We start from the raw sequence: 56,978 nt of genomic DNA on the forward strand, positions 1-56,978 counted from the left end.
GAGCCTCGCGCCCCGAAGCGAGACCTTGCGATGTCATCGAGAAGTCATCGACGACACACGCCGCCCCGCGTCACCGGAACCCGAAGCCGGGCCCCTGCCCCCCGGGTTCCTTACTGCCGCACTCGCAAGAATGCCCCGTACCCGGTGGGCGAGCCGCCGGGCACTCGACAGTGACGGAATTCCCTGTGATCACCACAACGGGCCTGACCAAGGTCTACCGTTCAGGAGACCGCGAAGTCACCGCCCTGGACGGCGTCGATCTGCACGTCCGCGAGGGCGAGGTGTACGGCGTCATCGGCCAGAGCGGCGCCGGTAAATCCACCCTCATCCGCTGCCTCAACCTCCTGGAGCGCCCCACCTCCGGCACGGTCACCGTCGCCGGCCAGGACCTGACCGCGCTCGCCGGACGCGGACCGCGCGCCAACGCCGCGCTGCGGGCCGCCCGCAGCCACATCGGCATGGTCTTCCAGCACTTCAACCTGCTGTCCTCGCGCACCGTCCAGGACAACGTCGAACTGCCCCTGGAGATCCTCAAGGTCGACCGGCGCGAGCGCTCCCGCAAGGCCCTCGAACTGCTGGACCTGGTCGGCCTCGCCGACAAGGCCCAGGCCTACCCCGGCCAGCTCTCCGGCGGCCAGAAGCAGCGCGTCGGCATCGCCCGCGCCCTCGCCGGCGACCCCAAGGTGCTGCTCTCCGACGAGGCCACCAGCGCCCTCGACCCCGAGACCACCCGCTCCATCCTCCAGCTGCTGCGCGACCTCAACCGCCAGCTGGGCCTGACCGTCGTGCTCATCACGCACGAGATGGACGTCGTCAAGACGATCTGCGACTCGGCCGCGCTGATGAAGAACGGCCGGGTCGTGGAGCAGGGCACCGTCGCCGAACTGCTGGCCACGCCCGGCTCGGAGCTGGCCCGCGAGCTGTTCCCCGTGGGCGGCGAGCCCTCCGGTGACGACCGCACCGTCGTCGACATCACCTTCCACGGATCGGCCGCCACCCGCCCGGTGATCTCCGAGCTGGCCCGTACCTACAACGTCGACATCTCCATCCTCGGCGCCGCCATGGACACCGTCGGCGGCAAGCAGATCGGCCGGATGCGCATCGAGCTGCCCGGCCGGTTCGAGGAGAACGTCGTACCCATCGGCTTCCTGCGCGAGCAGGGACTCCAGGTGGACGTGGCCGCCGTCGCGGAGGCCGCCGACACCACGGGAACCGACCCCGCCGCGCAACCGGCGATCCCGGTGCCCGCCGCCCCGCTCGAGAAGGAAGCTGCCAAGTGAGCTGGAACGACATGCAGCCGCTGCTGTACGACAACACGCTCGACACGCTCTTCATGGTGTGGTGGTCGACGTTCTACGCGGTGCTCTTCGGCATACCCGTCGGCGTGCTGCTGCATCTGACCGAGCGCGGCGCCCTGCTGCAGAACGTCGTGGTGAACAAGGTTCTCGGCGCGATCGTGAACATCGGGCGGTCCTTTCCGTTCCTGATCCTGATCGTGGTGCTGATCCCGTTCACCCGCCTTGTCGTCGGTGTCTCCATCGGCCCCACCGGCGCGGTCGTCCCGCTCGCCATCGCGGCCATCCCCTTCTTCGCCCGCCTCGTCGAGGCCGCGCTCCGCGAGGTCGACAAGGGCCTGATCGAGGCCGCCCAGGCAATGGGCGGCGGTACCTGGACGATCATCTTCAAGGTGCTGCTCCCGCAGGCCCTGCCCGCCCTGGTCGCGGCCGTCACCACCACCGTCATCACCCTGATCGGCTACTCCGCGATCGCCGGCGCGGTCGGCGGCGGCGGCCTCGGCAACCTCGCCTACACCTACGGCTACCAGCAGTACGAGACCTCCCTGATGATCACCACCGTGGTGGAGCTGATCGTCCTGGTCACCCTCGTCCAGCTGCTCGGTGACCTCATCGTCCGCCGCCTCGCCGGCCGCGGCACCCGCGCCTCCTCCGTACGCGTCGGCCTGCGCCGCCTGCGCACCTCGGTGGACGAGGCGACCCTCGGCACGGTCGACGCCGCCTGACCCACCCCCTGCACCACCCCACGAGCCCGGACCCTTTGCCGGGCACACCACTCACGCGCCGCCGGCCCGTGAACGTGAAAAAGAAAGAGGCACTCTTCGTGCGCAACACCATCAAGATCACCGTGGCCGTGGCCGCCGCCTCCGCCGTCGCCCTCGGCGCCAGCGCCTGCTCCGCCCCCTCCGACACCACCGCCGGCGACAAGGGCGACAAGAACGCCCCGCTCGTCGTCGCCGCCAGCCCCACCCCGCACGGCGCCATCCTCGACTTCGTCAAGAACAAGCTGGCGGACAAGGCCGGGCTCAAGCTCGTCGTCAAGCCGTTCAACGACTACAAGATCCCCAACAAGGTCACCGACGACGGCCAGGTCGACGCCAACTTCTTCCAGCACAAGCCGTTCCTGGACACCTTCAACAAGGAGAACGGCACCCACATCGTGCCCGTCCAGAACGTGCTCATCGAGCCGCTGGGCCTCTACTCCAAGAAGCACCACAAGCTCTCCGAGCTCAAGGCCGGCAGCACCGTCTCGGTGCCCAACGACCCCTCCAACGAGGGCCGCGCGCTCAAGCTGCTCGCCGACAACGGTCTGATCACCCTCAAGCCCGGTGTCGGCTCGGAGGCCAAGCTCACCGACGTCAAGGACGACAAGGGCATCAAGATCACCGAGCTGGAGGCCGCCCAGACCGCGCCGCGCATCGACGACGTCGACGCCGCGATCATCAACGGCAACTTCGCCATCGGCGCCAAGCTCAAGCCCTCCAAGGACGCCCTGGCCCTGGAGAGCGCCAAGGACAACCCGTACGCGAACTTCCTCGCCGTCAAGAAGGGCAACGAGAACGACCCGCGGATCAAGAAGCTCGCCAAGCTCCTGAACTCCCCCGAGGTCAAGAAGTTCCTCGAGGACAAGTACAAGGACGGGTCGGTCATCCCCGCCTTCGGTCCCGCCAAGAGCTGACGCACCGGCATGTGCGCAGGTCACCGCAGGGTGGCCGGCCGCACATACGGCGAACGGGCCCCGGATCCGCACGGAGTGCGGCCGGGGCCCGCTTGCGTGGCACATTCCCCGGCGGATGCTGCATGCTGGTGCCCTCAAAGAGGGTCAAGACGGCCCCTGACCTCACGTGACCTCGCAGAACGACGGCCCGTGACGTCCCGGAGCACCACAGCAGACGGCGTTGGAGCAGCGGCATGACATCCACCTTTCCGGACATCTCCATCAGCACGGAACGGTTGGTGCTGCGCCCCTTCGAAGAGGCCGATGTGCCCGCCCTCGCCGAGATGATGACCGACGAACTCGTCACCGCCTGGACCGCGCTGCCCCACCCCTACACCCCCGACGACGCCCACGCCTGGGCCACCGGCAAGGCCGCCGCCGTACGCACCGAAGGCCGCGGCATCGCCCTGGCCGTCACCGAGTTCCTCACCCAGCGCCTGGTCGGCACCGTCCGCCTCGACCACACCGACTGGCGGACCCGCAGCACCGAGGTCGCCTGTGTCACCGCCCCCTGGGCCCGCGGCGAGGGCTACGCCTCCGAATCCGTGCTCGCCCTCGCGCAATGGCTCTTCCGGGACCAGAAGTTCGAACGGCTCGAACTGCGCACCGCCGCCGACAACACCGCCTCCCAGCAGGTCGCCCAGAAGGTCGGCTGCATCAGCGAGGGAGTGCTGCGCAACGCCTGGATAGCCCGCAGCCGCACGGAGGACGGCGGCTGGACGGACATCCGCACCGATCTGATCGTATGGAGCCTGCTGCCCGAGGACCTCGACGGCCTTCCCGGCCGGACGGCCGACGCCAACGGATTCGCCTACCCCGAGTGGAACTGAACCGCGCCCGCTCCGGCCGGTACCCGACGGGGTACTCTCGGCCTGCCGCACCCCTCGCCACCAGCGAGGACCGCACCACGGCCCGGTAAGGCGCCGCCCGCCCGCGTACCCCAGCAGCCCCAGGAGACTGACGAGCATGGCCGACCGGGTCACGGTGATCGGATGGGACGGTTCCCCGCTGACCGGCGCCGCCCGCTCCGCCCTCGGCGCCGCGACACTGGTGGCCGGCGCCGCCCACCACCTCGCACTGCCCGAAGTCCCGCCGAACGCCGAGCGCATCCGCCTCGGCAGCGTCACCCTGGCCGCCCGCCGCATCGCCCAGCACCGCGGCACCGCCGTCGTCCTCGCCGACGGCGACCCCGGCTTCTTCGGCGTCGTCCGCACCCTGCGCGCCCCCGAGTACGGCCTGGAAGTCGAAGTGGTGCCCGCCGTCTCCTCCGTCGCGGCCGCCTTCGCACGGGCCGGGATGCCCTGGGACGACGCCCAGGTCGTCGTCGCCCACAGCCGCGATCTGCGCCGCGCCGTCAACGTCTGCCGCGCCCACACCAAGGTCGCCGTCCTCACCTCACCCGGCGCCGGCCCCGCCGAACTCGCCCTGCTGCTCGGCGGCGTCCACCGCACCTTCGTCATCTGCGAGGAACTGGGCACCGACCGCGAGCGGGTGACCGTCCTCACATCCGACAAGGCCGCCGACCACGTCTGGCGCGACCCCAACGTCGTCATCGTCATCGGCGGTTCCCCAGGAGGCGCCGCCGCCCAGGGCACCGGCTGGATCGCCGCCCACGAGGTCGGCCACCCCGCCGGACCACGCGGCTGGGGCCTGCCGGACGGCGCGTACGGCGGCGCCCTCGGCGAGGGGGAGGCCGTCCAGCTGCGCACCGCCCAACTCGCCCGCCTCGGGCCCCAGGTGGGTGACCTGGTCTGGGACATCGGTACGGGCAGCGGCGCGGCCGCGGTGGAGGCCGCACGGTTCGGCGCCGCCGTCATCGCTGTGGACGCCGACGCGGACGCCTGCGGGCGTGCCGCCGCCGTCGCCCGCCGCCACGGCGTCCAACTCCAGGTCGTGCACGGCCGGGCACCGCAGATCCTCGAGGACCTGCCCGAGCCGGACGTGGTGCGCATCGGCGGCGGGGGAGCGGCCGTCGTCACCGCCTGCGCGGACCGCCGCCCCGAACGGATCGTCACCCACGCCGCCACCCGCGACGAGGCCGAGGCGCTCGGCCGGGCGCTGGCCGACGGCGGTTACGAAGTCGAGTGCGCCCTCCTCCAGTCCGTCGGCATGGACACCACCGCCTGGGTCGAACGTGAACGTTCCGTGGTGTTTCTGCTCGGCGGGTATCGCGTTCCTCACCCGTGACCAGGAAGGCAACCCGCGGGAGGTAGGCTGGCGGATCGTTGCGCCGCTGTTCCGCGCTCGGGTGAGTACGCCAATATCCGGAAATTGCCGTGGTTTTGGCGGAAAATGAAGCTCTAGGGGGGCGGACGTGCCGCGCGGCGCGCTCGCTCGTTCTAGCTATCGGGGCGTCGGCGCGTCCCGGTCGAGCGCGTCGCACGAGCGGTTGGAAGGAGCACGATCACATGGGCGAGGGGTACGCATGACCGACACCGGCCAGGTCCCGGGCGAGGGACAGCCGGAGAACGCAGGCGGACATCCCGGGCAGCCGCAGCCGGCGGCCGCTCCCTCCCCTGCCGACGCCGGACCGACAGCGCAGCCGACGCTGCAGCAGGGCATCCCCCCGCAGCCGGACGCGTACTCCTACCTCGAAGGGGCCGACGGCGCCGTCGAGGACGACGATCTGCTGCTGATGCCGGGCGCCCAGGGCGCCTGGAGCGAGCAGCAGGCGCAGCCGATGCCGCAGCCGGCCGTCCCCGCACAGAGCACGCCGATGCCCGCCCCGGCCGGTGACCACGAGAGCGGCGGCCGGGACTCGGGCGCGGTCGACCTCAGCGCCGTGCGCATCCCGCAGCCCGCCGCACCGCAGCAGGATCCGGCGCAGGCCGCGCCCGCCCGCCGTCCGCTGCACATGGGCCCGCCCGTCCCGGACCCGACCGGCGGCGTGGTCCGCTCGCTCGCCGACCGCGGCCCCGCGGACGCCCCGTCACCGGCCCCCGGCCGCCACGCGGGACCGCCGGCCCCCGGCCGGCCCGAAGCCCGGACGGAGGCCCCGGCCGCCGTGCCGCCCGCAGCGGTCCCGTCCCCCGCCGAACAGCCGCTGGTGGCGGCGCAGGCGGAGCAGCCCGTCGCGATGCCGTCGTACGGCGCACAGCCCTACGACGGCCGGCTCACCGCCGAGCAGTCCTACGGCGCCGCCGGCCAGGGCCCGTTGCCCGGCCCGCAGCTGGGCGAGATCCCCTCGCAGATGCCGCCGTGGAACGACGCCTCGGCCCAGGCCGTCGCGGCCCCGGTCGCAGAAGCGCCCGCCCCGGCGGCACCCGCCCAGGAAGCGCCGCAGCCCGCCGAACAGCCGCAGGCACAGCCGATGCCGATGCCGGAGCAGGCCGCCCCGGAAGCGGTGGCGGTCGTCGAGGACGGTGCCGTCGCCGCGGAGGCCGCGGAGGAAGCCGTTCAGGAGTCGGCGCCGGAGGCGGTCCAGGGCGGCGCGCAGGCCGCGGTCGAGGACGCGGTGGCCCAGGCGGCTCCGGCTGCTGACGGGCCGGCAGCTGACGTGGCGACAGCCGACGTGCCGCCGGCCGAGGTACCGGCGCCCGCCGTCGAGGCGGCCGAGACGCCGGTCGAGGCTCTGGTCGAGGCGCCGGTCGAGGCGTCTGTCGAGGAGCCGCAGAAGCCGGTGCAGCAGCCTGAGCAGGCCGAACAGGCGGAACAGGCGGAACCGGTCGTGCCGGTGGAGCAGGTGCAGGCCGCGGAGGCCGCGGCGGAAACCGCCGAGGCCGTTGCCGCCGTGGAAACCGCCCAGGAGGCGCCGTCCGACGCCTCGCTGGAGGGCGGCCCGGACGCCGCCGAAGCGGAGGCCCTGGCCGCCGGGCCCGTGGCCGAGGCGGACGCCGCCGGTACGGACCCGGCCCCGCAGGCCGTCGAGCAGCCGGAGCCCGCCGAACAGCCCGAGGCGGCAGCGGAGGCCGAGGCCGAGGCGGTGCCCGTCGCCGCGCCGCAGGGTCCCGTCGCCCTGCCCGCTCCGGAGAGCAGCACGCCCCCGGAGGAGCCCGTCATAGAGCAGCCCGAAGCGCTGTCCCCGGCCGCCGGACTCCCGCAGTCCGCCGGGGCCGAGGAGCCCCCGGCCGCCGAACAGGCCGCGTCGCAGGTCGAGGAGGCCCCGGCCGGGCCCGCTGCCGAGCAGCAGCCCGTACCCCCGGCCGACGACGCCACCCCCGAGGCGAACGAGTCTGCCGAGGCTGCTGAGGCGACCGAGACCGCCGAGGCACCCGGGACGGACGCACCGGCCACGGAGCCGGCCGAGGCCGCCCAGCCGGCCGAGCCCGCCGCGGACGAGGCACCGCAGGAGGCCGAGGGCCGCCCCCACGAGCAGGACGCCACCGAACTCGTCCAGCTCGGCGAGGACCAGGCGCCCGCGGCGGACCTGCCGCAGCAGGCGGAGCAGACCGAGGCACCCGACGGCGAGGCCGCCCCCGGGACGGGCCCGGACGCCGCCACCGAACCCCAGGCCGCCGCCCCCGCGTACGACGACTCCGAGCGCGCCGCCGTCCACCGCGTCATCCGCGAACGCCGCGACATCCGCAACGGCTTCCGCGGCGACCCGATCCCCAACGACGTACTGCTGCGCGTCCTGGAGGCGGCCCACACCGCCCCCAGCGTCGGCCACTCCCAGCCCTGGGACTTCGTCGTCATCCGCTCCGACGAGACCCGCGAGCGGATGCACCAGCTCGCCATGGCGCAGCGCGACGCCTACGCCAAGTCGCTGCCCAAGGCCCGCGCCAAGCAGTTCCGCGAGCTGAAGATCGAGGCGATCCTCGAGACGCCGGTGAACATCGTCGTCACCGCCGACCCGACCCGCGGCGGCCGCCACACCCTCGGCCGGCACACCCAGCCGCAGATGGCCCCGTACTCCTCCGCGCTCGCCGTCGAGAACCTCTGGCTCGCCGCCCGCGCCGAGGGCCTGGGCGTCGGCTGGGTCAGCTTCTTCGACGAGCGGCAGATGGTCCGCGAACTGGGCCTGCCCGAGCACCTCGAGGTCGTCGCCTACCTCTGCGTCGGTTACGTCGACGAGTTCCCCGACGAGCCCGAGCTGCTGCAGGCCGGCTGGTCCAAGCGCCGCCCGCTGTCCTGGGTCGTGCACGAGGAGACGTACGGCCGCCGTGCGCTGCCCGGCGAGGACCCGCACGACCTCCTCCAGGAGACCCTGCAGGGCATCCGCCCGCTGGATGCCAAGGCGCTCGGCGAGGCCTGGGAGCGGCAGAAGCGGATGACCAAGCCCGCCGGGGCGCTGGGCATGCTGGAGATCATCTCCGCGCAGCTGTGCGGACTGTCCCGCAAGTGCCCGCCGCCGATCCCGGAGCCCGCCGCCGTCGCGATCTTCGCGGGCGACCACGGCGTGCACGCCCAGGGCGTCACCCCCTGGCCCCAGGAGGTCACCGGCCAGATGGTCGCCAACTTCCTGGGCGGCGGCGCGGTCTGCAACGCCTTCGCCAACCAGGTCGGCGCCGAGGTGTGCGTCGTGGACGTCGGCGTGGCCGGCGACCTCCCCGCCACCCCGGGCCTGCTGCCGCGCAAGGTACGGCCCGGCACCGCCGACTTCACCCAGGGTCCCGCGATGACCCAGGAGGACGTCCTCAAGGCCATCGAGGTCGGCATCGAAACCGCCCGGGACCTCGTCGCGGCCGGCAACAAGGCCCTGCTCACGGGCGAGATGGGCATCGCCAACACCACCACCTCGGCCGCCCTGATCTCCGTCTACACCGGCGTCGACCCCGCCGAGGTCACCGGCCGCGGCACCGGCATCAACGACGAGACACACGCCCGCAAGGTCGATGTGGTCCGCCGCGCCCTGGAGCTCCACCAGCCCGACCCGGCCGACCCCATCGGCGTCCTCACCGCGGTCGGCGGCCTCGAGCACGCCGCCCTCGTCGGCCTGATCCTCGGCGGCGCCTCGCTGCGGACACCGGTGATCCTGGACGGCGTCAGCGCCGGCGCCGCCGCCCTGGTGGCCCGCGCCATCGCCCCCGAGGCGCTGGCCGCCTGCATCGCCGGCCACCGCAGCGCCGAGCCCGGCCATGTCGCGGCCCTGACCAAGCTCGGCCTGCGCCCGCTGGTCGACCTGGACCTGCGCCTCGGCGAGGGCACCGGCGCCCTGCTCGCGCTCCCGGTGGTGCAGAGCGCCGCCCGCGCCATGCACGAAGTCGCCACCTTCGACTCCGCCGGAGTCACCGAGAAGAGCTGAGTGACGGAGAAGAGCTGACCGGGAGCCCGCTCGGGTACCGGCCCCCGCATGACCCCCGGCCCGCAGCCCCATAGGCTGTGGGCCGGGGCCGTACCGCCCCGGGCCTCACCGCCCCTGATCAGCCGCTCCAGAGCCGCAGCGACTGAGTCGGCCGCCGAATTCGCACCACCCGCACAAGGAGCCGTATCACCATGGCTGAGCATGTCGCCGAACACGCCGCCTACCCCGTCGGACTGCGGCTGTCCGGCCGCCGCGTGGTCGTCCTCGGGGGCGGTCAGGTCGCCCAGCGCCGCCTCCCCTCGCTCATCGCCGCAGGTGCGGACGTCGTCCTGATCTCCCCGTCCGTCACCCCCTCCGTCGAGGCGATGGCCGATACCGGCGAGATCCGCTGGGAGCGCCGCCACTACCGGGACGGTGACCTCGACGGCGCCTGGTACGCGCTGATCTCCACCGACGACCCCGAGGCCAACGCCGCCGCCTCCCAGGAGGCCGAGACCCGCCGGGTGTGGTGCGTACGCTCCGACGACGCCGCGGCCGCCACCGCCTGGACCCCGGCCACCGGCCGCAGCGAGGGCGTCACCGTCGCCGTGCTCACCGGCCAGGACCCGCGCCGCTCCGCCGCCGTCCGCGACGCCATCGTCGAGGGCCTGCGCGACGGCAGCCTCGCCGCCCCGCACCACCGCCGCCCGCACACCCCCGGCGTGGCGCTGGTCGGCGGCGGTCCCGGCGACCCCGACCTGATCACCGTCCGCGGCCGCCGCCTCCTCGCCGAGGCCGACGTCGTCATCGCCGACCGCCTCGGCCCCCGCGACCTCCTCGCCGAGCTTCCCCCGCACGTCGAGGTCATCGACGCCGCGAAGATCCCGTACGGCCGGTTCATGGCCCAGGAAGCCATCAACAACGCCCTGATCGAGCACGCCAAGGCCGGCAAGGCCGTGGTCCGCCTCAAGGGCGGCGACCCGTTCGTCTTCGGCCGCGGCATGGAAGAGGCGCAGGCGCTGGCCGAGGCCGGGATCCCCTGCACCGTCGTCCCCGGCATCTCCAGCACCATTTCTGTCCCCGGCGCCGCCGGCATCCCCGTCACCCACCGGGGCGTCGCCCACGAGTTCACCGTCGTCAGCGGCCATGTCGCCCCCGACGACGAGCGCTCCCTCGTCGACTGGCCGGCCCTCGCCCGGCTCCGCGGCACCCTCGTCGTCCTCATGGGCGTGGAGAACAGCGGCGCCATCGCCGCCAAGCTCATCGAACACGGCCGCCCCGCCGGCACCCCCGCGGCCGTCATCCAGGAGGGCACCACCGCCACCCAGCGCCGTGTGGACGCCACCCTGGCGACCCTGGGCGAGACCGTACGGGCCGAGGGCGTCCGTCCCCCGGCCGTCATCGTCATCGGCGACGTCGTCACCGTAGGCCCGGCCGCTACCCCCAGATAACCGAGCCCCTCCCCGCCCTTGGCACCCCGACACCGACAAGGCACGATCTCCCCGTGGCAGAAATCATCACCGTCGATGACCCGGACGACCCACGGCTGGCCGACTACACCGGCCTGACCGACGTCGAACTGCGGCGCCGGCGCGAGCCCGCCGAAGGGCTCTTCATCGCCGAGGGCGAGAAAGTCATCCGGCGCGCCCGCCACGCCGGCTACGAGATGCGCTCGATGCTCCTCTCCGCCAAATGGGTCGACGTCATGCGCGACGTCCTCGACGAGGTCCCGGCCCCGGTCTACGCCGTCAGCCCCGCCCTCGCCGAACGGGTGACGGGCTATCACGTCCACCGCGGCGCCCTGGCCTCCATGCAGCGCAAGCCCCTGCCCACGGCCGCCGAACTCCTCGCCGGGACGCGCCGCATCGCGGTCATGGAAGCCGTCAACGACCACACCAACATCGGCGCCATCTTCCGCAGCGCCGCCGCCCTCGGCATGGACGCGGTGCTGCTCTCCCCGGACTGCGCCGACCCGCTCTACCGCCGGTCGGTGAAGGTCTCCATGGGCGCGGTGTTCTCCGTCCCGTACGCCCGTCTGGAGAGCTGGCCCCGCGACCTCGCCATCGTCCGCGAAGCAGGCTTCAGACTCCTCGCCCTCACCCCGTCCGGCAAGGCCACCGCCATCGACGAGGTTGCCCCGCACACCCTGGAAAGGGCCGCCCTGATGCTCGGTGCCGAGGGCGGCGGCCTGACGCCGGGTGCCCTGCGGGCCGCCGACGAATGGGTCCGCATCCCGATGGCCCACGGCGTCGACTCGCTGAACGTCGGCGCGGCCGCCGCCGTCGCCTTCTACGCGGTGACCGCCGGCCGGGCCGCATAGCCGGCGCTATGGTGCCCGCCGACCTGGAAAGGTCAGGCGCTCATCGGTGAGGACACCGTCCGCCGTCGGCCGGTCTGCGCAAGACCGGCCGACGGCGCGTGGTGACCTCGGTCTTCCTGCTGAACGGCGGCCTCTTCGGCGCCAGCTGGAACATCGTCCCCCTCTCGGCGGTCGCCGCACTGGCGCAGTGGTTACCGATCCGCGCAACTTCGCCGGCAGCTCCGGCGCGACGTACTTCCTGGCCGCCTCCCTCGCGGCGGCACTCCTGCTGACCAGCGCCGGGACCAAGAAGCGCCTGCCGGCGCTGAGCGTGCCCGCAGCCGGTCCGGCGATGTGGCCGACCCAGGACAACGGTCACGGTCCGGCAGCCGTCCACGGCTTCCTGCTCGGCGCGGCGGTCCTGCCGCTCGCCCACCGTCTTCCCCACCGCGCCGCACCGGTCGCGTCCGCCCCGGCACAGGGCCAGGGCGCGAACGCCGCGTCCCTAGAGGTTCCGTTCGACCGGCCACTGGGGAGCGCCAGCGTCCCCGTACGAGGCCACCGCTGCGTGCCGACCCCCGCCCAGCCCCCGGGCCGGCCCCTGGCAGCCCTGAGCCGCCGCAATACCCAGCGCCACCAGCAGCGTCACCACCACGAACACGATCACCCGCTGCCGCAGCAGCCGGCGGTCGGGGCCGGGGCGGCGGCCGCCCGAGGCTGTACGGACCGGGGTGCGCGCACCGCTCCGCCGCGCCGGACGTGCCGCCGGGACCCGGCCCGCGCCGCGCCCGCCGGTCCTCGGGCCGGTGCCCTTCGTGCCCGATGCCGGTCCCGGCCCGGTCCCGCGGGACGCCGCCTCGCGCGGCGCCGGCGGCCGGGAGGCATGCGGACGCGGCGCGGGAGTGCCCGCCGTCCGCCGCTCGGTGCGCTGCCGTGCGTACTCCTCGGCCTGCTGTCCCGTGGGCCGCCCCGGCGGACGGCGCTCCAGGCGCTCCCAGCCCGCACCGCCCTCCGCGGGCTCCCCGGACAGCCCGTGCGCCTCGCGGGCCGCGATCTCCTTGAGCCGCAGCGACAGCGACAGGGTGCTCGGGCGGTCCGCCGGGTCCTTGGCCAGACAAGTCGCCAGCAGCGGCGCCAGCGCGTCCGGCACCCCCGCCAGCTGGGCCTCCTCGTGGACGACGCGGTAGAGCATGACCTCCGAACTGCCCTGGCCGAAGGGCGAGTCCGCGGTGCAGGCGTACGCGAGGGTGGCGCCCAGCGCGAAGATGTCCGTGGCCGGGGTCACCGCGGCGCCGCGCACCTGCTCCGGCGCCAGGAAGCCCGGCGAGCCCACGGCCGTACCGACATGGGTGAGGGTGCTGGCACCGGTCGCCCAGGCGATACCGAAGTCGATGATCCGCGGGCCCTTGGGCGACAGCAGAATGTTGGACGGCTTCAGATCGCGGTGCACCACGCCCGCGTCATGGACCGCCAGCAGCCCCTCGGACAGTGCCGCTCCGATGGAGGCGACCTGCGCCGGGGACAGCGGCCCCTCGTCGTTGACCTTGTCGTGCAGCGAGGGCCCGGGGACGTACTGGGTGGCGAACCAGGGGCGGTCCGCATCCAGATCGGCCGCCACCAGCCGGGCCGTACAGCCGCCGCGGATCCGCCGGGCGGCCGACACCTCGCGGGCGAACCGCGACCGGAATTCCTGATCCTCCGCCAGATCCGGCCGGATCACCTTCAGGGCCACGCGCTGCCCGCGCTTGTCCGAGCCGAGATAGACCACGCCCATCCCGCCCGCGCCGAGCCGGCGGTGCAGCCGGAACGTCCCGACGACACGCGGGTCCTCGCGTCGGAGCCGCATCATCGCCATGTCCGTCGTCCCCTACCTGCGGTGGGGAGGCCCCACCCCGCTGCCAACCGTCTGACGTGGCACAGCTTACGGATTGACGGCTCGCTGTGCGCAGAGGCCGCGCATGCGTCGGCAACCGGATTGTCAGTGGCGGGCGGGATCCTTCAGGAGCGGGACGGAACCGGCCGCGGTACGGCCCGACTTCCCGTGCGAGATCTCAATGATCCGGTGCAGAAGGGGGTTTGACGCAATGAAAGGTGATCGGGTCGAGATAGTCGTGGATGCCGGGGACACCACAAGGACGTACGAAGTGGTGGCCGGACGAGCGGGGCGCAGGGTGGAGACGGCGGTGCGCAGGGGAGTGGTGGAAGTGAGCGAAGTCACCCGGGCGGGATCGGTGGTCCGTACGGCCCGCTTCATGGCCAACCGGGTCCTCGCGCTCGTCGAGCATCCGGTGGCGCGGGCGGACGCCTCCGAGCGGCCCCTCAGGGATGTCCCCAGGTCCTGAGCGCCGGGTCTCCACCCAGGGGAGTAGGCCGTGCGGTGCGGCGTCATCCTCCTGGATGCCAGGGAAGCGGTACGACGGCATGACGCCAGGCATCCGCCGGATGCCTAATGTGGTCTTCCAAGCGGCGGGCGCAGCACTCGTCCCCCGAGGTCAGACGCCCGCCGCCCCAGACACGACAGGAGCGGGGCGATGGCGGACACCTCAGGACGGCCGGCCGGCGGGCGGTCTTCCGGCAGGCGCCATCCGCTGGTCGCCGTGGCCATGGTGATGCCGCTGGCGATACTCCTGACCGTGGTCTTCGGCGGCTGGGAAGCCGTCGTCACACAGGCGTCGTCCGTGGCCGGAATGCTGGGGCGCTGAACGGCGCCCCGGTCCCGGGAGAGCGGCCCGGGACGGGGGACTCCGGCCGAGCCCCGTGGGGACGGGGGTGCGGCGGACGGCATGAATGGCCGGGCATCTGGGGAGATGCCCGGCCATCGAGCTTTCCTCCGGGGGCACCATGACCACCACCGCACCGCTGCTGCAACGCCTCGCAGCCCTCTCGGCGCCGGCCGTCCCGGGGGCCGCCCCCGAGGTGCTCTCCGACCGTCCTGACGGCACCGTCGTCCGCGGCGGCAGTACGGTCGCCAAGGCCCACGCCCCCGACTGCGACCCGCACGACCTGGCCGCCCGGCTCCGTATCGCCGCCCACCCGCTCCTGCACGGCACCCTGCTGCCCCCGCTCCCGGCCACCGCCCCCGACGGCTTCCTCACCCTCACCGACGACGGCCGCGCCCTGACCCGCTGGCCCTACGGCACCCCGGTGTCGCCCGACGACCCGGACGCCGCGCCCTGGGAGGACGCCGCCCGCCTGCTGGCCCGGCTGCACGCCGTGGACGTGACCCAACTCCCCGGCCCCGTCCCGCCGATGCGCGGCCCCGCCAAGTCCGCCCGCGCCCTGGCCCGTATGCGCACCGCGCTCGCCGCCGGCACCCGTCCCTCGCCCCTGACGGCGGCCGCCGGTGCCGTCGTACGTGCCGGGGAGTTCCTCCCGCCCTGGGCCCGCGGCGCCGCCCCGCCGCCCCGTACGGACCTCCTCTGCCACGGTGACCTGCACCTCGGCCAGCTGATCCGCCACCCGGCCCCCGACGGGCCCTGGCTCCTGATCGACATCGACGACCTGGGCCTGGGCGACGGAGCCTGGGACCTTGCCCGTCCCGCCGCCTGGTTCGCCACCGGGCTGCTCGCCCCGGACCTGTGGTCGCGTTTCCTGGCCGCCTACCGCACCACCGGCGGCCGCGCCGTACGCCCGGAGGGTGACCCCTGGCCCGACCTCGAGATCCCCGCCCGCGCCCTGACCGTGCAGACCGCCGCGCTCGCCGTCGCCAAGGCCGCCGCCGCATCCCGCGCCCTGGACGGGACCGAGACCGCGGTCGTCGACGCCTGCGCCCGGATGACGTCGCTATGACGTGCCTGCCGGACCAGTTGGTGCCCGGCATCCCCGCCGTAAGGTGAACACCGCGCCGCCGGGCGCCCGTTCCGGCGGTGCGCAGCGAACCGCAGCCAGAGACAGGAGCTGAGCCGACGATGCAGTGTCCCAAGTGCCATGCACCGATGCAGACGTACAACCGCAGCGGCGTCCAGATCGAGCAGTGCGCCGGCTGCCGGGGAATCTTCCTGGACTACGGCGAGCTGGAGTCGCTGAGCCGCCTCGAGTCCCAGTGGCTGCAGCAGGCCCCGCCCCCGCCGCCCGCCCCGCAGGCCTACCCCGCCGCCCCCGCCTGGGGCGCCCCGCACCAGGGCCACCATGGACATCACGGGCACCACGGCCATCACCACCGCAGCTTCGGCCACATGCTGTTCTCGTCCTGAACCACCGGCACAGAACCCGAAACAACCGGCACAAACCCGAACAACCAGCACAAAGCCCGAGGGCCGGAGCGAAATGCTCCGGCCCTCGGGATCAGGTGTGGACGATACTGGGATTGAACCAGTGACCTCTTCCGTGTCAGGGAAGCGCTCTCCCGCTGAGCTAATCGTCCTCGGGACCGCGGATCCGAAGATCCCCGGCTGCGTGCGCGATACTGGGATTGAACCAGTGACCTCTTCCGTGTCAGGGAAGCGCTCTCCCGCTGAGCTAATCGCGCGGGGGCCCGGTGAAGCCGGGCCAGTGGACGATACTGGGATTGAACCAGTGACCTCTTCCGTGTCAGGGAAGCGCTCTCCCGCTGAGCTAATCGTCCTTGGAGGTGGAGACGGGATTTGAACCCGTGTAGACGGCTTTGCAGGCCGTTGCCTCGCCTCTCGGCCACTCCACCAGGAGTGAGGGGGCTCGGGAAGATCCCCCACATCGAGCGGACGACGAGACTCGAACTCGCGACATCCACCTTGGCAAGGTGGTGCTCTACCAACTGAGCTACGTCCGCAGTGGTCTCCCCCAGACTACGTCCGGGAGCTACCTGTCCTCCGGGGCGCTTCCGCGTCCTGGCGACGTGTTGAACTCTAGCGGATTCCCGGGCCAGTACAAAAACGCGTTTGTGCAGCGTGCTGCGCTGCTCGCTCGGCCCAGGCGGCCGTCGGTCCCCCGCCATAGACTCACTGACGTGCGCGACTTCCCTCCCATGGCCCGCTTCGGCGGCCTGATAGCCACCGACCTGCGCGATGTCACCACCGATCCCGCGGCCCTGGACTCCACGGGCTGGTGGGCCGTGGTCGCCGACTTCGAAGGGGGCGTGGTCTGCGCCCGCTTCGGTGACGTACGCCCCGCCGGCGCCGCCGACGAGCCCGCCCCCGGCGGCTGGACCGGCCCCGCGCGCGAGGACTGGCGCAGCTCCATGGACCGCGACGCCTATACGGCGGGCGTCCGCAGGGTGCGGGAACACATCGCGGCGGGCACGGTCTACCAGGTCAATCTCTGCCGGGTGCTGTCCGCGCCGCTGCCCGACCCCGCCCGCAGCGATGTGGACGCGCTGTCCGCCGTGCTGGCCCGCGGCAACCCCGCCCCGTACGCCGGCACGGTCCGGCTGCCCGCCCATGGGGTCGAGGTCGCGTCCGCCTCACCGGAGCTGTTTCTGCGGCGCGACGGCCGTACGGTCGAGTCCGGCCCGATCAAGGGGACCGGCCGCACGGCCGCGGATCTCTCCGAGAAGGACCGGGCGGAGAACGTGATGATCGTGGACCTGGTCCGCAACGATCTCGGCCGGGTCTGCGCCACCGGCACGGTCACCGTCCCGGCACTGTGCGCCGTCGAACCGCACCCCGGCCTCGTCCACCTCGTCTCCACGGTGCGCGGCGAACTGGACGGGGCCCGCGAGAAGACCGCCTGGGCGGATCTGCTGGACGCCACCTTCCCGCCCGGGTCGGTCACCGGCGCCCCCAAGTCCAGCGCGCTGCGGATCATCGACGAGCTGGAGACCGCGCCCCGCGGCCCGTACTGCGGCGGCATCGGCTGGGTCGACGCCGACCGCCGCACCGGCGAGCTCAATGTCGGCATCCGTACGTTCTGGATCGACCGCACCGCCCCCGGCGGGCCGGTGCTGAGATTCGGCGCGGGCGCGGGAATCATCTGGGACTCCGACCCGGAGCGGGAGTGGGCCGAGACGGAACTGAAGGCGGAACGGCTGCTCGCGGTAGCGTCGGGCGTGCACGAAGTGAGCGGAGGAAGGCGACGATGAAGATCTGGCTCGACGGGGGACTGCGGGACGCGGAAAGCGCCCGTGTCTCGGTCTTCGATCACGGGCTGACCGTCGGCGACGGCGTCTTCGAGACCGTCAAGGCCGACCACGGACGTGCCTTCGCCCTCACCCGCCACCTCGAGCGGCTGGCCACCTCCGCCCGGGGGCTCGGCCTGCCGGAACCCGATCCCGACGAGGTACGGCGCGGCTGCGCGGCCGTCCTGGAAGCCAATCCGATGCCGCTCGGCCGGCTGCGGATCACCTACACCGGCGGCCTCTCCCCGCTCGGCTCGGACCGCGGCGACAACGGCACGACGCTGGTCATCGCGGCCTCCGAGGCGCCCCGCCGCCCCGACACCACCGCCGCCGTCACCGTCCCCTGGACCCGTAACGAACGCGGCGCGCTGGCCGGCCTGAAGACCACCTCGTACGGCGAGAACGTCGTCGCGCTCGCCCACGCCGCCGAACGGGGCGCCTCCGAGGCGCTGTTCGCCAACACCGTCGGCCAGCTCTGCGAGGGCACCGGCTCCAACGTCTTCGTCGTCCTGGACGGCGAACTGCACACCCCGCCGCTGCACTCCGGCTGTCTGGCGGGCATCACCCGCGCCCTGACGGTCACCTGGGCGGGCGCCAAGGAGACCGATCTGCCGCTGGACGTCCTGGAGCGGGCCGAGGAGATCTTCCTGACCTCCACGCTGCGCGACGTCCAGGCGGTGACCCGGATCGACGGCCGCCAACTGGCCGACGGGCCGGGCCCGGTGACGGCCGAGGCGATGCGGATCTTCGACGAGCGGGCGGCCGCGGACTTCGATCCCCGGTAGGTGATGCCTGCCCGCGCGGCAGGGTAGGAAGTCCCCGTGACCACTACGCTGCGCCCCGCGGGACCGGAAGAACGCCATGACGACGGGGGCCGGGCCCGTTCGTACGACGTCTGCGTCAACAGCCGCCGCGTCGGCGGGATCCGGCTGAGCACCGACGCCCGGTTCGGGCCGGTCGCCGGCCGGATCGAGGCGCTGGACATCGACCGGCCGGACCGGCACCGCGGCCGGGCCACCGTCGCCGCCCTCGCCGCCGAGGAAGTGCTGCGCGGCTGGGGCTGCAGACAGATCGAGGTGACCGTCCCGGCCGGCGCCGAGCCCGCCGTCCGCCTGGCCGCCGCCCTGGGCTACACCGAGCGCAGCCGCAAGATGACCAAGGCCCTGGAGGCGCCGCCCGAGCTGCCCGACGGCAGCCGTGAGCGCCGGATGAGCGCGGCGGAGTACCCGGCCTGGCGCGATGCGGCGATCGCCGAGCACATCCGGGTGCAGACGCGTCTGGGCGTGCCCCGGGAACGGGCCGAGCGGGCGTCGTACGAGGGGCATGCCGCGATGCTGCCGGGCGGTGCGGAGACGCCCGGCCATGCGCTGCGGATTCTTTCGCACCGGGGGACCGACGTCGGCACGCTCTGGCTCGCCGTGGAGATTCCCGGGCACCCGGGCGGCTATGTCGTCGATGTGACGGTGGACCCCGCGCACCGGGGCCGGGGCCACGGCCGCACCCTGATGCTCGTCGCCGAGCGGGTGTGCCTCGCGGCGGGCAGGCCGGTGCTGGGGCTCAACGTCCACGCGGACAATGCGCCCGCGCTCGGGCTCTACGGTTCGCTGGGCTACCGGCCCACCGCGTTCGAGCTGTGGAAGCGCATCCTGTAGCCCGGCCGGTCCGCCGGCGTCATCAGCGGCTCACTCCGCTCCGGCCAGCAGCCGGTCGGCGATCTCCTCGATCCGGGCGCGCAGCCCCTCCTGGCTCTTGCCGCCGTCCAGCCGCTCGCCGCCGATCACATAGGTCGGGGTGCCGGTCACGCCGATCGCCTTGCCCTCCGCCTGGTCGGCGTCGACGATCAGCAGATGCCGCCCGTCGATCAGCGCGGTGTCCATCTCCTCGGCGTCCAGCCCCAGCTCCGCGGCCACCTCCAGCAGCACCTTCTCGCCGCCCTTGGCCAGCTCCTCGGTACGCGCCAGCACGGCCTCGGTGTACGGCCAGCCCTGCCCCTGCTCGGCGGCCTCCTCGGCCGCCTGGGCGGCGGCATAGGCGTGCTTGTGCTTCGCCAGCGGGAAGTGGCGCAGCCGGATGTCCAGCCGGTCGCCGTAGCGCTCCCGCAGCGCCCGCAGATCGTCCAGGGCGGCGTGGCAGTCCGGGCACTGGAGCTCGCACCACACGTCGAGGACAGGGTGCGGGGGACGGGCAGGGGCGGAGGGGGAGGCGGTGGCGTCGTTCATGGGGCCAGTCTTCCAGTCCGCGTCCGCCGGCCCGCACACCGGAGCCCGTACGGCGCCTGCGGCAGCACACCCGACCCCGAGAAAACCCTGAGGTACCCCGAGATGTCCCTGAAGCCGGGCGGAACATGTCCGTTCGGGCGGCGGACAGGGCAGGATGGAGGGGAGCGGACGACCCGTTCGACCAACCACCGGCAGGAGGACCGGATGCTGACCTCGACCGTCTGTGCCGCGGTGTCGGCGGCGGGCCTGGGTATCGCCGCGATCGCGGCCTACCGCAAGCGGTTCCTGGCCGCGACCCGGATCGCGGCGTTCTCGCTGATCCCCATCGGCCTGGTGATGACGGGCGTCATCGACTGGGTCACCAACATCGTCTTCAAGCCCACGGTCTGGGCCGGTTTCGGTGTGCTCGCGCTCTCGGCCGTACTGTTCATGATCAGCAGGGCGGTGGAGCGCCGCCGGGGCGGCACAGGCAGCCGCAAGGAGCGCAAGGCCGCCGAGGCTGCCGGACACGAAGCGGTGGCACCGGCCGCCTCCGCGCCCTCGCTCATCACCGGCCGTGGCGCGGCGCAGCCCGCCGCGAAGCCTGCCGCGAAGGGGAAGCCCAAGGGTCGCAGCAGTGCACCGAAGGATGACTTCTCGGACATCGAAGCGATCCTGAAAAAGCACGGGATCTGATGAACTCCCGCTGCTGAGGCGGATATTGGGGGCATGAAGACGATCATCTGCGCCATGATGCGCGCGAGATGAACGATGAGTGCGCCCTGATCCGTGAGAACGCCCCGGCCCCCGAAACGCGCGGCTGTCTGTTCGCGCTGTCCCAGCCACCGCTGATGCTCTTCCTCGGCATCATCGGCTTTCTGCTCCTTCTCGGCGCCGTACACGACCTCTACATCCTGTGAGCCGTCGGCCGCGCCCTCCGGCGTCCGGGCCGCTCAGCCCGCGGCATCCCGCTGGCGGGCCCGGTACGCCGCGACATGCAGCCGGTTGCCGCAGGTGCGGCTGTCGCAGTAGCGCCGGGAGCGGTTGCGGGAGAGGTCGACGAAGGCGTGCCGGCAGTCGGGCGCCTCGCAGTGCCGCAGCCGCTCGCGCTCACCGGCGACGACGATGAAGGCCAGCGCCATCCCGCCGTCCGCGGCCAGATGGTCGGCGACCGAGGCACCCGGCGCGAAGTAGTGCACATGCCAGTCGTAGCCGTCGTGATCGGTCAGCTGCGGAGTGGTGCCGGCCGAGGCGACCAGCGCGTTCAGCAGCTCGGCGGCCTCGCGGTCCTCCTTGGCCGCGAAGACCTGGGAGAGCCGTGCGCGCAGCGCCCGTACGGCCGCCAGATCGTCCTCCCCGAGGACGCCGACATCGCTGATGTCGTTGCGCAGCACGAACTCCTGGAGCTCCGCGAGGTCGGTCAGGGTGTCCGGCGCGTTCGGCGCCTCGCCCTCCGGGGCGGTGTTGAGCAGATTGATGACTGCGTCGAGGGCGCACCGGGTGTCATGGGTGATCAGCACGGTTCCGCTCCCTGGCCGAGTGGGGTGCGGGCGGGCGCCACCCCCGTTGTCGTTGGCGAATGGTCGCCGACTCTAGCGCCTGGGACAAGCCTCGACGCCGTCTCCGCGGTGGGTCCGCGACGACGACGCCGAAGTGTGCCGTATGAACTTGTCGGTCCTGCACCGTCTCCCCGAGTCGGACGGTCGCAAGTGTGAGCGGGTGGTTGCAGTAGGCGGCTGTGGTGCGTCTCAGCTCTCCGCCAGGATGTGGGAAAGCTCGGTGTCGAGATCGAAATGCCGGTGTTCCGTACCCGGTGGTACGGCGGCATCGGTCCTCTTGAGGAAGGATTCGAGAGCCCGCGCCGGGGCCTCCAGCAGGGCTTCGCCCTCCGGGGAGCTCAGGGCAATGCAGACGACACCCTGACCATGGCTCCGGGACGGCCATACGCGGACGTCTCCGGTGCCCGTGGGCCGGTGCAGGCCCTCGGCGAGGAGGTCGCGGGCGAAAACCCACTCGACGGTCTCCTCGGCTCCGGTGTGGAAGGTGGCATGCACGGCATAGGGATCGGCCGTGTCATACCGCAGGCCCGCGGGTACAGGCAGTGAGGACTCGCTCGACACAACGAGGCGCAGGTGCAGCTCGCAGCTGACCGTGGTGTTCATAAGCGCCAGGGCCTTTCGCTCAGTGTGCGCTCGGGGATTCGCACGTCGGCGAAATCGACATGCCACCTACGGTGCCGTTGTAAACCCCTCTGACGGTTTTGGGTGGCTTCACGTACCTCTTACGGCGGATTGCGGGATCGTCCCCGGCGGTAATTCCGGCGGAGGGATCCCGTCCGGTAAGTTGAGCCCTATGAATACGGAGAGTAACGGGGGGCCGGGTACCACCGAAGGGGGCGCCGGATCCGCAGAGCAGCCGCTCGGTTCGCGGGCGCCGCACTTCATCAAGCGGTCCCGGCCGCTGCATCTGAGCTGGCAGGTCGGCGTCTTCGTGATCGGCCTCGCGGTGGTCGTCGCCGGAGTGATCATGCTGCCGCTGCCGGGGCCCGGCTGGCTGGTGATCTTCGCCGGTATGGCGATCTGGGCGACCGAATTCGTTTGGGCCCAACTCGTGCTGCGATGGACCAAGCGGAAGGTCACCGAGGCGGCGCAGAAGGCGCTCGATCCCAAGGTGCGGCGCCGCAACATCATTCTCACCGTCATCGGCGTGCTGATCATCGCCGCGCTGCTGGCGGTCTATGTGTGGAAGTTCGGGTTCGCGATGCCGTGGAACGTCGGCGAGTGACTCGTAAATGGTCGGGAGGGCCCGCCGACGTGCGGTAATGTTGGCGGTGCGCCCGGGCGATTAGCTCAGTGGGAGAGCGCTTCGTTCACACCGAAGAGGTCACTGGTTCGAACCCAGTATCGCCCACCCCGGATGAAGGCCCCGAGACTCAAGTCCCGGGGCCTTCATCGTTATTGATCCCGTGCACCGCTCCGGGGCGCACACTGGGATCATGTCCGACTGGTCCGGCCGACTGCACCGCTACCGCTTCCGCAGCGAGTGGCTGCTCCCCGCCCCGCCCACCGTCGTCTACGCCGTCCTCGAGCGCGCCGAAGCGTATCCCCGCTGGTGGCCGCAGGTGCGCGAGGTGACCCAGGTCGACGACCGCACCGGGCTGGCCCGGTTCCGGTCCTGGCTGCCGTACGACCTGACGGTCACGGTGACCGAGCGGACGCGGGATCCCGGGGCGGGAGTGCTGGAGGTGACGCTGGCCGGCGACATGGGCGGCTGGGCGCGCTGGACGGTCCGGCCCGGCCACGGCGGGACGCGGGTCGTCTTCGAGCAGGACGTCGAGGTCCGCAAGCCGCTGCTGCGCCGGCTGGCGCTGCCGGGGCGCCCGCTGTTCCGGCTCAATCACGCGCTGATGATGCGGGCCGGCCGGCGCGGCCTGGCGGCCTGGCTGGCCCGGGGGTGAGGCCGCCGTGGCCTGCGGCAGAACTCGAATTTGATGGAAGGCCGCGGCGGCCTGTATTGTTCAGCTCGTTCGCGGGGGAAACCCGCAGACACCCGGGCGATTAGCTCAGTGGGAGAGCGCTTCGTTCACACCGAAGAGGTCACTGGTTCGAACCCAGTATCGCCCACCGGGATCAAGGACCGGGCCGCAATTGGCGGTCCGGTTCTTTTCGTTGGCATGCAGGGCGGGCCGCTTGCGGATCACCTCGGGAGAACTCCCGGGAATGCCGTCCCGGCCGCCTTTTCCCCATGGCCGGTAATTACTGAGGCGCTGTCAGGCCACCGCGGGCAGTTCCGGCCGCAGCGGCCAGTGCGGATCCACCGCCTCCGGGGTGCCGCTGCGGGCGAACCACGCCTGGAGCCCACGGGCCTGGGCGGCGTGCCAGACCGCCTGGCGGGTGTGCAGCTCGCCCGGCTGCAGCCCCGCCAGCCGTTCCGCGAAGCGGCTGCCCAGGGCCCGTACGACGCGCAGCGCAGCCAGTGCGTCGGCGGCCGCCTCATGGGCGTCGGTCAGCTCGACCTCGTAATGGGCACACAGATCGGTCAGTGTGCGGCGGCCCTTGCGGTAGCGGTCGAGGTGTTTGTCCAGGACCCGGGGATCCAGGACGCACAGCGGGTGGGCGTCCAGGTACGCGTCGAGCGAGCTGGCGCGATGGCGCTTCAACTCGCGGTCGAGAAGGGTGAGATCGAAGGGGGCGTTCATCACGACCAGCGGCCGGCCGGCCGCCGACTGGGCGGCCAGGGCACGCCCGACCTCCTCCAGCACCGGCGCCGGCCAGCGGCCGTGCAGGGCGAGATGGCCGGCGGTCAGACCGTGCACCGCGGTCGCCGCCTCGGGTATCTCGACGCCCGGATTGATCAGCCAGCGGGTGATGCGGGGCGCGGAGCGCGGGGTCTCCTGGACCACCAGGGCCGCGGAGACGATGCGATCCTGCTCCACATCGATCCCCGTCGTCTCGGTGTCGAAGGCGGCAAGTGGACCGTCGTACCAGGGCGGCATCATCCCAACTCCTTGCGTTCGGGGGGGGCGGATGGCGACGCGGGCCATCCGAGCTGGTGATACCCGAGCCGTCCGGTTCTCGAACCGCCCTTCGTCCGGCGGCGTTTGACGGTCATCCGGTGCGGAGACAACCACAGGGACGGGCCGCCTCGTCGGCCGCCCCGGCCGACGCCCCGTCAGCCAGACGCATCGATCGGCACAGCCCGGAAGGCACCCCCGCGATGACGCTCGCGCAGCCCGAACCGGGCGGGCTGCTGCCTCAGCGGATCACCCCGCAGCGCGGCGGACTCGCCACGACTGCCTGCATGGAGACCCTCCAGGTGGGCTATCTGCACGCGATCGCCGCCGCCTCCGGATGCTCCCTGGCGCAGCCCTTCCCGGACAACGGAATCGACTGGCACGTCAGCCACGCCGCGCCAGGCCACACCGTCGACGACGAGGTCACCATCAAGGTGCAGCTCAAGTGCACCTACCAGACCGCCCCCCGCCCACCGGGCCCGACCTTCGCCTTCACGCTCGACAACGACCATCTGGTGAAGCTGGCCCGTACGCCCGTGTCGGTGCACAAGATCCTGGTCGTGATGCTGGTGCCACGGACCCAGGACGACTGGCTGCGGGTGAGCCACGACCGTCTCGAACTGCGCCACTGCTGCTACTGGATCAATCTGGCCGGTCACCCCGTGACCGGCCGGCGCAGGACCACTGTGCGCATCCCGACCACGCGGATCTTCGACGACCGGGCGCTCTGCGAGATCATGACGCGGGTCGGGGCGGGAGGGAGACCCTGATGTACCGGCCGACCGATGAATACGCCGACGACCACGCCGAGGAATACGGAACGCGGCCGCCGGATCCCGCGCAGCTCGACCCGGGGGTGCTCGGCGCGCTGCTGGCCCGGCACGGCTGGCGGCGCCGGGGCGGGGCCGCGGGCCACTTCGCCAGGTGGACGCCGCCCGGCGGGACCGGGGGCACCAGCCTGCTGGTGCCGCACGACCGCCGCTTCCCCGACAGTGCGGAGCTGCTCGCCGAGGCGCTGGCGGCGCTGGCGCACAGCGCCGTCCCGTCCGCCCGCGACGTGCTCATGGGGCTCGCGGCGCCCAGCGACGAGGTGCGCTGGGAGCGGGCGGTCCCGGACGACGGTTCGGCCGCCGCGCACTGGGTGGCCCAGGAGCGGCTGCGCGGCGCGGCCCGCTCGATGCTGATGGCCGGGGCGCTGGGCACCTACGCCCGTGCCGGGTACTACGGCGCCCGGCACAGGCGGCAGGCCGAGGGCTTCCTGGCCGAGGTGCTGGTCGGGCCGGTGTCCGCAGGCAGCCGGCTGACCGCGTTCGTCCCCGTACCGGCCGGGCGCGCCGCGGTCTCCGGGCTGCAGCGGGCGCTGCACGCGGTCCGCGACGCCACCGACTACCAGCGCGCGACCGGCCGGATGGAGGCCTTCGACGCCGCCGTCGAGCTGGGCGTCTGCCATGAGCTGGTGCAGGCGCTGATCGCGCTCGTACGGGATGCGGAGGGGGTGCGGATCGCGGTGGAGTGGTCGCCCGCCGCAGGCACCCCGCCCGGCTTCGCGGCCCGCCCCGAGCCGGTGGAGTTCTCGCCCGGCGATCTGCCCGCGCTCCAGCAGGCCGCCCAGCGGTACGTACGCGAGGAGCCCTCGCTGCCGGTACGGGTGACCGGCGCGGTCGTCCGGCTGCGCCGGGAGCGGCCCGGCGGGCCCGGCACGGTGCGGCTGCGGGTGATCGCCGGGGCCGATGTGGGGCAGGTGCGGGTCATGCTGGGGGAGGAGGACTACCAGATCGCCGGGCATGCCCACCTGGTCGGACTGCCGGTCCGGGTGAGCGGGCGGCTGGAGAGCCGGGGCGGCTTCCGGCGGATCAGCGGCGGCCGTGATGTCACACCCGTACAGGTCGACGAGGCGGAGCGGGACCGGCTGCTGAAGTCGCTGCAGGAGAATCTGGACTTTCTCGAGGAGGCGTGCGGCGGGCCGCTGGACGAGGAGTAGGCAGGAGGGGGAGCGGAACGGACGAGGCGGAGCGGGGTCTGCCGGGCAAACCGTTTCGCGGTCGGGTCGGATGGCTCGGTACGATTCGGCTGCGCAGCAATCGCTGACGTGAAAGAGACATGAGTCAGGAGAGACCGGTGTCAGACGTCCGTGTGACCGTCCAACGCGATTCCGAGCGGGAAGAACGCGTGGTGACCACGGGCACTACGGCCGCCGACCTCTTCCAGGGCGAGCGCAGCGTCGTCGCCGCGCGGGTGGCCGGGGAGCTGAAGGACCTGGCGTACGAGGTGGCCGACGGCGAGGTCGTCGAGCCCGTCGAGATCACCTCCGAGGACGGTCTGAACATCCTGCGGCACTCCACCGCGCATGTGATGGCGCAGGCCGTGCAGGAGCTGTTCCCGGAGGCGAAGCTCGGCATCGGCCCGCCCATCAAGGACGGCTTCTACTACGACTTCGACGTCGAGACCCCCTTCCACCCGGACGATCTCAAGCGCATCGAGAAGAAGATGCAGGAGATCCAGAAGCGCGGGCAGAAGTTCGCGCGCCGTGCCGTCAGCGATGACGCCGCGCGCGAGGAGCTGGTCGACGAGCCGTACAAGCTCGAGCTGATCGGGCTCAAGGGCTCCGCCGCGGACGCCGCCGAGGGCGCCTCCGCCGAGGTCGGCGCCGGGCAGCTGACCATCTACGACAACCTCGACGCCAAGACCGGCGAGCTGTGCTGGAAGGACCTGTGCCGCGGTCCGCACCTGCCCAGCACCCGCGTCATCCCCGCGTTCAAGCTGATGCGCTCGGCCGCCGCGTACTGGCGGGGCAGCGAGAAGAACAAGCAGCTGCAGCGCATCTACGGCACCGCGTGGCCGACCAAGGACGAGCTCAAGGCGTATCTGGAGTTCCTCGCCGAGGCCGAGAAGCGCGACCACCGCAAGCTGGGTGCGGAGCTGGACCTGTTCTCCTTCCCGGACGAGCTGGGGCCCGGCCTCGCGGTCTTCCACCCCAAGGGCGGCGTGGTCCGCAAGGTGATGGAGGACTACGCGCGCCGCCGGCACGAGGACGCGGGCTACGAGTTCGTGAACACCCCGCACATCACGAAGCAGGGCCTCTTCGAGACCTCCGGGCATCTGCCGCACTACGGCGAGGCCATGTTCCCGCCGATCGAGTTCGACGGGCAGAACTACCGCCTCAAGGCGATGAACTGCCCGATGCACAACCTGATCTTCAAGTCGCGCGGCCGGTCCTACCGTGAACTGCCGCTGCGTCTCTTCGAGTTCGGCACGGTCTACCGCTACGAGAAGTCCGGCGTGGTGCACGGTCTGACCCGCTCGCGCGGCTTCACCCAGGACGACTCGCACATCTACTGCTCCAAGGAGCAGATGCCGGAGGAGCTCGACACGCTCCTGACCTTCGTGCTCGACCTGCTGCGCGACTACGGCCTGACCGACTTCGAGCTGGAGCTGTCCACCCGCGACCCCGACTCGGACAAGTTCATCGGCTCGGACGAGGACTGGGAGGAGGCCACCGAGGCGCTGCGCCAGGCGGCCGAGAAGCAGGGCCTCCCGCTGGTCCCGGACCCGGGCGGCGCCGCGTACTACGGGCCCAAGATCTCCGTCCAGGCCAAGGACGCCATCGGCCGGTCCTGGCAGATGTCGACCCTGCAGGTGGACTTCAACCAGCCACGGCGGTTCGGCCTGGAGTACACCGCGGCCGACGGCACCAAGCAGCAGCCCGTCATGCTGCACCGCGCCCTGTTCGGCTCCATCGAGCGGTTCTTCGGCGTGCTGCTGGAGCACTACGCGGGCGTGTTCCCGGCGTGGCTGGCCCCGGTGCAGGCGACCTGCATCCCGATCGGTGATGCGCATGTGCCGTACCTGCAGGAGTTCGCGGCGCAGGCGAAGGCCAAGGGGCTGCGGATCGAGGTGGACTCGTCGTCGGACCGGATGCAGAAGAAGATCCGTAACGCGCAGAAGTCCAAGGTCCCGTTCATGATCATCGCCGGTGATGAGGACATGGCGGCCGGGGCGGTGTCCTTCCGCTACCGCGACGGTTCGCAGAAGAACGGCATCCCGCGCGACGAGGCGATCGCCGAGATCCTGGACATCGTGGAGCGCCGCGTCCAGGTGTGACGCCCGCTGCAGGAGTGCGAGGCCCCGGGGAGCTGTTGGCTCCCCGGGGCCTTCGCGCGGGGCGGCCGATGAGGTCCGCCCCGACGACACGCCGCCGAACGGCGAAGCAATATGCTGGCCCGTATGACAAGCGAGCCGGAACAGCAGATCGGAGTCGGGACCCAGGACGCGTTTCAGCGCCTGTGGACGCCCCACCGGATGGCCTACATCCAGGGCGAGAACAAGCCGACCGGCCCCGGGGCCGACGACGGCTGTCCCTTCTGCACCATTCCCGCGAAGTCGGACGAGGACGGTCTGGTGATCGCGCGCGGTGAGCATGTCTATGCGGTGCTGAACCTGTATCCGTACAACGGCGGGCACCTGATGGTCGTGCCGTTCCGGCATGTCGCCGACTACACCGAGCTGGACGGTCCGGAGACCGTGGAGCTGGCCGAGTTCACCAAGCGGGCGATGACCGCGCTGCGTACGGCGTCCGGGGCGCACGGCTTCAACATCGGGATGAACCAAGGCTCGGTCGCCGGCGCCGGGATCGCGGCCCATCTCCACCAGCACGTCGTACCGCGCTGGGGCGGCGACACCAACTTCATGCCGGTGGTCGGCCACACCAAGGTGCTGCCGCAGCTGCTCGCGGACACCCGGGCGATGCTCGCGGGGGCCTGGCCCGCGTAGCCGGGGTCCGGTGGCCGCCGCGGGCGACACGTATCCCGGCAAACCAGGCATATCACCACAAATTCGGATGGTTGCCTCTCTAATGGTGGGGTGACCTTCCTGGACCGTCGCTCCGTGCTGCGCGCGGCCACCTCGGCCGCGGCCGCCGGTGCGCTCGCCTCAGGCTGCGCCCCGGGCCGTACCGGCTCCCCGGCCGTACGGGTCTCCACCCCGCCGCACACCGGCGGACCCGGCGCACCGCGCCCCGCCCCGGTGTACGCCGCCCGGCCGCCGACCAGGGTGCCCGACGGGCCCGTACAGATCGAGCACGGGCCGCGGGACGGCCGGGCGGTCGCGCTGACCTTCCACGGGCGGGGCGACCCCCGGCTGGCGACCGCGCTGCTGCGCGAGGCTGAACGGGCCGGCGCCCGGGTGACCGTGCTCGCGGTCGGCGACTGGCTGGACGAGCGGCCCGAGATGGCCCGCCGGATCCTCGACGGCGGCCATGAGCTGGGCAATCACACGATGCACCACCGCAATGTCTGCGCGCTGCCGGAGGATGCGGCCTACGCGGAGATCAGCCGGTGCGCGGACCGGCTGCGGCGGCTGACCGGCAGCATCGGCAGCTGGTTCCGCCCCTCCCGGGCCCGGCGGGCCACGGACCTGGTGACCCGGCTGGCACACCGGGCCGGCTACCCCCATGTCCTGTCCTACGACCTGGACTCCCTCGACTCCACCGACCCCGGAGCCGCGGCCGTCCGGCGCACGGTCCTGGACGGGGTCGGGCCCGGCTCGGTCGTGAGCCTCCACCTCGGGCACGCCGGCACGGTGGCCGCGCTGCCCCCGATCCTCGACGGACTCCGCCGGCGCGGGCTGCGCGCGGTGACGACAACGGAGCTAGTGACCTGATGGCTGACCGGAACCGTACCCCCGTCCGCAGATCCCCCCGCCCCGGCCGCCGCACCGCGCTGCTCGCCCTGGCCTGCGCCCTGGTGGCGGGGGGCTGCTCCGGCGGCAGCGGCACCAAGCCCGCGCACAGCCCGCGCCCCGCGCAGCCCTCGGCCGCCAAGGCCGTCGGCCCCGGGCTGCCCGGGATGCCGCCGCTGGTGGACAAGGGCGACCTCTACGCCGCGGACCGGCCCAACAGGCTGGCGCCGCAGGTGCGGGACTTCCCCTCGCGGGTGTACGTGCCCAACACCGGCTCCGACTCGGTCAGCGTCATCGACCCGAAGACGTACAAGGTGATCGAGACGATCCCGGTGGGCGTGCAGCCGCAGCATGTCGTGCCGTCGTGGGACATGAAGACGCTGTGGGTCAACAACAACCGGGGACACGACCTCACCCCGATCGACCCCGCCACCGGGAAGGCCGGCAAACCCGTCAAGGTCCATGATCCGTACAACCTCTACTTCACCCCCGACGGGAAGTACGCGGTCGTGATGGCCTCGATGGACCGGCAGCTGGTTTTCCGGGACCCGCACACCATGGAGGTCCGCAAGACCGTCCCGGTCGGCTGCGCGGGCGTCAATCACGCCGACTTCTCGCCGGACGGGCGGTACTTCATCGTCTCCTGCGAGTTCTCCGGCGAGCTGCTCAAGGTCGACACGGAGAAGATGAAGGTCATCGGCCAGGAGAAGCTGCCGTTCGAGGGCGCGATGCCGCAGGACGTGAAGATCTCTCCCGACGGCCGGACCTGGTACGTCGCCGACATGATGGCCGACGGGGTGTGGGTCCTGGACGGCGACCGCTTCACCAAGCCGCGGCTGCTGCCCACCGGCAAGGGCACCCACGGCCTCTACGTCAGCCGCGACTCGAAGAAGATGTACATCTCCAACCGGGGCGAGGGCTCCATCTCGCTGCTCGACTTCGCGACCGGCGACCTCGTCGACAAATGGCATATCCCCGGCGGCGGCAGCCCCGACATGGGCGGTGTCTCGGCGGACGGCAAGGTGCTGTGGCTGTCCGGGCGGTACAACTCCGAGGTCTATGCGCTGGACGCCCGTACCGGGAAGACGCTCGCAAAGATCCCCGTCGGCCAGGGCCCGCACGGGCTGGCGGTCTATCCGCAGCCGGGGCGGTACTCACTGGGCCACACGGGGATCTTCCGCTAGCGGCGGTCAGCCGGGCGGTCAGCGGCGCCCGGCGGGCGGTGCGTGCTAGGCGTGGTATTCGTCGGCGTTCTTCGGCTCCGCGCCCTGGACCATGCCGCTCAGCACCAGCGAGCGGTTGGTGAAGCGCTCGGTGTCCACGCCGTTCTCCTTCAGCACGCTCATGGCGGCGGAGTGCACGACCCGCAGCACCGGGGTCGCGGCGCGCAGCGCGTCATCGGCCATGAAGCGGTGCCGCCAGGGCTTGTCGGCCCAGACATGGCGCAGGCCGAACGGCTCGGGGAGGGTGAGCTTGCCGCCGAGGAAGTCCAGGACCGGCGGGAACCAGGTGAGCGGGGCGCGCGCGGCGAGGCGGACGACCTCGTCGGAATCGATGAGCGGAAGCGTGATCTTCTTGGTCTCCCAGAACCTGACGGTCTTGGCGACGTCCTTGGTCTTGGGCTCCGGCTTGCTCGTGAACAGGCCGTTGACCGGCCCCAGGGCATGACCGGTCACCTCGATGCGCAGCGTCTCGTGCAGGACCGTGACGGTGATCATCAGCGTGAGCACCAGCTGGCCGTCCCACAGCACGAACTGCACCCCGAGATAGTGGCGGTTGCCGGCGCCGAACTGCTGCTCGTTGCAGATCCGCTCTATTTCGTGCGGGCGGATCTGGAAGGCGTCGGTGTCCGTGCCGTCCGGACGGGCGACCGCACCGGCCTTCTCGCCGACCGGCGAGACGATCCAGTGGCGTACCGACGGTGCCGGGAAGCCGCCGGTGTGCAGCGGGGAGCGCTCCAGCAGGCGCAGCCGGTCGTGGATCACCCGGACGACGTCCCAGCTGCGGAAGGGGTGGATCTCGGTGCCTTCCTCGGCGGGCACGAGCTCCTCGGCGAGCTGCCAGCTGCCCCAGCGGGTGCCCATGCCGAGTATCCCCTTGGGGCCGGCGTAGAAGACGACATTGCTGTGCTGCTCGGCGGTGACCTTGGCGAGATTCTGCCGGAGGGTCTCGGCGGCGGTTTCGTTCGGGTCCTGGGGCACCGCCTCGGGGATCTTGGCGGCCACCCCGCCGCCTTCGAGCAGCCCCTTCCAGGCCTCCCGCATCGTGACCGCGGCCTTCTCGCAGATCTGCTTGGCCCACCACCAGCCGACCACCGGGGCGACGGCCATGGCGCGGAAGTACAGCGGCCAGAAGCCGTTGAGCGGCAGCTTGACCATGAAGAAGAGCGCGGCACCCGCCAGCACCGTCAGCAGCGCCCCGCCCAGCAGCGAGAGGCCGTTGCCCTCGCCGTCCTTCGAGAGCATCTTCTTCAGCTGGAAGGCACCCAGCCACAGCAGCACACCGGGCAGGAACAGCAGCCCGAACAGCACCATGACCAGCGTCAGCCGGGCGTCCCGCTGCTTGCGCAGGCGGGTGGCGGACAGACAGTGCTCGACGATGGCCTGCGGTTCGGTCCCGAAGGACTGGATGAGCGCCTTGCGGCCGCCGCCGAGCATCCGCACCTGTACGGCGCGGGAGTACGCCTCGCCGAGGTTGGGCGCGAACAGCGACAGCTTCGGCTTCTTGATCTCGGACTTGTGGGCGTCGGAGTCGGCCTTGGAGATGTCGGAGAGCGGGCTGTCGCGATAGGCGGCCGAGGCCAGCGCCTGGGTCGCGGCCGTCTGCCCGGCGCCCCCGGAGAGCGGCACCTGCGCCCCCGGACTGAAGTCAAAGCCGTCTGCCACTACCGCCCCCATCACCGCGCGCATCCGATGATGCGGCTCTTTCCCGACTACCGCTCACGGCACACCTGCTGAGCCGGTGACCTCCGGATCTCAGCGTACAGCCGCCGTCCAGCCCAAGGGAGTTGAGCCGGACAGCGGCTGATGCACCGTCAACTGTGCGCGTGTTGACGCGCCCGCCTATGCGCCGTTCGCGGACTCCTCCCGCATCTTGTCGGCGAGCTGCGGCGGCATCGGCTCATGCCGGGCGTAGCTGCGGGTGAAGCGGCCGGTGCCGTGGGAGAGGGAGCGCAGATCGATGGCGTAGCGGCTCAGTTCGATCTCGGGGACCTCGGCGCGTACGAGGGTGCGGCCCGCCCCGGACTGCTCGGTGCCCACCACCCGGCCGCGGCGGCCGGACAGATCGCTCATCGCGGGGCCGACGAAATCGTCCGGAATCAGTACGGTCACCTCGGCGACCGGTTCCAGCAGATCGATCCGGGCGTCGGCGGCCGCCTCCCGCAGCGCCAGCGCGCCGGACTTCTGGAACGCGGCGTCCGAGGAGTCAACGGAGTGCGCCTTGCCGTCGAGCAGCGTGACGCGGATGTCGACGAGCGGGTACCCGGCGGCGACCCCGCGCGCGGCCTGGGCGCGTACGCCCTTCTCCACGGACGGGATGAACTGCCGGGGCACCGCGCCGCCCACCACCTTGTCGACGAACTCGATGCCGGAGCCGCCCGGCAGCGGTTCGACGGTGATCTCGCAGATCGCGAACTGGCCGTGCCCGCCGGACTGCTTCACATGGCGCCCCCGGCCCGAGGCCGCTTCGCCGAAGGTCTCCCGCAGCGCCACCTTGTGCGGCACCGTGTCGACCTGCACGCCGTACCGCGAGCGCAGCCGCTCCAGCGCCACGTCGACATGCGCCTCGCCCAGACACCACAGGACCATCTGATGGGTGTCCGGGTGGTGTTCCAGCCGCAGCGTGGGGTCCTCCGCCACCAGGCGGGACAGGCCCAGCGAGAGCTTGTCCTCGTCGGCCTTGCTGTGGGCCTCGATGGCGATGGGGAGCAGCGGGTCCGGCATCGTCCAGGGCTCCATCAGGAGCGGTGCGTCCCTGTCGGAGAGGGTGTCGCCGGTCTCGGCGCGGGTCAGCTTCGCGACACACGCCAGATCGCCGGCGATCGCCCGGGACAGCGGGCGCTGCTGTTTGCCGAACGGGGCGGACAGGGCGCCGATCCGCTCGTCGACGTCATGGTCCTCGTGCCCGCGGTCCTCCAGGCCGTGCCCGGAGACATGCACCGTCTCGTCGGGGCGCAGCGTGCCGGAGAAGACCCGTACGAGTGAGACCCGGCCGACGTAGGGATCGGAGGAGGTCTTGACCACCTCGGCCGCCAGCGGGCCGTCGGGATCGCAGGCCAGCGCCTCGCGGGGGCCCCCGTCGATGCCGGTCACGGCCGGTGCCTCACGCTCCGCGGGCGTCGGGAAACCCCCGGTGATCAGCTCCAGCAGCTCCACGGTGCCCAGCCCCTGCTTCGCGCCGTCACCGGCCGGTGCGGCGGCCAGTACGGGATGGAAGGTGCCCCGGGCGACCGCCGTCTCCAGATCGCCGATGAGCGTCTTGATGTCGATCTCCTCGCCGCCCAGGTAGCGGTCCATGAGGGACTCGTCCTCGCTCTCGGCGATGATCCCCTCGATGAGACGGTTGCGGGCCCGCTCGATCAGCGGCAGCTCGTCCTGTGTCGGAGCCCGCTCGACCCGCTCGCCCGAGGAGTGGTCGAAGACCCGCTGGGACAGCAGCCCGATCAGGCCCTTGACCGGGGCGTGGCCGTCGGCGCCCGGTGTGCCGTACAGCGGCAGGTACAGCGGCAGCACCGCGTCCGGATCCTCACCCCCGAAGGTCTCACGGCACCGCTCGGTCATCTCGTCGAAGTCGGACCGGGCCGCCTCCAGGTGGGTGACGACCAGGGCGCGCGGCATGCCGACCGCCGCGCACTCGTCCCAGACCATCCGCGTCGCACCGGCGACCCCATCCGCCGCCGAGACGACGAAAAGGGCCGCGTCCGCTGCCCGCAGACCGGCCCTCAACTCCCCGACGAAATCGGCATAACCGGGGGTGTCCAGCAAATTGATCTTGACGCCGCCCCAGTCGACCGGGACCAGGGACAACTGGACGGAACGCTGCTGGCGGTGCTCGATCTCGTCGTAATCGGACAGACACCCGCCGTCCTCGACCCGGCCCGCCCGGTTGACCGCGCCGGATGCCAGCGCGAGGGCCTCGACCAGGGTCGTCTTCCCCGAGCCGCTGTGGCCGACCAGCACCACATTCCGCAGGGCCGTGGGCCGGTCGGCCGCGGGTGCCCTTCCGGCGGCTCCCGGGTTCGTACTCGATTTCTCGCTCATGTGTCTCGCCTCCAGGTCGACACTTTGCGGTGATTCGAGCTTTCCACCGAGGTCACCATGCGTCCATACAAGGCGCACCGCACGATCCCGGATCCCGCCGCCGGACAGGCCCGGGAATGCGCCGGGAGGCGCGCGGCGAAGCGGTCGCGCTGTGCGTTGCACCCGGCGCCGCGATGCGTTCGCGGTGGCCGGTGGCCGCCTGGCTACGATGGGCCAGCCGGTGGCCCCTTGACCGCACGGCCCGTATCGACCTCCGGGAAAGGCCATGCTGAACAAGTACGCGCGTGCGTTCTTCACGCGTGTTCTCACACCGTTCGCCGCCCTGCTCATCCGCCTCGGGGTCAGCCCGGACGCAGTCACCCTCGTCGGCACCGGAGGTGTGGTGGCCGGCGCACTGATCTTCTACCCGCAGGGCGAGTTCTTCTGGGGCACGGTCGTCATCACCCTGTTCGTCTTCTCCGACCTGGTCGACGGCAACATGGCGCGCCAGCTGGGCCGCTCCAGCCGCTGGGGCGCCTTTCTCGACTCCACCCTCGACCGGGTCGCCGACTCGGCGATCTTCGGCGGGCTGGCCCTGTGGTACGCCGGGGGCGGCAACGACCTGGTGCTCTGCGCGATCGCGATCTTCTGCCTCGCCAGCGGCCAGGTGGTCTCGTACACCAAGGCGCGCGGCGAGGCCATCGGCCTGCCGGTGGACGTCAACGGCCTCGTCGAGCGCGCCGAGCGGCTCGTCATCTCCCTCGTTGCCTGCGGCCTCTCCGGACTGCACGCCTTCGGCGTCCCCGGCGTCGAGATCCTGCTGCCGATCGCGCTGTGGATCGTCGCCCTCGGCAGCATCGTCACCCTCGGGCAGCGCGTGGTGACGGTACGCCGCGAATCGGCCGAGGCCGACGCCGTCGCAGCACAAGGGGGAAACAGCGCATGAGGATCACCGACAGGCTCACCGACGCGCTCTACGGATTGGGCTGGAGCAGCGTCAAGAAGCTGCCCGAGGACGCCGCCGTACGCCTCGGCCGCCGTATCGCCGACACGGTCTGGAAACGCCGCGGCAAGGGCGTCCGCCGCCTGGAGACCAACCTCGCCCGCGTCGTCCCGGACGCCTCCCCGCAGCGCCTCGCCGAGCTCTCCCGGGCCGGTATGCGCTCGTACATGCGCTACTGGATGGAGTCCTTCCGCCTCCCGGCCTGGAGCAAGGACCGCATAAGGAACGGCTTCGTCCCCGAGGACGTACACCACCTGACCGACGGCCTGGCAAGCGACCGCGGCGTCATCCTCGCCCTGCCCCACATGGGCAACTACGACCTCGCCGGCGCCTGGGTCACCACCAAGCTCAACACCCCCTTCACCACCGTCGCCGAGCGCCTCAAGCCCGAATCGCTCTACGACCGCTTCGTCGCCTACCGCGAGGGCCTGGGCATGGAGGTCCTGCCGCACACCGGCGGCGCCGCCTTCGGCACCCTCGCCCGCCGGCTGCGGGCCGGCGGCCTGGTCGCCCTGGTCGCCGACCGCGATCTGTCCGCCTCCGGGATCGAGGTCAAGTTCTTCGGCGAGGCCGCCAAGATGCCCGCCGGCCCCGCGATCCTCGCCCTGCAGACCGGGGCGATGCTGCTGCCCGTCACCCTCTGGTACGACGAGACCGCGGTCATGAAGGGCCGCGTCCACCCGGAGATCGAGGTGCCGGAGACCGGCACCCGCAACGAGAAGGCCGCCGCAATGACCCAGGAACTCGCCGACGCCTTCGCCTCCGGCATCGCCGACCACCCCGAGGACTGGCACATGCTGCAGCGCCTGTGGCTCGCCGACCTGGAACCCCGCGACGAGCCCCGGACGGAGCCCACCGCATGAGAATCGGGATCGTCTGCCCCTACGCCTGGGACGTCCCCGGCGGCGTCCAGTTCCACATCCGCGACCTGGCCGAACACCTCATCCGCCGGGGCCACGAAGTCTCCGTCCTGGCCCCCGCCGACGACGAGACACCCCTCCCTCCCTACGTCGTCTCCGCCGGCCGCGCCGTCCCCGTCCCGTACAACGGCTCGGTCGCCCGCCTCAACTTCGGCTTCCTCTCCGCCGCCCGGGTCCGCCGCTGGCTGCAGAACGGCGCCTTCGACGTCATCCACATCCACGAACCGGCCTCCCCCTCGCTGGGCCTCCTCGCCTGCTGGGCGGCCCAGGGCCCCATCGTGGCCACCTTCCACACGTCCAACCCGCGCTCCCGCGCCATGATCGCGGCCTATCCGATCCTCCAGCCCGCCCTGGAGAAGATCAGCGCCCGCATCGCGGTCAGCGAATACGCCCGCCGCACCCTCGTCGAACACCTCGGCGGCGACGCCGTCGTCATCCCCAACGGCGTCGACGTCGACTTCTTCGCCAGGGCCGAGCCCCACCCCGCCTGGCAGGGCCGGACCATCGGCTTCATCGGCCGCATCGACGAGCCCCGCAAGGGCCTCCCGGTCCTCATGAAGGCCCTCCCCAAGATCCTCGCCGGGGTCCCCGACGCCCGCCTCCTGGTCGCCGGCCGCGGCGACGAGGAAGAGGCCGTCGCGAGCCTCCCCGCCGAACTCCGCTCCCGCGTCACCTTCCTCGGCATGGTCACCGACGAGGACAAGGCCCGCCTCCTGCGCAGCGTCGACCTCTACGTGGCCCCCAACACCGGCGGCGAATCCTTCGGCATCATCCTCGTCGAGGCCCTGTCGGCCGCCGCCCCCGTCCTGGCCAGCGACCTCGACGCCTTCGCCCAGGTCCTCGACCAGGGCGAGGCCGGCGAACTCTTCGCCAACGAGGACGCCGACGCCCTCGCCACCGCCGCCGTACGCCTGCTGAACGACCCGTCCCGCCTGGCCGAACTCCGCGACCGGGGCAGCAAGCACGTCCGCCGCTTCGACTGGTCGACGGTCGGCGCCGACATCCTGGCCGTCTACGAGACCGTGACGGCGGGCGCGGCATCCGTCGCCACGGACGAACGGGTGGGCCTGCGGGCAAGGTGGGGACTGGCCCGCGACTGACCCGGCAATCCGCCCCGCAGCAACAGACATACGCGAGCCCCCACCCTCCCACCCACCACAACGGGGAGGCGCCGGGCTGTAGCGGCGGAGCCGTGTAAGCGCGGTGCCGCTGCCGAACAGCCCCGCGCAGCGGCACCGCCCGCCGCAGGCGCAACGGCGAGAAGGAACCGCGGCGGGACGGCCGACAGCGTACGGCCCGGGCCAAGCGCAGCGGAGGGGCCGCAGGCGCAACGGCGAGAAGACACCGCGGTGGGAAAGCCGACAACGCACGGCCAAAGCCAAGCGCAGCGGCACGGCAGCGGACCGGTAATCTCCCCCCGCGTGACCACCTTCATCTGGATCGCGGCCGCGATCGTCCTCATCGGCGTCTATCTCAGCTGGACGGCCGGACGACTCGACCGCCTCCACGCCCGCATCGACGCCGCCAGGGCGGCCCTCGACGCCCAGCTCCTCCGGCGCGCCTCCGTCGCGCAGGAGCTCGGCACGTCGGGAGTCCTCGACCCCGCCGCCTCCATCGTCCTGTACCAGGCGGCCCACGAGGCCCGCCAGTCCGAGGACGACCACCGCGAGGTCGCGGAGAGCGAGCTCAGCCAGGCGCTCCGCGCGATCTTCGCCGAGGACGCCCAGCTGGAAGCCGTACGGGAGGCCCCCGGCGGTGAGCAGACGGTCACCGAACTCACCGCGGCCGTACGCCGCGTCCCGATGGCCCGCCGCTTCCACAACGACGCCGTACGGGCCGCCCGGGCGGTCCGCCGGCACCGGGTCGTGCGCTATCTTCGCCTCGCGGGCCATGCGCCGTTCCCGCTGGCCTTCGAAATGGACGACGAGCCGCCGGCGGTGCTGGACGACCGCTCGTCCGGCTCCTGAACCGGCCTTCGAATCGTTCGCCGAGCCGGCCCCGCTCCGGCACCCGTGGGTGCGGCACGAGCCACCCACCTTGAATTGGCCCTTTTCATGGCGTCTGCGCAAACGGTTGTGTGGGCGCCACGCACAACCACCCGCAATGAGTGAGGTCAAACCGTGTCCAGCACGCCCACCACGCCCCAGACCCCGGAGACCGGAACCGCGCGCGTCAAGCGCGGAATGGCCGAGCAGCTCAAGGGCGGCGTGATCATGGACGTCGTCACGCCGGAAGAGGCGAAGATCGCCGAGGACGCCGGCGCCGTCGCCGTCATGGCCCTCGAGCGCGTCCCGGCCGACATCCGCAAGGACGGCGGCGTCGCCCGTATGTCGGACCCGGACATGATCGACGGCATCATCGACGCCGTCTCCATCCCGGTCATGGCCAAGTCCCGCATCGGCCACTTCGTCGAGGCCCAGGTCCTCCAGTCGCTCGGCGTCGACTACATCGACGAGTCCGAGGTCCTCACCCCGGCCGACGAGGTCAACCACTCCGACAAGTGGGCCTTCACCACCCCCTTCGTCTGCGGTGCCACCAACCTGGGCGAGGCCCTGCGCCGGATCGCCGAGGGCGCCGCCATGATCCGCTCCAAGGGCGAGGCCGGCACCGGCAACGTCGTCGAGGCGGTCCGTCACCTGCGCCAGATCAAGGGCGAGATTGCCAAGCTGCGCGGCTGTGACAACAACGAGCTGTACGCCGCCGCCAAGGAGCTGCGCGCGCCGTTCGAGCTGGTCAAGGAGGTCGCCGAGCTCGGCAAGCTGCCGGTCGTGCTGTTCTCCGCCGGCGGTGTGGCCACCCCGGCCGACGCCGCGCTGATGCGCCAGCTCGGCGCCGAGGGCGTCTTCGTCGGCTCCGGCATCTTCAAGTCCGGCGACCCCGCCAAGCGCGCCGCCGCGATCGTCAAGGCCACCACCTTCTACGACGACCCCAAGGTCATCGCGGATGTCTCCCGCAACCTGGGCGAGGCCATGGTCGGCATCAACTGCGACACCCTCCCCGAGGCCGAGCGCTACGCCAACCGCGGCTGGTAACACGCAGGACCAGGACGCACGTAGGAACAGGACGTAAGAACGCAGATGAGCGAGCTGAGCACCCCCACCATCGGTGTGCTGGCCCTCCAGGGCGACGTCCGCGAGCACCTCAAGGCGCTCGCGGACGCCGGCGCCCAGGCGCGGCCGGTGCGCCGTCCCGAGGAGCTGGCCGAGGTCGACGGCCTGGTCATACCCGGCGGCGAGTCCACCACCATGTCCAAGCTGGCGATCGTCTTCGGCATGCTCGAGCCGCTGCGTGCCTTCGTGGCGGCGGGCAGGCCGGTCTACGGCACCTGCGCCGGCATGATCATGGTCGCGGACAAGCTGCTGGACGCCCGGGAGGACCAGGAGACTTTCGGCGGCGTCGACATGATCGTGCGCCGTAACGCCTTCGGGCGGCAGAACGAGTCCTTCGAGGCGGCCATCGACGTCGCCGGCATCCCCGGCGGACCCGTCGAGGGCGTCTTCATCCGGGCGCCCTGGGTCGAGTCGGTCGGCGCCGCGGTCGAGGTCCTGGCGACGTACGACGGGCACACGGTGGCCGTCCGGCAGGGTAACGTCCTGGCCACGTCGTTCCACCCGGAACTCACCGGCGACCACCGGGTCCACGGCCTGTTCGTGGAGATGGTGCGCAGCGCGGCCCGGTGACTCGGCTGAGTAACACCCGGTGATCCAGCCCCGGTAGGATCGATGGCGTTCGTTTCAGAAGTGGGTTACGCGAAGGAGACAGGCGGATGTCCGGCCACTCTAAATGGGCTACGACGAAGCACAAGAAGGCCGTGATCGATGCCAAGCGCGGCAAGCTCTTCGCGAAGCTGATCAAGAATATCGAGGTCGCGGCGCGCACCGGTGGCGCCGACGTCGACGGCAACCCGACTCTCTTCGACGCCATCCAGAAGGCGAAGAAGAGCTCGGTCCCCAACAAGAACATCGACTCCGCGGTCAAGCGCGGCGCGGGTCTCGAGGCCGGCGGCGCCGACTACGAGACCATCATGTACGAGGGTTACGGCCCCAACGGTGTGGCGGTGCTCATCGAGTGCCTCACCGACAACCGCAACCGCGCCGCCTCGGACGTCCGCGTCGCGATGACCCGTAACGGCGGCTCGATGGCCGACCCGGGTTCGGTGTCGTACCTGTTCAACCGCAAGGGCGTGGTGATCGTCCCCAAGGGCGAGCTGACCGAGGACGACGTCCTGGGCGCGGTCCTGGACGCGGGCGCCGAGGAAGTCAACGACCTCGGTGAGTCCTTCGAGGTGCTCAGCGAGGCCACCGACCTGGTCGGGGTCCGTTCCGCGCTCCAGGAGGCGGGCATCGACTACGACTCGGCCGACGCCAACTTCGTCCCGACCATGCAGGTCGAGCTGGAGGAAGAGGGCGCGCGCAAGATCTTCAAGCTGATCGACGCGCTGGAGGACAGCGACGACGTGCAGAACGTCTTCGCCAACTTCGACGTCTCGGACGATGTCATGGCCAAGGTGGACGCCTGAGAACGGGCCCATCACGGCTGACGCACACGGGCCGACGGGGATCACACCCCGTCGGCCCGTCGCGTTCCCGGGGCCGGTCCCGGTCCTGGCCCCGGTGCCGCGCGACGGGCGGTGCCACCGGATTGTCAGTGCCACCCGCTACTGTGCTGAGCAGGGGATCTTCCGTCCCCCCGTGGGGGAGCGGCGGGCCGAAACGGTACGGCAGATACCCCGCAGGTACGACAGCACCAAGCAGGCACGGCAGGTCCCGGGCAGACACGGCAGGCACCGGGCAGGCACGGCAGGTGCCGGGCAAGTACGGCATCAGGTACGGCATGAGGGGAGGGGCACCGTGAAGGTGCTCGGGGTGGACCCGGGGCTGACGCGCTGCGGGGTCGGCGTGGTGGAAGGGGTGGCGGGGCGCCCGCTGACGATGGCCGGAGTCGGGGTCGTACGGACCCCCGCGGACGCCGACATCGCACACCGCCTCGTCCTCATCGAGCAGGGAATAGAGGCCTGGCTCGATGAACACCGCCCCGAATTCGTCGCCGTGGAGCGGGTGTTCAGCCAGCACAACGTCCGTACGGTCATGGGCACCGCCCAGGCCAGCGCGGTCGCCATGCTCTGCGCCGCGCGCCGCGGACTGCCGGTCGCGCTGCACACCCCCAGCGAGGTCAAGGCCGCCGTGACCGGATCCGGGCGGGCCGACAAGGCGCAGGTCGGCGCGATGGTGACGCGGCTGCTGCGGCTCGACGCACCACCGAAGCCGGCCGATGCCGCCGACGCCCTCGCCCTCGCCATCTGTCACATCTGGCGCGCCCCCGCGGTCAACCGCCTCCAGCAGGCGCATGCCGCGGCCCGCCGCGCCGCTCCCGTACGCACGCCGAAGGGCACCCGATGATCGCTTTTGTCTCCGGCCCGGTCGCGGCCCTGGCTCCCGACTCCGCCGTCGTCGAGGTCGGCGGTATCGGCATGGCCGTCCAGTGCACGCCCAACACCCTGTCCGGGCTGCGGGTGGGGGAGCAGACCAGGATCGCCACCTCGCTCGTCGTCCGCGAGGACTCGCTGACGCTGTACGGATTCGCCGACGACGACGAGCGCCAGACCTTCGAGCTGCTGCAGACCGCCAGCGGCGTCGGGCCCCGGCTCGCCCAGGCCATGCTGGCCGTGCACTCCCCGGACACACTGCGGCTGGCGGTCGCCAACGGGGACGAGAAGACGCTGACCGCCGTGCCGGGCATCGGCAAGAAGGGTGCGCAGAAGCTGCTGCTCGAGCTCAAGGACCGGCTCGGCGCACCGGTGGGCACGAACCGGGCGGGCGTCGGCGCCGCCGTCACGTCCGGCTGGCGCGATCAGCTGCATGCCGCGCTGATCGGCCTCGGCTATGCCACCCGCGAGGCGGACGAGGCGCTGGACGCGGTCGCCCCGCAGGCCGAGGCGGCGCTCGCCGACGGCACCCAGCCGCAGGTGCCCAAGCTGCTCAAGGCCGCCCTGCAGACCCTGAACCGCGCGCGATGACATCTGCCGGACGGGCCCCGCGCCCCCGACCGTACGACCACCCCGGCGGCCCGGCCGCCCCGACCCCGCGAGGCAATCCGCAGTGAACTGGGACGAGACCGAGGAGACCGACGGCGCGGCCGCCGGCGGGCCCGAGCGGCTGGTGGCGGCCGACGCCGACGGCGAGGACACCGCCGTCGAGGCCGCGCTGCGCCCCAAGGACCTGGAGGAATTCGTCGGCCAGGAGCGGGTGCGCGAACAGCTCGACCTGGTGCTGCGGGCCGCCCGAGCCCGCGGCGCCACCGCCGATCACGTCCTGCTCTCCGGGGCGCCGGGCCTGGGCAAGACGACCCTCTCGATGATCATCGCGGCCGAGATGGGCGCCCCGATCCGGATCACCTCCGGCCCCGCCATCCAGCACGCCGGCGATCTCGCCGCGATCCTCTCCTCCCTCCAGGAGGGCGAGGTGCTCTTCCTCGACGAGATCCACCGGATGTCGCGGCCCGCCGAGGAGATGCTCTATATGGCGATGGAGGACTTCCGGGTCGACGTGATCGTGGGGAAGGGGCCGGGTGCCACCGCCATTCCCCTCGAACTCCCGCCGTTCACCCTGGTCGGCGCCACGACCCGGGCCGGTCTGCTGCCGCCCCCGCTGCGCGACCGCTTCGGCTTCACCGGCCATATGGAGTTCTACGCCCCGGCCGAGCTGGAGCGGGTCATCCACCGCTCGGCGGGCCTGCTGGACGTCGACATAGCGCCGGAGGGCGCCGCGGAGATCGCCGGCCGCTCCCGCGGCACGCCCCGTATCGCCAACCGTCTGCTGCGCCGCGTCCGCGACTACGCCCAGGTCAAGGCCGACGGGGTGATCACCCGCGAGACCGCCTCCCAGGCCCTCGATGTCTACGAGGTCGACGGCCGCGGCCTGGACCGCCTGGACCGCGCCGTGCTCACGGCGCTGCTCAAGCTGTTCGGCGGCGGCCCGGTGGGCCTGTCCACGCTGGCGGTCGCGGTGGGGGAGGAGCGCGAGACCGTCGAGGAGGTCGCCGAGCCCTTCCTCGTACGGGAGGGACTGCTGGCCAGGACGCCGCGCGGCCGGATCGCCACGCCCGCGGCCTGGACGCACATGGGGCTGGTCCCGCCGCAGCAGCAGCCGGGTGCGGGCGGGCAACAGGGACTGTTCGGACCGTGACGGCGCGGAGAGTCGCCCGGTCAGGAACTGCGGTGCGATGCTGAGCGTTGTTCCTGTGGTGGGGACTCGCTTAGACTCCGCCGATGCCGTCCGTACGGACCGGCATACCCACCCCCGTATATCAGACCGCGGACCAGCGGTCGTGCGAAGGATGTCCGTCCCGTGCCCAGTAGTATCGTGACTCTCCTCCCCTTCATCGTCCTCATCGGGGCCATGTTCCTGATGACCCGGTCGGCCAAGAAGAAGCAGCAGGCGGCGCAGCAGATGCGCAACGAGATGCAGCCTGGCACCGGCATCCGGACGATCGGGGGCATGTACGCCACCGTCAAGGAAATCCACGAGGACTCCGTCCTCCTGGAGGTGGCACCGGGCGTGCACGCCATTTACGCCAAGAACGCCATCGGCGCGGTGCTCGCCGATGACGAGTACAACCGCATCCTGGACGGCGCCGACCCGATCAAGACCGATGAGCCGGTCGTTCCGGACGACGCCTCGTCGCTGACCGGCGCCATCGCGGATGAGGACACCGACCAGGCCAAGGCCGACAAGATCGACCTGGGTAAGGACGCCCCAAAGGCCGACGACGCCGAGCAGCCGGCCGCCAAGGCCGACAAGGCCGACAAGGACGCCGACGCCGATGACGCGAAGGACGCCGCCAAGGCCGACGCGGAATCCGCCGAGGAGGACAAGAAGTCCGGCGGCGAAGCGAAGTAGTCCGCCCCCGAGGGAACCGCGCTGCGCCGCGCGTACGGCGCACCGCGGTTCCATGACGGTCTAGGCTCCGGCGGGGGGCACGTCCCCACAAGACTTCGTGGCCGCTCGGCAACACCCGAAGCCGAGGGGTTGGACAGGGAGATACGAGAAGGTGGCAGCACCGAAAAAGGGCCGCAGGGCGCCCGCCGGCCAAGGGCATCCGGGCCGCACCCTGGTCCTGGTCCTGATCGCGATGATCGGGCTGGTCGGCGGGATGTTCTATTACGGCCATCTGACGCCGCGGCTGGGCATCGACCTGGCGGGCGGCACCAGCTTCACGCTGGCGGCCAAGAACCAGCCGGGCAAGCCCAACGCGATCAACGAGACCAATATGAACACCGCCGCCGACATCATGGAGCGGCGGGTCAACGGTCTCGGTGTGTCCGAGACCGAGGTCCAGACGCAGGGCAGCGACCACATCATCGTGAACATCCCCAAGGGGACGGACGCGAAGCAGGCCCGCCAGCAGGTCGGCACCACCGCTCAGCTCGGCTTCCGGCCGGTGCTGACCATCGCCGCCGGCGCCAAGACCCCCGAGCCCAAGCCCAACCCCTCCAAGAGCGGCAGCAGCGGTAAGGATGGCCAGGACAAGGGAGCCAAGGGCGAGCAGGCCACGGGCAAGCAGGGCACCCAGCAGAAGGCCTCGCCCTCGGCGACGCCCGACGCCAAGCCCACCGCACAGGGCCGCGCGGTCACGGACTCCCTGAAGAAGGCACCGTCCGCCAAGCCCACCCCGTCCGGCTCCCCGTCCGGCAAGCCCTCCAAGCAGCCTCCGGTGCCGCCCACCGGTGACGGGGGCATCCCGCAGGCCCTCCAGAAGCAGCTCGACGCGCTGGACTGCTCCACTCCGCAGGGCCGCGCCCTGGCCGGCACCAAGGCCGCCGGCACCAGGCCCGCCGATCCGGTCGTCGCCTGCAGCCAGGACGGCCGGCAGAAGTACGCGCTCGGTCCGGTCGCCGTCGAGGGCATGGACGTCAGCTCCGCCAAGGCCGTCTTCGACAACGACACGGCCCAGGGCTGGATCGTCCAGATGGACTTCACCTCCGAGGGCGGCAAGAAGTTCGCGGACATCACCGGCAAGCTCGCCAACAAGATGCAGCCGCAGAACCAGTTCGGGATCGTCCTCGACGGCGCGGTCGTCTCCGCTCCGTCGGTCAGCAAGGCGATCATGGGCGGCAACGCCACCATCTCCGGCGGCTTCACCCAGCAGTCCGCCGAGGACCTGGGCAACATGCTGTCGTACGGCGCCCTGCCGCTCTCCTTCAAGATCGACGACGAGACCACGGTCACCGCGGCGCTCGGCGGTGAGCAGCTGCACGCCGGTCTGCTCGCCGGTGCGATCGGCCTCGGACTGGTCGTCATCTACCTGATCGCCTACTACCGGGGGCTGTCGCTGGTAGCGCTGGCGAGCCTCCTCGTGTCGGCCATACTGACGTACGCGATCATGACGTTGCTGGGCCCGGCCATCGGGTTCGCGCTGAACCTCCCGGCGGTCTGCGGCGCCATCGTCGCCATCGGTATCACCGCCGACTCGTTCATCGTCTACTTCGAACGCATCCGGGACGAGATCCGCGAGGGCCGCACCCTGCGCCCGGCCGTCGAGCGCGGCTGGCCCCGTGCCCGCCGGACGATCCTGGTCTCCGACTTCGTGTCGTTCCTGGCCGCCGCGGTGCTGTTCATCGTCACCGTCGGCAAGGTGAAGGGCTTTGCGTTCACGCTCGGTCTGACCACCCTGCTCGACGTCGTCGTGGTCTTCTTCTTCACCAAGCCGCTGATGACGCTGCTGGCCCGGCGGAAGTTCTTCGCCGACGGCCACCCCTGGTCCGGTCTCGACCCCAAGCGCCTGGGCGCCAAGCCGCCGCTGCGCCGCCGTCGCACCGCCCCCACCCAGACGAAGGAGGCGTGAGATGTCCAAGCTCGGAAGCATCGGCGCCCGGCTCTACCGCGGTGAGGTCGGCTATGACTTCATCGGCAAGCGGAAGATCTGGTACGGCATCTCCATCCTCATCACCATCACGGCCCTCGTCGGCCTGGCGGTGCGGGGGCTGAACTTCGGTATCGAGTTCTCCGGCGGTGCGGTCTTCACCACGTCCAAGACCGCCGTGTCCGCCTCCCATGCCCAGCACACCGCCGAGTCGGCGGCGCCCGGCCACCAGGCGATGGTGCAGAAGCTCGGGGACGGCTCGCTGCGCATCCAGATCAGCGGCCTGGACACCAAGCAGTCGCTGCCCGTCCAGGAGCAGGTCGCCAAGGACCTCAAGATCCCGGTCAAGGACGTCAACACCCAGCTGGTCGGCCCGAGCTGGGGCGAGCAGATCGCCAACAAGGCCTGGCTGGGCCTGGGGATCTTCATGGTCCTCGTGGTGATCTATCTGGCCATCGCCTTCGAGTGGCGGATGGCGGTGTCCGCCCTGATCGCGCTGGTCCACGACCTCACGATCACCGTCGGCATCTACGCCCTGGTCGGCTTCGAGGTCACCCCGGGCACGGTCATCGGCCTGCTGACCATCCTCGGTTACTCCCTCTACGACACGGTCGTCGTCTTCGACAGCCTCAAGGAAGCCTCCAAGGACATCACCAAGCAGTCCCGCTTCACCTACAGCGAGATCGCCAACCGCAGCATCAACGGCACTCTGGTGCGGTCCATCAACACCACGGTCGTGGCGCTGCTCCCGGTCGCCGGTCTGCTGTTCGTCGGCGGCGGTTTCCTGGGCGCGGGCATGCTCAACGACATCTCGCTGGCGCTGTTCGTGGGTCTCGCCGCCGGTGCGTACTCCTCGATCTTCATCGCCACTCCGCTGGTCGCCGACCTCAAGGAGCGCGAGCCGGCGATGAAGGCGCTGGCCAAGCGGGTGAAGGCGAAGCGCGCCTCGGCCGCGGCCAAGGAGGCCGACCGGGAGGACGCGCCGGGCCAGGGGCCGGACGCCGGGGAGGGGGCCGAGGACGACGCCGCCGTCGTCGGCCCGCGTCACCAGCCCGCCTCCCGTAACCGCGGCCGCGGCCGCCCGTCGGGCAAGCGCCGATGACGGCCCCCGCCGCGCTGCGCGAGCTGCTGCTGAGCCGGATCACGGACGTCCCGGACTACCCGCAGCCGGGCGTGATGTTCAAGGACATCACCCCGCTGCTGGCCGACCCGGCCGCCTTTACCGCGCTGACCGACGCCCTTGCCGATCTGTGCGCCCGGCACCGCGCCGACAAGGTCGTCGGCCTGGAAGCCCGCGGTTTCATCCTCGCCGCACCCGTCGCCGTACGGGCCGGGGTCGGCTTCGTCCCCGTGCGCAAGGCCGGCAAGCTGCCCGGCGCGACGCTGGGGCAGGCGTACGAGCTGGAGTACGGCACCGCCGAGATCGAGATGCACGCCGATGCGCTGGCCCCGGGGGACCGGGTGCTGGTGATCGACGACGTGCTGGCCACCGGTGGCACCGCCGACGCATCGCTGCAGCTCATCCGCCGTGCGGGCGCCGAGGTCGCGGGCGTCGCGGTGCTGCTGGAACTCGGGTTCCTCGACGGCCGCCAGCGGCTGGAGCAGGGCCTGAAGGGCGCTCCGCTGGAGGCCCTGATCACGGTCTGACCGGCATCCTCCGGCATCTGAAGCGGCAGGGGCACCCGGGAATCTTCCGGGTGCCCCTGCCGCTGTGTCATGTACGGAACCATGGCCGCGGGAGAGCGCCGGCCGTGGGGTCGATACCATGGCACCCCGGCCTGTTCGTGGTATCGGGGTCCGGAACCGCCTGAGGAGTGCTCTTGCCAGACGAGGCCCAGCCGCTCTCCCCCGGACTGCGTCCGAAGGGATCCACCGCCGCGCGCCAGGACGAGCCGAAGACCCGGGACGCGGCGTCCCCGGCCACGTCCGGACCCGGGAAGAAGGGGGCCAAGGGCAGCGCCGAGCCCCGTCCGGCGGCCGGGCCGAAGCCGGGCGCCGCCGCGGCCAAGCCCCAGCCCGCCGGTGCCGCCGCGCCCAAGCCGCCCGCCAGGACCGAACCGGCCGGCGCCCACGCCGCCACCGCTCCCAAGCCCGTCCCGTCCGCTTCCGCGGGCCGCTCCGGCACCCCCAACCGCGTACGGGCCCGCCTCGCCCGACTGGGCGTACAGCGCTCCAGCCCGTACAACCCGGTTCTCGAACCGCTGCTGCGCGCGGTCCGTGCCAATGACCCCAAGATCGAGACCGCCACGCTGCGCCAGGTCGAGCGGGCCTACCAGGTCGCCGAGCGCTGGCACCGCGGCCAGAAGCGCAAGAGCGGCGACCCGTACATCACCCACCCGCTCGCGGTGACGACGATCCTCGCCGAGCTGGGCATGGACCCGGCCACCCTGATGGCGGGCCTGCTGCACGACACCGTCGAGGACACCGAATACGGCCTGGACACCCTCCGCCGGGACTTCGGCGACCAGGTGGCGCTGCTGGTCGACGGCGTCACCAAGCTGGACCGGGTCAAGTTCGGCGAGGCCGCGCAGGCCGAGACCGTGCGCAAGATGGTCGTCGCGATGGCCAAGGACCCGCGCGTCCTGGTGATCAAGCTCGCCGACCGGCTGCACAACATGCGCACCATGCGCTACCTCAAGCGGGAGAAGCAGGAGAAGAAGGCCCGCGAGACCCTCGAGATCTACGCGCCCCTGGCCCACCGCCTGGGCATGAACACCATCAAGTGGGAGCTGGAGGACCTCGCCTTCGCGATCCTCTACCCCAAGATGTACGACGAGATCGTGCGGCTGGTCGCCGAGCGGGCCCCCAAGCGGGACGAATACCTGGCGATAGTGACCGACGAGGTCCAGGCCGATCTGCGCGCCGCCCGCATCAAGGCCACCGTCACCGGCCGGCCGAAGCACTACTACAGCGTCTACCAGAAGATGATCGTGCGCGGCCGCGACTTCGCCGAGATCTACGACCTGGTGGGCATCCGCGTCCTCGTCGACACGGTCCGCGACTGCTACGCCGCCCTCGGCACGATCCACGCGCGATGGAACCCGGTCCCCGGCCGGTTCAAGGACTACATCGCGATGCCGAAGTTCAACATGTACCAGTCGCTGCACACGACGGTGATCGGCCCCAGCGGCAAGCCCGTCGAGCTCCAGATCCGTACCTTCGACATGCACCGCCGCGCCGAGTACGGCATCGCCGCGCACTGGAAGTACAAGCAGGAAGCGGTCGCCGGCGCCTCCAAGATCCGTACGGACATCCCGAAGGGCACCGGCAAGGGCGCGGGCCAGGACACCGTCAACGACATGGCCTGGCTGCGGCAGTTGCTCGACTGGCAGAAGGAGACCGAGGACCCCGGCGAGTTCCTCGAATCGCTGCGCTTCGACCTCTCCCGCAACGAAGTCTTCGTCTTCACGCCGAAGGGCGATGTGATAGCGCTGCCGGCCGGCGCCACGCCCGTCGACTTCGCGTACGCCGTGCACACCGAGGTCGGCCACCGCACCATAGGAGCGCGGGTCAACGGACGCCTCGTACCGCTCGAATCGACCCTGGACAACGGCGACTTGGTGGAGGTCTTCACCTCCAAGGCGCCGGGCGCCGGACCGTCCCGCGACTGGCTGGGCTTCGTCAAGTCGCCGCGGGCCCGCAACAAGATCCGCGGCTGGTTCTCCAAGGAGCGCCGCGACGAGGCGATCGAACAGGGCAAGGACGCCATCGCGCGCGCCATGCGCAAGCAGAATCTGCCCATCCAGCGGATCCTGACCGGCGACTCCCTGGTGACCCTGGCGCACGAGATGCGCTACCCCGACATCTCGTCCCTGTACGCCGCCATCGGCGAGGGCCATGTCGCGGCGCAGGGCGTCGTCCAGAAGCTGGTGCAGGCGCTCGGCGGCCAGGACGAGGCCACCGAGGACATCGCCGAGTCCACCCCGATCCGGCCGCGCTCCAAGCGGCGCTCCAGCGCCGATCCGGGCGTGGTCGTCAAGGGTGTCGACGATGTCTGGGTCAAGCTCGCCCGCTGCTGTACGCCGGTGCCGGGCGACCCCATCATCGGTTTCGTCACCCGCGGCAGCGGCGTGTCGGTGCACCGCGCCGACTGCGTCAACGTCGACTCGCTGTCCCGGCAGCCCGAGCGGATCCTCGACGTCGAGTGGGCGCCCACCCAGTCCTCGGTCTTCCTGGTCGCCATCCAGGTCGAGGCCCTGGACCGCTCCCGGCTGCTGTCGGACGTCACCCGGGTGCTGTCCGACCAGCACGTCAACATCCTCTCCGCCGCCGTCCAGACGTCCCGCGACCGGGTCGCCACCTCCCGTTTCACCTTCGAGATGGGCGACCCCAAGCATCTGGGGCACGTCCTGAAGGCGGTACGGGGTGTGGAGGGCGTGTACGACGTGTACCGGGTGACGTCGGCGCGACGGCCGTAGCCCCCTTTGCGCCTGAACCGGCGCCGCTCTCGCGGAGGTGGCTGGTCGCCGTAGGGGTTCCTCAATTGATGGTTGCGGTTCCAAGAACGTGAGGCGGCCCCGGTACGCAGAGGTACCGGGGCCGCCTCAGTGCTTCTCAGCCGCCGAACTCCTCCAGCCCCTTCAGCGCCTGGTCCAGCAGCGCCTTGCGGCCCTCCAGCTCACGGCCCAGCTTGTCGGCCTTGGCGGTGTTGCCGGCCGCGCGCGCCGTCTCGATCTGCTTCTCCAGCTTGTCGACGGCGTCCTGGAGCTGGCCGGTCAGCCCCGCGGCACGGGCCCGCGCCTCGGGGTTCGTCCGCCGCCACTCGGCCTCCTCGGCCTCCTGGATGGCGCGCTCGACGGCATGCATCCGGCCCTCGATCTTGGGGCGGGCGTCCCGCGGCACATGGCCGATGGCCTCCCACCGCTCGTTGATCGACCGGAACGCGGACCGCGCGGTCTTCAGGTCCGAGACCGGGAGCAGCTTCTCGGCCTCCACGGCCAGCTCCTCCTTGCGGGTCAGGTTCTCCCGCTGCTCGGCGTCGCGCTCCGCGAAGACCTCGCCGCGCGCCTGGAAGAAGATGTCCTGGGCGCCGCGGAAGCGGTTCCACAGGTCGTCCTCGTGCTCGCGCTGGGCGCGGCCGGCGGCCTTCCAGTCGGCCATCAGCTCGCGGTAACGCGCGGCGGTGGCGCCCCAGTCCGTCGAGTTCGACAGCGACTCGGCCTCGGCGACCAGCTTCTCCTTGGTCTTACGGGCCTCCTCGCGCTGCGCGTCCAGCGAGGCGAAGTGCGCCTTGCGCCGCTTGGAGAACGCCGACCGGGCGTGCGAGAAGCGGTGCCAGAGCTCGTCGTCCGCCTTGCGGTCCAGCCGCGGCAGGCCCTTCCAGGTGTCGACCAGCGCCCGCAGCCGCTCACCCGCCGCCCGCCACTGCTCGCTGGCCGCCAGCTCCTCGGCCTCGATGACCAGCTTCTCCTTGGCCTGCCGGGCCTCGTCGCTCTGCCGCGCCTTCTGGGCCTTGCGCTCCTCGCGCCGCGACTCGACGGTTTCGACGAGCTTGTCCAGCCGCTTCCTCAGCGCCTCCAGATCGCCCACCGCGTGGTGCTCGTCGACCTGCTGACGCAGATGGTCGATCGCGGTCGTGGCGTCCTTCGCCGACAGGTCGGTGGTCCTGACCCGGCGCTCGAGGAGGCCGATCTCGACGACCAGGCCCTCATACTTGCGCTCGAAGTAGGCGAGGGCCTCCTCGGGAGTGCCCGCCTGCCACGATCCGACGACCTTCTCGCCGTCGGCGGTACGCACGTATACGGTCCCCGTCTCATCGACGCGGCCCCATGGGTCGCTGCTCACAGCGCCTCCTCCACATGATGCCGGCGCAGGCGTACGCCCCCCGGCATCGTCCACAGTTTCTGTCCGGCAGAGCCGCGCCCTGGCCGGTCCGACGTGCTGTCTTGCGGGTGAGGGTGGCATCCGTGGAAGCGGGCACCGTCACCCAACGCCAATCTAGGCGACCGGCGTCCGGCTGTCCGCATCCAGCACGACCGAAATTCCGCGGTTCGGGGCGCCGGGGACAGCGGAAAGCCGCATGCCGGTCAGCGGCGGTCAGCTCGTGCCGACGGTCGCCTCGTTGATGACGACGGTGGCGTTCGGCGCCGTACTGCCGATCTTCGGGTCCGGCTTGGAACCGGCCGCGGCGATCTTCTTCAGGACGTCCATACCGCCGGTGACGGTCCCGAACGGCGTGTAGTCGGGCGGCAGCTTGCTGTCCTGGTAGACGAGGAAGAACTGGCTGCCGCCGGAGTTGCGGGTCCTGTCGTGCTGGCCGTCGTAGTTGTTGGCCATCGCGACCGTGCCCGCCGGATACACGCCGCCCTTGAGCCGCGGGTCCTTGAGGTTCTCGTCCGGGAGGGCGTAGCCGGGCGAGCCCGCGCCGGTGCCGGTCGGGTCGCCGCACTGCAGGACGTGGATGTTCTGGTCGACGAGGCGGTGGCACCTGCTGTGGTCGAAGAAGTGCTTGCCGGCCAGGAAGGCGAAGGAGTTCACCGTGTGCGGCGCCTTCGCCGCGTCCAGCTTCAGCCTGATCTCTCCGCAGGTCGTCGCCAGTTTCGCGGTGTAGGAGGCGGCGGTGTCGACCGACATCGCCGGCTCCTTCTTCCACGTCTCCTTCGACGGCGCGCCCTTGGCGGGCCCGGCGCACGGGTCCGGCGCCGTGGTGGGGGCCGGATCCACCGCCGCCTGGTCGGACTTCCGGTCGTCGTCGCCCGCCAGTCCGGCGGTGGCGTATGCGGCGGCGCCCGCGGCGAGCACCACGGCCAGGGCGGACGCGATGATCACATTGCGGCGCTTGGTCTTCTGCTGTGCCGCGGACCTCCGCTGCTGCTGGCGCTCGAACTTCTCCCGGGCGAGCTGCCGCCGCCGCTGATCCTTGCTGACCACCCGTCGTCTCCCTTGTCCGATCACCGATCGGCGTCGTCGTCGCTGTCGCCCGCCGTGGCCGTACCGTATACGGGTTCGCCCCGGCGGGAGTCGCGCCGGTAGGCTCTGGAGCTGCCGAGATGTTCCGGGAGCGGTCCCGCGGACCGACCTCCACCGACCTTTAAGGACGAACGTGCTGATTGCCGGGTTCCCCGCCGGGGCCTGGGGGACCAACTGCTACCTGGTCGCCCCCGCCGCCGGCGAGGAGTGCGTGATCATCGACCCGGGCCACCAGGCGGCCCAAGGAGTCGAGGACGCGGTCAGAAAGCATCGGCTCAAGCCCGTCGCCGTCATCCTCACCCACGGCCATATCGACCATGTCGCCTCGGTCGTCCCGGTGTGCGGCGCGCACGACGTACCGGCCTGGATCCACCCCGAGGACCGCTTCATGATGAGCGACCCGGAGAAGGCCCTCGGCCGCTCCATCGGTCAGCAGCTCATGGGCGAACTCACCGTGGGGGAGCCGGACGACGTCAAGGAGCTGACCGACGGCAGCGCTCTGGAGCTGGCCGGGATGGAGTTCTCCGTCGCGCACGCACCGGGCCATACCAAGGGGTCGGTGACGTTCCGGATGCCCGAGCAGGCGGACATTCCGCCGGTCTTCTTCTCGGGCGACCTGCTGTTCGCCGGCTCCATCGGACGTACCGACCTGCCGGGCGGCGACCACGCCGAGATCCTCCGGTCGCTGGAGCGCGTATGCCTCCCGCTGGACGACTCGACGGTCGTGCTGTCCGGCCACGGCCCCCAGACCACCATCGGCCGCGAGCGTGCCACCAACCCCTATCTGCGGGAAGTGGCCGCCGGCCGCGGAGACGGTGTGACCGCCGCTCCACGACGAGGAATGTGACGAGACTTTCCGTGAGCACCTTTCAGGCACCCAAGGGCACCTACGACCTGCTGCCGCCGAATTCCGCCACCTACCTGGCGGTGCGCGAGGCCATCTCCGGCCCGCTGAAGAACTCCGGGTACGGCTACATCGAGACGCCCGGCTTCGAGAACGTCGAGCTGTTCGCGCGCGGCGTCGGTGAGTCCACCGACATCGTGACCAAGGAGATGTACGCCTTCGAGACCAAGGGCGGCGACAAGCTGGCGCTGCGCCCCGAGGGCACCGCGTCCGTGCTGCGCGCGGCGCTGGAGGCCAACCTCCACAAGGGCGGCAACCTCCCCGTCAAGCTCTGGTACTCGGGCTCGTACTACCGCTACGAGCGTCCGCAGAAGGGCCGCTACCGCCACTTCTCGCAGGTCGGCGCCGAGGCGATCGGCACGGAGGACCCGGCGCTGGACGCCGAGCTGATCATCCTGGCCGACCAGGCCTACCGTTCGCTGGGACTGCGCAACTTCCGGATCCTGCTGAACTCGCTGGGCGACAAGGAGTGCCGCCCCGTCTACCGCGCCGCGCTGCAGGACTTCCTGCGCGGTCTCGACCTGGACGACGACACCCGTCGCCGGGTCGACATCAACCCGCTGCGCGTCCTGGACGACAAGCGCGACGCCGTGCAGCGGCAGCTGACCGGGGCACCGATGCTGCGCGACTACCTGTGCGAGGCGTGCAAGGCGTACCACGAGCAGGTGCGTGAGCTGCTGACCGCGGCGGGCGTGGGCTTCGAGGACGACGAGAAGCTGGTGCGCGGGCTGGACTACTACACCCGCACCACCTTCGAGTTCGTCCACGACGGCCTGGGCTCGCAGTCCGCGGTGGGCGGCGGCGGCCGCTACGACGGCCTCTCCGAGATGATCGGCGGGCCCGCGCTGCCGTCCGTCGGCTGGGCGCTCGGCGTCGACCGTACGGTGCTGGCCCTGGAGGCCGAGGGCATCGTGCTCGACATCCCCGCCGCGACGGCCGTGTACGCGGTGCCGCTCGGCGAGGAGGCCCGCCGGGTGCTCTTCGGCACGGTCACCGCGCTGCGCCGGGCCGGGGTCGCCACCGACTTCGCGTACGGCGGCAAGGGCCTGAAGAACGCCATGAAGTCCGCCAACCGCTCCGGCGCGCGGCTGGCCCTGGTGGCGGGCGAGCGGGACCTGGCCGACGGCGTCGTCCAGCTCAAGGACCTGGAGAGCGGCGAGCAGACCCCGGTGGCGCTGGACGCCGTCGTGGACGAGATCACGCGCAAGCTGGGCTGAGGCCCTGGCCGGCCCCGGGAACACCGCCCGGGTCAACCTCCTGCGCGCGGTTCCATCCCTTCGCCGTACCGCTCGCTTATGCGCAGCGAACGGTGGACGGCCGGGGAGTTGGGGCAGAATGAAGGGCGCGCCCGCGGTTCCGCGGGCCCGCCCGGCCTCCTTCCCAGCGACCGACGGAACGGCGATATGACGACGACAGTGGTTGATGACGTGTCCACCGACGACGATCACACCAGCGACTCGGGCACCGTCGGCGCGGGTCGCGGCTTCGCTCTGCTACTGGTGATCACCGGGGCCCTGGGCATCCTCGCGGCCTGGGTCATCACACTGGACAAGTTCGAGCTGCTGAAGGACCCGAACTACAAGCCGGCCTGCAGCTTCAACCCGATCGTTTCCTGCGGCAGCGTCATGCAGAGCAAGCAGGCGGAGGTCTTCGGCTTCCCGAACCCGCTGGCGGGGCTGGTCGGCTTCGGCGTGATCGTCGCGATCGGTATGGCCCTGCTGGCGGGCGCCCGCTTCCGCCGCTGGTACTGGATCGGGCTCAACATCGGTACCGGCCTCGCCACGGTCTTCTGCATGTGGCTGATGACCCAGTCGCTGTACAGCATCAACGCGCTGTGCCTGTGGTGCACGCTGACCTGGTGCGTCACGATCCTGATGTTCTGGTACACCACGGCGCACAACCTCAGGCACGGCATCATCCCGGCCCCCGACGGGCTGCGCCGGACGGTGGCGGAGTTCCACTGGGTCGTGCCGGTGCTCTGGTACGGCGCGATCGCGCTGCTGATCCTCACCCGCTGGTGGTCGTACTGGAGCAGCCTCCTGTAGGGCAGGCTCCCGTACCGGCGTGCAGCCGGCCCGCGCCCCGGCCGCCGATGACGGTGGCCGGGGCGTTGTCAGTGGGGTGACATAGGCTCGTCGACGTGGAGCCCGACCTGTTCACCGCCGCCGCCGAAGACCGTCAGGAGAAGGACCCCGCGGGGTCTCCTCTCGCCGTGCGGATGCGTCCGCGCACCCTCGACGAGGTCGTGG

At 71.6% G+C, this 56,978-nt stretch carries 53 protein-coding genes and 7 tRNA genes (1 of these 60 cut by a window edge); 46 read left to right on the top strand and 14 right to left on the bottom strand.

Features of this window, described 5'->3' with window-relative positions; genetic code table 11:
• Positions 1-185: 185 nt before the first annotated feature.
• The 8 genes from ADL29_RS08570 to ADL29_RS08605 all read left to right on the top strand — a co-directional run bounded on the left by ADL29_RS08570 (position 186) and on the right by ADL29_RS08605 (position 11,495).
• Complete coding sequence (locus ADL29_RS08570) at positions 186-1,280, top strand: methionine ABC transporter ATP-binding protein (RefSeq protein ID WP_053923109.1); 1,095 nt, start codon at positions 186-188, stop codon at positions 1,278-1,280.
• Positions 1,277-2,020, top strand: a complete 744-nt coding sequence (locus tag ADL29_RS08575) for a methionine ABC transporter permease (RefSeq protein ID WP_053923110.1) — start codon at positions 1,277-1,279, stop codon at positions 2,018-2,020. Before ADL29_RS08570 ends, ADL29_RS08575 begins: the two co-directional genes overlap by 4 nt.
• A 98-nt stretch (positions 2,021-2,118) precedes the next feature.
• Positions 2,119-2,973, top strand: a complete 855-nt coding sequence (locus tag ADL29_RS08580; protein ID WP_053923111.1) for a MetQ/NlpA family ABC transporter substrate-binding protein — start codon at positions 2,119-2,121, stop codon at positions 2,971-2,973.
• Positions 2,974-3,206: 233 nt separating this feature from the next.
• On the top strand, positions 3,207-3,842 hold the full coding sequence (locus tag ADL29_RS08585; RefSeq protein ID WP_053923112.1) for a GNAT family N-acetyltransferase: 636 nt from the start codon (positions 3,207-3,209) through the stop codon (positions 3,840-3,842).
• Positions 3,843-3,978: 136 nt separating this feature from the next.
• Entirely contained in the window at positions 3,979-5,199 is a 1,221-nt protein-coding gene (gene cbiE, locus ADL29_RS08590; protein WP_053923113.1) for a precorrin-6y C5,15-methyltransferase (decarboxylating) subunit CbiE, read from the top strand.
• Between the two features lie 238 nt (positions 5,200-5,437).
• Complete coding sequence (cobT, locus tag ADL29_RS08595; RefSeq protein WP_053923114.1) at positions 5,438-9,196, top strand: nicotinate-nucleotide--dimethylbenzimidazole phosphoribosyltransferase; 3,759 nt, start codon at positions 5,438-5,440, stop codon at positions 9,194-9,196.
• Positions 9,197-9,387: 191 nt separating this feature from the next.
• Positions 9,388-10,626 carry a uroporphyrinogen-III C-methyltransferase gene (cobA, locus tag ADL29_RS08600; RefSeq protein ID WP_053923115.1) on the top strand — a complete coding sequence of 413 codons (1,239 nt, stop codon included), beginning with the start codon at positions 9,388-9,390 and terminating at the stop codon, positions 10,624-10,626.
• Positions 10,627-10,679: 53 nt separating this feature from the next.
• The gene (locus ADL29_RS08605) at positions 10,680-11,495 is read left to right on the top strand and encodes a TrmH family RNA methyltransferase (RefSeq protein ID WP_053923116.1); all 816 of its coding nucleotides are present in this window, start codon (positions 10,680-10,682) and stop codon (positions 11,493-11,495) included.
• 484 nt (positions 11,496-11,979) lie between these two features.
• Here the strand turns inward: ADL29_RS08605 and ADL29_RS08610 are convergent, their stop codons facing one another.
• Positions 11,980-13,329, bottom strand: coding sequence for a serine/threonine-protein kinase (locus ADL29_RS08610; protein ID WP_053923117.1), 1,350 nt, complete (start codon positions 13,327-13,329; stop codon positions 11,980-11,982).
• Positions 13,330-13,558: 229 nt separating this feature from the next.
• Here ADL29_RS08610 and ADL29_RS08615 point away from each other — a divergent pair, with 229 nt between their 5' ends.
• The 4 genes from ADL29_RS08615 to ADL29_RS08625 all read left to right on the top strand — a co-directional run bounded on the left by ADL29_RS08615 (position 13,559) and on the right by ADL29_RS08625 (position 15,667).
• Positions 13,559-13,816: a hypothetical protein gene (locus ADL29_RS08615; protein ID WP_053923118.1), complete on the top strand. Its 258-nt coding sequence runs from the start codon at positions 13,559-13,561 to the stop codon at positions 13,814-13,816.
• Between the two features lie 189 nt (positions 13,817-14,005).
• Positions 14,006-14,176, top strand: coding sequence for a hypothetical protein (locus ADL29_RS44005; protein ID WP_046928973.1), 171 nt, complete (start codon positions 14,006-14,008; stop codon positions 14,174-14,176).
• 139 nt (positions 14,177-14,315) lie between these two features.
• Complete coding sequence (locus ADL29_RS08620) at positions 14,316-15,263, top strand: phosphotransferase family protein (RefSeq protein ID WP_053923167.1); 948 nt, start codon at positions 14,316-14,318, stop codon at positions 15,261-15,263.
• 119 nt (positions 15,264-15,382) lie between these two features.
• Positions 15,383-15,667 carry a TFIIB-type zinc ribbon-containing protein gene (locus ADL29_RS08625; RefSeq protein WP_078970841.1) on the top strand — a complete coding sequence of 95 codons (285 nt, stop codon included), beginning with the start codon at positions 15,383-15,385 and terminating at the stop codon, positions 15,665-15,667.
• 98 nt (positions 15,668-15,765) lie between these two features.
• Here the strand turns inward: ADL29_RS08625 and ADL29_RS08630 are convergent.
• From ADL29_RS08630 to ADL29_RS08650, 5 genes are all read right to left on the bottom strand, one after another.
• A tRNA-Val gene (locus ADL29_RS08630) sits at positions 15,766-15,837 on the bottom strand.
• A gap of 33 nt (positions 15,838-15,870) precedes the next feature.
• Positions 15,871-15,942 (bottom strand) — tRNA-Val (locus ADL29_RS08635).
• A gap of 24 nt (positions 15,943-15,966) precedes the next feature.
• Positions 15,967-16,038 (bottom strand) — tRNA-Val (locus ADL29_RS08640).
• A gap of 1 nt (position 16,039) precedes the next feature.
• Positions 16,040-16,113 (bottom strand) — tRNA-Cys (locus tag ADL29_RS08645).
• 35 nt (positions 16,114-16,148) lie between these two features.
• Positions 16,149-16,221, bottom strand: a tRNA-Gly gene (locus ADL29_RS08650).
• Positions 16,222-16,398: 177 nt separating this feature from the next.
• Between ADL29_RS08650 and ADL29_RS08655 the strand changes: the two genes are divergently transcribed.
• Genes ADL29_RS08655 through ADL29_RS08665 form a run of 3 tightly spaced genes read left to right on the top strand, consistent with a single transcriptional unit; the run spans position 16,399 to position 19,157 of the window.
• Positions 16,399-17,469: a chorismate-binding protein gene (locus ADL29_RS08655; RefSeq protein WP_053923119.1), complete on the top strand. Its 1,071-nt coding sequence runs from the start codon at positions 16,399-16,401 to the stop codon at positions 17,467-17,469.
• Positions 17,466-18,290 (top strand): aminotransferase class IV, encoded by an 825-nt coding sequence (locus ADL29_RS08660; RefSeq protein ID WP_046928977.1) that lies wholly within the window; start codon positions 17,466-17,468, stop codon positions 18,288-18,290. The genes ADL29_RS08655 and ADL29_RS08660 overlap by 4 nt, the downstream gene beginning before the upstream one ends.
• A gap of 36 nt (positions 18,291-18,326) precedes the next feature.
• Positions 18,327-19,157 (top strand): GNAT family N-acetyltransferase, encoded by an 831-nt coding sequence (locus tag ADL29_RS08665; RefSeq protein ID WP_053923120.1) that lies wholly within the window; start codon positions 18,327-18,329, stop codon positions 19,155-19,157.
• A 30-nt stretch (positions 19,158-19,187) separates the two neighbouring features.
• Here ADL29_RS08665 and ADL29_RS08670 read toward each other — a convergent pair whose 3' ends face one another.
• Positions 19,188-19,724, bottom strand: coding sequence for a DsbA family protein (locus ADL29_RS08670; RefSeq protein WP_053923121.1), 537 nt, complete (start codon positions 19,722-19,724; stop codon positions 19,188-19,190).
• Positions 19,725-19,928: 204 nt separating this feature from the next.
• Between ADL29_RS08670 and ADL29_RS08675 the strand changes: the two genes are divergently transcribed.
• Together ADL29_RS08675 and ADL29_RS44010 are read left to right on the top strand one after the other, a co-directional pair.
• On the top strand, positions 19,929-20,399 hold the full coding sequence (locus tag ADL29_RS08675) for a hypothetical protein (protein ID WP_053923122.1): 471 nt from the start codon (positions 19,929-19,931) through the stop codon (positions 20,397-20,399).
• Between the two features lie 68 nt (positions 20,400-20,467).
• The gene (locus ADL29_RS44010) at positions 20,468-20,623 is read left to right on the top strand and encodes a hypothetical protein (RefSeq protein ID WP_169795204.1); all 156 of its coding nucleotides are present in this window, start codon (positions 20,468-20,470) and stop codon (positions 20,621-20,623) included.
• Between the two features lie 33 nt (positions 20,624-20,656).
• Here the strand turns inward: ADL29_RS44010 and ADL29_RS08680 are convergent, their stop codons facing one another.
• Both ADL29_RS08680 and ADL29_RS08685 read right to left on the bottom strand, forming a co-directional pair.
• Positions 20,657-21,223: a CGNR zinc finger domain-containing protein gene (locus ADL29_RS08680; RefSeq protein WP_053923123.1), complete on the bottom strand. Its 567-nt coding sequence runs from the start codon at positions 21,221-21,223 to the stop codon at positions 20,657-20,659.
• Positions 21,224-21,451: 228 nt separating this feature from the next.
• A complete protein-coding gene (locus ADL29_RS08685) occupies positions 21,452-21,865 on the bottom strand; it encodes an SsgA family sporulation/cell division regulator (RefSeq protein WP_003959770.1) in 414 nt (137 codons plus the stop codon).
• A gap of 190 nt (positions 21,866-22,055) precedes the next feature.
• Here ADL29_RS08685 and ADL29_RS08690 point away from each other — a divergent pair, with 190 nt between their 5' ends.
• The 4 genes from ADL29_RS08690 (at position 22,056) to ADL29_RS08705 (ending at position 23,326) form a co-directional block, all read left to right on the top strand.
• Positions 22,056-22,487: a TIGR02611 family protein gene (locus tag ADL29_RS08690; RefSeq protein WP_053923124.1), complete on the top strand. Its 432-nt coding sequence runs from the start codon at positions 22,056-22,058 to the stop codon at positions 22,485-22,487.
• Positions 22,488-22,541: 54 nt separating this feature from the next.
• Positions 22,542-22,613 (top strand) — tRNA-Val (locus tag ADL29_RS08695).
• Between the two features lie 85 nt (positions 22,614-22,698).
• The gene (locus ADL29_RS08700) at positions 22,699-23,160 is read left to right on the top strand and encodes an SRPBCC family protein (RefSeq protein WP_053923125.1); all 462 of its coding nucleotides are present in this window, start codon (positions 22,699-22,701) and stop codon (positions 23,158-23,160) included.
• Positions 23,161-23,254: 94 nt separating this feature from the next.
• Positions 23,255-23,326 (top strand) — tRNA-Val (locus tag ADL29_RS08705).
• 146 nt (positions 23,327-23,472) lie between these two features.
• On the opposite strand, the gene ADL29_RS08710 is transcribed toward ADL29_RS08705, so the two are convergent.
• Positions 23,473-24,198 (bottom strand): exonuclease domain-containing protein, encoded by a 726-nt coding sequence (locus ADL29_RS08710; protein WP_053923168.1) that lies wholly within the window; start codon positions 24,196-24,198, stop codon positions 23,473-23,475.
• Between the two features lie 221 nt (positions 24,199-24,419).
• Between ADL29_RS08710 and ADL29_RS08715 the strand changes: the two genes are divergently transcribed.
• The 6 genes from ADL29_RS08715 to ADL29_RS08740 all read left to right on the top strand — a co-directional run bounded on the left by ADL29_RS08715 (position 24,420) and on the right by ADL29_RS08740 (position 31,076).
• Entirely contained in the window at positions 24,420-24,986 is a 567-nt protein-coding gene (locus ADL29_RS08715; protein ID WP_046928984.1) for a DUF4365 domain-containing protein, read from the top strand.
• Positions 24,986-26,197, top strand: a complete 1,212-nt coding sequence (locus ADL29_RS08720) for a hypothetical protein (protein ID WP_053923126.1) — start codon at positions 24,986-24,988, stop codon at positions 26,195-26,197. The genes ADL29_RS08715 and ADL29_RS08720 overlap by 1 nt, the downstream gene beginning before the upstream one ends.
• 137 nt (positions 26,198-26,334) lie before the next feature.
• The gene (gene thrS, locus ADL29_RS08725) at positions 26,335-28,317 is read left to right on the top strand and encodes a threonine--tRNA ligase (protein WP_053923127.1); all 1,983 of its coding nucleotides are present in this window, start codon (positions 26,335-26,337) and stop codon (positions 28,315-28,317) included.
• Positions 28,318-28,428: 111 nt separating this feature from the next.
• Positions 28,429-28,986, top strand: coding sequence for an HIT family protein (locus tag ADL29_RS08730; RefSeq protein WP_053923128.1), 558 nt, complete (start codon positions 28,429-28,431; stop codon positions 28,984-28,986).
• Positions 28,987-29,100: 114 nt separating this feature from the next.
• Entirely contained in the window at positions 29,101-29,874 is a 774-nt protein-coding gene (locus tag ADL29_RS08735; protein WP_078970847.1) for a polysaccharide deacetylase family protein, read from the top strand.
• A complete protein-coding gene (locus ADL29_RS08740) occupies positions 29,874-31,076 on the top strand; it encodes a YncE family protein (protein WP_053923130.1) in 1,203 nt (400 codons plus the stop codon). The genes ADL29_RS08735 and ADL29_RS08740 overlap by 1 nt, the downstream gene beginning before the upstream one ends.
• A gap of 45 nt (positions 31,077-31,121) precedes the next feature.
• Here the strand turns inward: ADL29_RS08740 and ADL29_RS08745 are convergent, their stop codons facing one another.
• Together ADL29_RS08745 and ADL29_RS08750 are read right to left on the bottom strand one after the other, a co-directional pair.
• Entirely contained in the window at positions 31,122-32,789 is a 1,668-nt protein-coding gene (locus ADL29_RS08745) for a hypothetical protein (protein ID WP_211274276.1), read from the bottom strand.
• A gap of 165 nt (positions 32,790-32,954) precedes the next feature.
• Positions 32,955-35,153 (bottom strand): elongation factor G-like protein EF-G2, encoded by a 2,199-nt coding sequence (locus ADL29_RS08750; RefSeq protein ID WP_053923131.1) that lies wholly within the window; start codon positions 35,151-35,153, stop codon positions 32,955-32,957.
• A gap of 265 nt (positions 35,154-35,418) precedes the next feature.
• Between ADL29_RS08750 and pgsA the strand changes: the two genes are divergently transcribed.
• From pgsA to ADL29_RS08825, 15 genes are all read left to right on the top strand, one after another.
• Positions 35,419-36,078 (top strand): phosphatidylinositol phosphate synthase, encoded by a 660-nt coding sequence (gene pgsA, locus ADL29_RS08755; RefSeq protein ID WP_053923132.1) that lies wholly within the window; start codon positions 35,419-35,421, stop codon positions 36,076-36,078.
• Positions 36,075-36,998, top strand: coding sequence for a phosphatidylinositol mannoside acyltransferase (locus ADL29_RS08760; RefSeq protein WP_053923133.1), 924 nt, complete (start codon positions 36,075-36,077; stop codon positions 36,996-36,998). The genes pgsA and ADL29_RS08760 overlap by 4 nt, the downstream gene beginning before the upstream one ends.
• Positions 36,995-38,155 carry a glycosyltransferase family 4 protein gene (locus ADL29_RS08765; protein WP_053923134.1) on the top strand — a complete coding sequence of 387 codons (1,161 nt, stop codon included), beginning with the start codon at positions 36,995-36,997 and terminating at the stop codon, positions 38,153-38,155. The genes ADL29_RS08760 and ADL29_RS08765 overlap by 4 nt, the downstream gene beginning before the upstream one ends.
• A gap of 321 nt (positions 38,156-38,476) precedes the next feature.
• Entirely contained in the window at positions 38,477-39,022 is a 546-nt protein-coding gene (locus ADL29_RS08770; RefSeq protein WP_053923135.1) for a LemA family protein, read from the top strand.
• Between the two features lie 153 nt (positions 39,023-39,175).
• Entirely contained in the window at positions 39,176-40,087 is a 912-nt protein-coding gene (gene pdxS / locus ADL29_RS08775) for a pyridoxal 5'-phosphate synthase lyase subunit PdxS (protein WP_053923136.1), read from the top strand.
• A 45-nt stretch (positions 40,088-40,132) separates the two neighbouring features.
• Positions 40,133-40,735: a pyridoxal 5'-phosphate synthase glutaminase subunit PdxT gene (pdxT, locus tag ADL29_RS08780; RefSeq protein WP_046928997.1), complete on the top strand. Its 603-nt coding sequence runs from the start codon at positions 40,133-40,135 to the stop codon at positions 40,733-40,735.
• Between the two features lie 86 nt (positions 40,736-40,821).
• The gene (locus tag ADL29_RS08785) at positions 40,822-41,574 is read left to right on the top strand and encodes a YebC/PmpR family DNA-binding transcriptional regulator (protein WP_053923137.1); all 753 of its coding nucleotides are present in this window, start codon (positions 40,822-40,824) and stop codon (positions 41,572-41,574) included.
• A gap of 331 nt (positions 41,575-41,905) precedes the next feature.
• Positions 41,906-42,454, top strand: coding sequence for a crossover junction endodeoxyribonuclease RuvC (gene ruvC, locus ADL29_RS08790; protein WP_053923138.1), 549 nt, complete (start codon positions 41,906-41,908; stop codon positions 42,452-42,454).
• Positions 42,451-43,071, top strand: a complete 621-nt coding sequence (gene ruvA / locus ADL29_RS08795; protein ID WP_053923139.1) for a Holliday junction branch migration protein RuvA — start codon at positions 42,451-42,453, stop codon at positions 43,069-43,071. The genes ruvC and ruvA overlap by 4 nt, the downstream gene beginning before the upstream one ends.
• Before the next feature lie 82 nt (positions 43,072-43,153).
• Positions 43,154-44,239, top strand: a complete 1,086-nt coding sequence (gene ruvB, locus ADL29_RS08800; protein ID WP_053923140.1) for a Holliday junction branch migration DNA helicase RuvB — start codon at positions 43,154-43,156, stop codon at positions 44,237-44,239.
• Between the two features lie 162 nt (positions 44,240-44,401).
• Positions 44,402-44,953, top strand: a complete 552-nt coding sequence (gene yajC / locus ADL29_RS08805) for a preprotein translocase subunit YajC (protein ID WP_281181795.1) — start codon at positions 44,402-44,404, stop codon at positions 44,951-44,953.
• A gap of 151 nt (positions 44,954-45,104) precedes the next feature.
• Positions 45,105-46,898: a protein translocase subunit SecD gene (secD, locus tag ADL29_RS08810; protein WP_053923141.1), complete on the top strand. Its 1,794-nt coding sequence runs from the start codon at positions 45,105-45,107 to the stop codon at positions 46,896-46,898.
• 1 nt (position 46,899) lies between these two features.
• Positions 46,900-48,018, top strand: coding sequence for a protein translocase subunit SecF (secF, locus tag ADL29_RS08815; RefSeq protein ID WP_053923142.1), 1,119 nt, complete (start codon positions 46,900-46,902; stop codon positions 48,016-48,018).
• Entirely contained in the window at positions 48,015-48,563 is a 549-nt protein-coding gene (locus tag ADL29_RS08820; protein ID WP_053923143.1) for an adenine phosphoribosyltransferase, read from the top strand. Before secF ends, ADL29_RS08820 begins: the two co-directional genes overlap by 4 nt.
• 173 nt (positions 48,564-48,736) lie before the next feature.
• Complete coding sequence (locus ADL29_RS08825) at positions 48,737-51,334, top strand: RelA/SpoT family protein (RefSeq protein ID WP_053923144.1); 2,598 nt, start codon at positions 48,737-48,739, stop codon at positions 51,332-51,334.
• A 136-nt stretch (positions 51,335-51,470) separates the two neighbouring features.
• Here ADL29_RS08825 and ADL29_RS08830 read toward each other — a convergent pair whose 3' ends face one another.
• Both ADL29_RS08830 and ADL29_RS08835 read right to left on the bottom strand, forming a co-directional pair.
• Positions 51,471-52,700 (bottom strand): DUF349 domain-containing protein, encoded by a 1,230-nt coding sequence (locus ADL29_RS08830; protein ID WP_046929006.1) that lies wholly within the window; start codon positions 52,698-52,700, stop codon positions 51,471-51,473.
• 252 nt (positions 52,701-52,952) lie between these two features.
• Positions 52,953-53,786, bottom strand: coding sequence for a peptidylprolyl isomerase (locus ADL29_RS08835; RefSeq protein ID WP_053923145.1), 834 nt, complete (start codon positions 53,784-53,786; stop codon positions 52,953-52,955).
• A gap of 172 nt (positions 53,787-53,958) precedes the next feature.
• On the opposite strand from ADL29_RS08835, the gene ADL29_RS08840 reads away from it, so the two are divergent.
• The 4 genes from ADL29_RS08840 to ADL29_RS08855 all read left to right on the top strand — a co-directional run.
• Positions 53,959-54,672 (top strand): MBL fold metallo-hydrolase, encoded by a 714-nt coding sequence (locus ADL29_RS08840; protein ID WP_046929008.1) that lies wholly within the window; start codon positions 53,959-53,961, stop codon positions 54,670-54,672.
• A gap of 11 nt (positions 54,673-54,683) precedes the next feature.
• Positions 54,684-55,946, top strand: coding sequence for a histidine--tRNA ligase (gene hisS, locus ADL29_RS08845; RefSeq protein WP_053923146.1), 1,263 nt, complete (start codon positions 54,684-54,686; stop codon positions 55,944-55,946).
• 186 nt (positions 55,947-56,132) lie between these two features.
• Entirely contained in the window at positions 56,133-56,774 is a 642-nt protein-coding gene (locus tag ADL29_RS08850; protein WP_053923147.1) for a vitamin K epoxide reductase family protein, read from the top strand.
• Between the two features lie 95 nt (positions 56,775-56,869).
• Positions 56,870-56,978 carry the beginning of a replication-associated recombination protein A gene (locus tag ADL29_RS08855; RefSeq protein ID WP_053923148.1) on the top strand. It continues 1,262 nt past the right edge of the window, so the window shows 109 of its 1,371 coding nt (coding positions 1-109); its start codon is at positions 56,870-56,872; the stop codon falls past the right edge of the window.

Source organism: Streptomyces chattanoogensis (assembly GCF_001294335.1).
GTDB classification, from domain to species: domain Bacteria; phylum Actinomycetota; class Actinomycetes; order Streptomycetales; family Streptomycetaceae; genus Streptomyces; species Streptomyces chattanoogensis.

Coding starts and splice junctions, on each gene's coding strand:
- ADL29_RS08585 (WP_053923112.1), top strand. CDS start 3,207: ATGACATCCACCTTTCCGGACATCTCCATCAGCACGGAACGGTTGGTG.
- cbiE (WP_053923113.1), top strand. CDS start 3,979: ATGGCCGACCGGGTCACGGTGATCGGATGGGACGGTTCCCCGCTGACC.
- cobT (WP_053923114.1), top strand. CDS start 5,438: ATGACCGACACCGGCCAGGTCCCGGGCGAGGGACAGCCGGAGAACGCA.
- cobA (WP_053923115.1), top strand. CDS start 9,388: ATGGCTGAGCATGTCGCCGAACACGCCGCCTACCCCGTCGGACTGCGG.
- ADL29_RS08610 (WP_053923117.1), bottom strand. CDS start 13,329: ATGGCGATGATGCGGCTCCGACGCGAGGACCCGCGTGTCGTCGGGACG.
- ADL29_RS08615 (WP_053923118.1), top strand. CDS start 13,559: ATGAAAGGTGATCGGGTCGAGATAGTCGTGGATGCCGGGGACACCACA.
- ADL29_RS44005 (WP_046928973.1), top strand. CDS start 14,006: ATGGCGGACACCTCAGGACGGCCGGCCGGCGGGCGGTCTTCCGGCAGG.
- ADL29_RS08620 (WP_053923167.1), top strand. CDS start 14,316: ATGACCACCACCGCACCGCTGCTGCAACGCCTCGCAGCCCTCTCGGCG.
- ADL29_RS08625 (WP_078970841.1), top strand. CDS start 15,383: ATGCAGTGTCCCAAGTGCCATGCACCGATGCAGACGTACAACCGCAGC.
- ADL29_RS08660 (WP_046928977.1), top strand. CDS start 17,466: ATGAAGATCTGGCTCGACGGGGGACTGCGGGACGCGGAAAGCGCCCGT.
- ADL29_RS08670 (WP_053923121.1), bottom strand. CDS start 19,724: ATGAACGACGCCACCGCCTCCCCCTCCGCCCCTGCCCGTCCCCCGCAC.
- ADL29_RS08675 (WP_053923122.1), top strand. CDS start 19,929: ATGCTGACCTCGACCGTCTGTGCCGCGGTGTCGGCGGCGGGCCTGGGT.
- ADL29_RS44010 (WP_169795204.1), top strand. CDS start 20,468: ATGAACGATGAGTGCGCCCTGATCCGTGAGAACGCCCCGGCCCCCGAA.
- ADL29_RS08685 (WP_003959770.1), bottom strand. CDS start 21,865: ATGAACACCACGGTCAGCTGCGAGCTGCACCTGCGCCTCGTTGTGTCG.
- ADL29_RS08690 (WP_053923124.1), top strand. CDS start 22,056: ATGAATACGGAGAGTAACGGGGGGCCGGGTACCACCGAAGGGGGCGCC.
- ADL29_RS08700 (WP_053923125.1), top strand. CDS start 22,699: ATGTCCGACTGGTCCGGCCGACTGCACCGCTACCGCTTCCGCAGCGAG.
- ADL29_RS08710 (WP_053923168.1), bottom strand. CDS start 24,198: ATGCCGCCCTGGTACGACGGTCCACTTGCCGCCTTCGACACCGAGACG.
- ADL29_RS08715 (WP_046928984.1), top strand. CDS start 24,420: ATGACGCTCGCGCAGCCCGAACCGGGCGGGCTGCTGCCTCAGCGGATC.
- ADL29_RS08720 (WP_053923126.1), top strand. CDS start 24,986: ATGTACCGGCCGACCGATGAATACGCCGACGACCACGCCGAGGAATAC.
- ADL29_RS08730 (WP_053923128.1), top strand. CDS start 28,429: ATGCTGGCCCGTATGACAAGCGAGCCGGAACAGCAGATCGGAGTCGGG.
- ADL29_RS08740 (WP_053923130.1), top strand. CDS start 29,874: ATGGCTGACCGGAACCGTACCCCCGTCCGCAGATCCCCCCGCCCCGGC.
- ADL29_RS08745 (WP_211274276.1), bottom strand. CDS start 32,789: ATGGGGGCGGTAGTGGCAGACGGCTTTGACTTCAGTCCGGGGGCGCAG.
- ADL29_RS08750 (WP_053923131.1), bottom strand. CDS start 35,153: ATGAGCGAGAAATCGAGTACGAACCCGGGAGCCGCCGGAAGGGCACCC.
- pgsA (WP_053923132.1), top strand. CDS start 35,419: ATGCTGAACAAGTACGCGCGTGCGTTCTTCACGCGTGTTCTCACACCG.
- ADL29_RS08760 (WP_053923133.1), top strand. CDS start 36,075: ATGAGGATCACCGACAGGCTCACCGACGCGCTCTACGGATTGGGCTGG.
- ADL29_RS08765 (WP_053923134.1), top strand. CDS start 36,995: ATGAGAATCGGGATCGTCTGCCCCTACGCCTGGGACGTCCCCGGCGGC.
- pdxT (WP_046928997.1), top strand. CDS start 40,133: ATGAGCGAGCTGAGCACCCCCACCATCGGTGTGCTGGCCCTCCAGGGC.
- ADL29_RS08785 (WP_053923137.1), top strand. CDS start 40,822: ATGTCCGGCCACTCTAAATGGGCTACGACGAAGCACAAGAAGGCCGTG.
- ruvA (WP_053923139.1), top strand. CDS start 42,451: ATGATCGCTTTTGTCTCCGGCCCGGTCGCGGCCCTGGCTCCCGACTCC.
- secF (WP_053923142.1), top strand. CDS start 46,900: ATGTCCAAGCTCGGAAGCATCGGCGCCCGGCTCTACCGCGGTGAGGTC.
- ADL29_RS08820 (WP_053923143.1), top strand. CDS start 48,015: ATGACGGCCCCCGCCGCGCTGCGCGAGCTGCTGCTGAGCCGGATCACG.
- ADL29_RS08850 (WP_053923147.1), top strand. CDS start 56,133: ATGACGACGACAGTGGTTGATGACGTGTCCACCGACGACGATCACACC.